Genomic DNA, 56,043 nt, shown 5'->3' with positions numbered 1-56,043 from the left:
TGATCGCCATGATGATGGTAATGCCCGCGTGGGATATTGGCAGTATGCCGTATCGTCTGGTACGTCTGGCGGTAGTCTGCGCGGCGGGCGGCGGCGCTTACTTTGTCGTGCTGGGCCTGCTGGGATTTCGGCCAAGGGACTTCGCGCGCCGCTCGGTGGCCTGATAACAGACGCATGAAACCCGCCGGAAGCTAAACCGGTGGGTTAATCGCGGTGAAATTCAACCCGCCGGAAGCTAAACCGGTGGGTTAATCGCGGTGAAATTCAACCCGCCGGAAGCTAAACCGGTGGGTTAATTGCGGTGGACTTAAACGCGACGCGAGTGAAAGCCGCCTGAGGTCGCCTGACCGTCCGGGCCGTAAAACGCCTGACTCTGGTGCGGTTTTAACAGCGCCAGCGCCTTATCGTTGTATCCCATCTGCTGATTTAACAGCATCCCGTTATGGGTATTGTTGTCGCGCAGCTGACGCGTGCGCTGCTCAATAGCCTGCCAGCGGCGAGCCAGCTCCGGCTGAGCAGGATAGGGCGCCTGAATACGGTACTGTTTTTCTGATTCCCGCCGGATACCGTCAAGATAGTTCAGCGTGGTCAGCAATGAACTTTTATCTTCGGTAATACGCTGTAGCAGGCTGCTGTTAATGAGGCCGGCAGAGAGCTGCTCGTGTTCTTCCTTCATTATATTGCTCAGCGAACCGAGCACTTCCTGCATTTTATCCAGCGCGGTAATCAGGCTATTCATAGCGGTTATTTATCCTGTAAATAAGATTTCGCTTCCTGAATCAGGGCATCGGCGATTTTGCCGGTATCCATTTTCAGTTCGCCATTGCGAATGGCGGTTTTCAGTTGCTCAACGCGGGCGGTATTAATATCTTTACCGTCCGATGTCATCAGCTGGGACTGCGCCCCGCTCAGGTTAACCTGCGCTGCGCCGGCGGACGCCGTAGGGCTGGCCGTCTGACGAACCTTTGCGCCGCCGTTATCGTTAGTTTCACGTGGCTGAACGGTACTGACGGGCTGCGAAGCTTTAGTTTTGTCGATGCTCATGGTCTGGCTCCTGTAAATTCAGGCGTTAATGCGGCCTGATAGGCAAAGAGTACAATGTATGTTGATCCCACTATCGGCAACTCAACAGCCATCTTTAGCAGTTTACAGAGATATAAGAATATTCCCATCTGCGCTCACGTTGCCACTTACTATTTGACCATTCCCCATGCGCACCCGAACCCGCTGCATTGCCGTGGCGTTATTTAGCGCACGCCCCTCGCTGCTAACGTTAAAACCGTCGCCCTGTGCGATCACTATTACCGGCTGGCCAGCTTTTACGCGCCAGGCCTGACGCACCATTGAGAGCGTTAACGGCTGATCCGGTAAAATATCGCGTACGCTTACGGCTTCTACTATTTGTTGCGGATCCAACACCGCCCGCGCGGGCAGGGTATCAAGTCGCCCCTGCTTAATCACGATGTCACCCGCCGTTAAGGCGCTGCCGCGCGGGATCTGACGATTGGCTACCACATAGTCGCCGGTAACCTGCACTTCCACCTGCAGATAGCGTCGCTCCCGATCGCAGTTCGCCGCCACGCTCATATTGCCCCACAAACGACTGTTGCCCGGCAGGCTGAACTGCGGCGTCGCGCACGGCGGCCACTGCTGTTCCGGGGTGCGTACCACCACATTCATACCGGCGGCATGCAGCGGATCGCGCGTTTTAAAAAACTGGTTGAGCTGCGCGCTAAGATCGTCTGCCCGTACCGGCATGACCAGTAAGGTCAGTATCGTACCCAGCCACAACGTCATTATCCGCATCTTGTTTATCCCCATCCTGACTCATGGCGCTGATTCTACCCGCGCGTGCAATTTTTCAAGGCAAAAAATAGCGATGCTTTTTAGCGCTATTCCGGCGATAGCTTTTGCCGCGCCCGATTATGCTGACAGCTCAAAATTTTCACTTCCGGAGGGGAGCATGCTCGACAAACTGGATGCAGCTCTGCAGTTCGGCACCGAAGCGCTAAATCTGCGGGCTCAGCGTCAGGAAATCCTGGCATCCAACATCGCTAACGCCGATACGCCGGGCTACCAGGCCCGCGATATCGATTTTGCCAGCGAGCTTAACCGCGCGCTGGAGAAAGGGCGGGCGCAGGGTTCTGGCCTGTCGCTGGCGGTGACGTCGGCACGCCACATTCCTGCGCAGACCGCGACGCCGCCGTCAATGGACCTGCTGTATCGCATTCCCGATCAGCCGTCGATGGATGGCAACACGGTCGATATGGACCGTGAGCGTACGCAGTTTGCGGATAACAGCCTGAAATATCAAACCGACCTCACGCTTATCAGTAGCCAGATTAAAGGCATGATGAGCGTGCTGCAGGGACAATAACCGATGGCACTGCTTAATATTTTTGATATCGCCGGTTCGGCGATGGCTGCACAGTCACAGCGTTTAAACGTGGCCGCCAGTAACCTGGCCAACGCCGACAGCGTAACCGGTCCTGACGGCCAGCCTTATGTCGCCAAACAGGTGGTATTCCAGGTCGATGCTGCCCCAGGGCAGGCCACCGGCGGCGTACGCGTTGCGCAGGTTGTTGAGGATCAGAGCCCGGCGAAGCTGGTGTTTGAGCCGGGCAACCCGATGGCGGACGCCAGGGGCTACGTCAAGATGCCCAATGTTGACGTGGTTAGCGAGACGGTAAACAGCATGGCGGCGTCGCGCAGCTATCAGGCGAACGTTGAAGTGCTAAACACCGTCAAGTCAATGATGATGAAAACCCTGACCATTGGTCAATAACGGAGAATAACCATGGGCTTAGCCGTTGGCGTAAATGAAAAGATCGATCCCAGTGTATTGACCAATACCACTAGCGCATCGAGCAGCAGCAGCGCAACCGATCTACAGAGTAACTTTTTGACGTTGCTGGTGGCGCAGTTAAAAAACCAGGATCCCACCAATCCGATGGAAAACAACGAGCTGACCACGCAGCTGGCGCAGATCAATACCGTCAGCGGTATCGAGAAGCTGAACACCACGCTGGGTTCGATCTCCGGTCAGATCAACAGTAACCAGTCGGTACAGGCTTCCACCCTGATCGGTCATGGCGTGATGGTGCCGGGCACCCAGATCCTGGCGGGCAGCGGCGATACGACGCCGTTTGGCGTTGAGCTGACGCGTGCTTCAACCTCCACCACCGCGACCATCACCGACAGTAGCGGCAAAGTGGTGCGGACTATCGACCTCGGCAAACTGACCGCCGGCGTTCATACCTTCTCATGGGATGGCACCTTAACGGACGGCACCAGCGCAACGGATGGCAAATATAACGTTTCGATCGCCGCCAGCGACGGGACGGAGCAACTGGTGGCGCAGCCACTGAATTACGCCTTAGTGAACGGTGTGACCACCGATTCCAGCGGGGCAGTACTCGACCTCGGGACGATGGGCACTTCCACGCTCGATAAAATTCGTCAGATTCTCTGATACGACACTAATTTACTCAGGAGTGACACATGGGCTTTTCACAAGCGGTCAGCGGTTTAAACGCGGCCTCCAGTAACCTCGACGTTATCGGCAACAACATTTCCAACTCCGCGACGGCGGGCTTTAAATCCAGCACCGTCTCTTTTTCCGATATGTTTGCCGGTTCAAAAGTGGGCATGGGCGTAAAAGTCGCGGGCGTTATTCAGGACTTTAACGACGGCACCACCACCACCACCAGCCGTGGTCTTGATGTGGCCATCAGCCAGCAGGGCTTTTTCCGCATGGCCGATGACAGCGGCGCGGTTTACTACAGCCGTAACGGCCAGTTCACGCTGGATGAGAACCGCAACATCGTCAACATGCAGGGCATGAAGCTGACCGGTTATCCGGTAGCGGGCACCCCGCCGACCGTACAGACCGGCGCTAACCCGGTAGCGCTCAGCGTGCCGACCACCCAGATGACCGCTAAACGCACCGAGAGCGGTACGCTGGTTGCGAACCTTAACTCATCCGATGGCACCAAAGTTGACGCTGATTTCGACAGCACCGACGCCACCAGCTACAACGCCAAGTCTTCGATGACGACGTTTGACTCGCTGGGCAACGCGCACACTATCGACCTGTACTTCGTGAAAACGGCGGACAACAGCTGGAGCGTGCACCCGATCGACTCCAGCAGCGGCACCGCGACTACGCCGTTCACCATGAATTTTAACCCCAGCGGCGTAATGACTTCCACCGCCAGCCAGACCATTTCTATGGGCGCGCTGAACGGCTCTAACGCACAGACCTTTACGCTGGACTTTACCGGCAGTATGCAGCAGAACACCGGCGCCAACACCTTTGGTAACCCGGTACAGGATGGTTACAAGCCGGGCGACCTGGTGAGCTACCAGATCAACGATGACGGCACGGTAGTGGGCAACTACTCCAACGAAAAAACCCAGGTACTGGGACAGATCGTTCTGGCGAACTTCGCTAACGCCGAAGGCCTGAAATCAGAAGGCGATAACGTCTGGTCATCAACGGCTTCTTCTGGTCAGCCGCTGGTAGGCCTGGCAGGCACCGGTAACCTCGGTACCCTGACCGCAGGCGCGCTGGAGTCTTCTAACGTCGATTTGAGTAAAGAGCTGGTGAACATGATTGTGGCGCAGCGTAACTATCAGTCGAACGCGCAGACCATCAAAACGCAGGATCAGATCCTCAACACGCTGGTTAACCTGCGTTAATACGGCTGACGGGAGAGCGCTATGGATCACGCTATTTATACCGCCATGGGCGCGGCAAGCCAGACGCTCAATATGCAGGCGGTCACGGCCAACAACCTGGCCAACGCCTCAACGCCGGGCTTTCGCGCTCAGCTCAATGCGCTGCGCGCGGTGCCGGTAGAAGGCTTATCGCTGCCGACGCGTACGCTGGTAACCGCCTCGACGCCGGGCTCCGATATGACGCAGGGCGCGCTCGATTATACGCAGCGTCCGCTCGACGTCGCGGTACAGCAGGATGGCTGGCTGGCGGTACAAACGGCAGATGGCACCGAAGCCTATACCCGCAACGGTAATATGCAGATTAGTCCCACCGGGGAGCTGACCATTCAGGGGCACCCGGTGATGGGCGACGGCGGTCCGATTGCGGTGCCGCAGGCGGCAGAAATCACCATTGCGGCTGACGGCACCATTACCGCGCTGAATCCGGGCGATGAGCCCAACGCGACGGTACAGCTGGGACGTTTAAAGCTGGTGAAGGCGACGGGGCAGGAAGTGGTACGCGGCGATGACGGACTGTTTCGTCTGAACGCGGCGGCACAGGCCCAACGTGGCGCGGTGCTGCAAAACGACCCGACGGTGCAGGTGATGCCTGGGGTACTGGAAGGCAGCAACGTAAAGCCGGTCGAAACCATGGTTGACATGATTGCCAACGCTCGCCGCTTTGAGATGCAGATGAAAGTGATCTCCAGCGTCGATGAAAACGAACAACGTGCCAATCAGCTGCTCAATATGAGCAGCTAAGGCAAGAGGAAAACAGCATGATCAGCTCCTTATGGATCGCCAAAACCGGTCTTGACGCCCAGCAAACCAATATGGACGTCATCTCCAACAACCTGGCAAACGTCAGCACCAACGGTTTTAAGCGTTCACGTGCGGTATTTGAAGATTTGATGTATCAGACCATGCGTCAGCCGGGCGCTCAGTCTTCTGAGCAAACCACGCTGCCGTCTGGCCTGCAGATCGGTACCGGCGTGCGTCCGGTAGCCACCGAGCGTCTGCACACTCAGGGTAACCTGTCGAAAACCGACAACTCGAAAGATGTGGCGATTAACGGACAGGGCTTTTTCCAGGTGCAGTTGCCGGACGGTACGTCGGCCTACACCCGTGACGGCTCGTTCCAGGTCGATCAGAACGGCCAGCTGGTGACCAACGCCGGTTTCCCGGTACAGCCCGGCATTACCATTCCGGCGAACGCCCTGAGCATTACTATCGGACGTGACGGCGTGGTGAGCGTGACCCAGCAGGGCCAGACGCAGCCGGTGCAGGTTGGACAGCTGACGCTGAGCACCTTTATCAACGATACCGGCCTCGAAAGCGTGGGTGAAAATCTCTACAAGGAAACCCAGGCTTCCGGCGCGCCGACCGACAGCACGCCTGGCCTGAACGGCGCCGGCCTGCTGTATCAGGGTTATGTTGAAACCTCTAACGTCAACGTGGCGGAAGAGCTGGTCAGCATGATCCAGACGCAGCGCGCTTATGAAATCAACAGTAAAGCCATTACCACCTCCGATCAGATGCTGCAGAAACTGACGCAGGTATAACGGTAGTAAGCGCGCTCAGTCGCGGACTGGCGGAGCCCCGGCTCCGCCAAATTAAGTTAAATAATGCAATGAAAGGTATACACGTCGTGGCGAAGCAATTCACTTTTAAGCCTGGACATTTGGTTATCGCAGCGATGCTGATAACCCTTAACGGTTGCGCCCTTGTTCCCCGTACACCGCTGGTCACCGGCCCGACAACGGCTCAGCCGTTGCCCGCTTCGCCACCCGTGGTTAACGGCTCTATTTTCCAGGGGGTGATGCCAATGAATTACGGCTATCAGCCTCTGTTTGAGGATCGTCGTCCGCGCAATATCGGCGACACGCTGACTATCGTGCTGCAAGAAAACGTCAGCGCCAGTAAGAGCTCCTCAGCTAACGCCAGCCGTGACGGCAGCAGCAGCGTCGGCCTGACCGCCGTGCCGCGTGCCCTTGAAGGTCTGCTGGGTGGCGATAAGACCTCGCTTAGCGGCGAAGGCAAAAATGATTTCGCTGGTAAAGGCGGCGCCTCGGCCAACAACACCTTCACCGGCACGATTACTGTTACCGTCAATCAGGTGCTGCCAAACGGCAACCTGAACGTCGTCGGTGAGAAACAGATTGAGATTAACCAGGGCACCGAATTTATTCGCTTCTCTGGCGTGGTCAACCCGCGCACCATCAGCGGTAACAACAGCGTGGTGTCCACGCAGGTGGCAGATGCCCGTATCGAATATGTCGGTAACGGTTATATCAACGAAGCGCAGAACATGGGTTGGCTGCAGCGCTTCTTCCTGAACATCTCACCGATGTAAGAGGCTTTTATGGCACAGTCACGCATTATTCATATGGCGCTCTCCCTGCTGCTGCTGAGCATCAGCACGCTGGCCAGCGCCGATCGCATCCGCGATCTCACCACGGTCCAGGGCGTCCGTGATAACCAGCTGATCGGCTATGGGCTGGTCGTTGGGCTGGATGGCACCGGTGACCAGACGGCGCAAACGCCGTTTACCACCCAGTCGCTGAACAACATGCTGTCACAGCTGGGCATTACCGTACCGTCCGGCACCAATATGCAGCTGAAAAACGTGGCGGCGGTGATGGTAACCGCTAACCTGCCGGCCTTTGGCCGTCAGGGACAGCAGATCGACGTAGTGGTTTCCTCGCTGGGCAACGCCAAAAGCCTGCGCGGCGGTACGCTGATTATGACGCCGCTGAAAGGCGTCGATAACCAGGTTTACGCGCTGGCGCAGGGTAATATTCTGGTCGGCGGCGCGGGCGCGGCGGCAGGCGGCTCCAGCGTTCAGGTTAACCAGCTGAACGGCGGTCGCATTACCGGCGGCGCGACCATTGAACGCGAAATGCAGAGTAATTTCGGTACTCAGGGCACCCTGAACCTGCAGCTGAACGAAGAAGATTTCAGCATGGCTCAGCGCATCAGCGATGCCATTAACGGACGCGGCTACGGTTCGGCACAGGCGCTGGACGCCCGTACCGTTCAGATACGCATGCCGATGAACAACAGTTCGCAGGTGCGTCTGCTGGCCGATATTCAGAATATCGACGTTTCCGTACCGATTCAGGACGCGAAAGTGATCATTAACTCACGCACCGGCTCGGTGGTGATGAACCGTGAAGTGACGCTTAGCTCTTGTGCGGTCGCGCAGGGCAACCTGTCGGTGACCATTAACCAGCAGCAGAACGTCAGTCAGCCTGATACGCCGCTGGCCGGTGGGCAGACCGTGGTCACACCGCAAACCCAGATCGATATGCGCCAGGAAGGCGGCGCGCTGCAGCGCGTTAACGCCAGCGCCAACCTGAACAGCGTCGTGCGCGCCCTGAACGCGCTTGGCGCAACGCCGATGGATCTGATGTCGATTCTTCAGTCAATGCAGAGCGCGGGCTGTCTGCGCGCCAAACTGGAAATTATCTGATGAATGATACGCAATCTGTAATGAGCGCGGCTTACGACAGCCAGGCGCTCAACAGTCTGAAACGCCAGGCCAGCAGCGATCCGCAAGGCAAAGCGCTGCAGGTGGCGAAGCAGGTAGAAGGCATGTTTGTACAGATGATGCTGAAGAGTATGCGCCAGGCGCTGCCGCAGGAGGGCCTGCTCAGCACGGAACAGACGCGGATGTTCACATCAATGTATGACCAGCAGATTGCGCAGGAAATGGGAAATAAAGGGCTGGGGCTGGCTGACGTCATCGTGAAACAGATGATGCCAGCCCAGGCGCCGGATGAAAGCGCGGGCACCGTGCCGATGCCGCTCGATCGCTCGGTGGTGGTTAATACGCTGTTGCCACGGCAGCTGGAACAGATGCAGACGCAGATGGCGCAAATGGTACAGCGCGCGGTGCCTAAACTGCCGCAGCCGACCACCAGCGCGCCGCTGAGCGGCGACAGCAGCGACTTTATCGCCAAACTCACGCAGCCGGCGCAGCTTGCCAGCCAGCAGACCGGCATTCCTCATCAGCTGATCCTTGCGCAGGCGGCACTGGAATCGGGCTGGGGGCAGCGTCAGATCCTGACCGCAGACGGCAAGCCGAGCTATAACCTGTTCGGCATTAAGGCCACCGGCAGCTGGCAGGGTAAAACCACCGAAATCACCACTACCGAATATGAAAACGGCGTGGCGAAAAAAGTGAAGGCGGCGTTCCGTGTCTACGACTCCTATATCGATGCGTTAACGGACTACGCCAGTCTGCTGAGCAAAAATCCGCGTTATGCCAAAGTAACGACGGCAAAAACCGCGGAAGAGGGCGCGCATGCGCTGCAGGAAGCGGGCTACGCTACCGATCCGAAATATGCCAAAAAGCTGGTCGGTATGATTCAGCAGTTTAAAAACATGGGTGAAAAAGTCGCCAAAGCTTACGGCAGTGAATTAGGCGATCTGTTCTGATTTTTTACTCAAGTTTCACTTAAGCACGCCGATAACCAAAACAGGCCAGAAAGCGTCCCGTTACGCTTGCGGCACCCGATTTGTTGAATGCCGCCCGGTGCGTACCGGCGCAAAAAGGAACCGACATGTCCAGCTTAATTAACTCCGCAATGAGCGGGCTGAGCGCCGCGCAGGCTGCGCTGAATACCACCAGCAACAACATCAGCAATTACAATGTGACTGGTTATTCACGCCAGACGGCGGTACTGACCTCGCTGCCGAGCACCCTGAACGGCAGCAGCTATTACGGTAACGGCGTGACAGTCAGCAGCGTTCACCGCGAATATGACGAGTTTATTACCGGGCAGCTGCGCAGCGCCTCGGCGCAAAACAGCGCTATTACCACTCAGTACAGCCAGATTTCTAATATTGACGATTTGATGTCCTCTTCGTCGAACAGCCTTTCTACCACGCTGTCTGATTTCTTCACCAACGTTCAGAACGTGGTGAGCAACGCTGACGATCCTTCCGCGCGTCAGACCCTGCTGGGCAAGGCGGACGGGCTGGTTAACCAGTTTAAAGTCACCGATCAGTATCTGCGGAATATGGATGCCAGCATTAACACCAGCATCTCCTCTTCCGTGCAGCAGATTAATAGCTACTCCAGCCAGATTGCGACCCTGAATACCCAGATTGGCAAATTGCAGGCGGCAGGCGCCGGCGCCGATCCTAACAGCCTGCTGGATCAGCGCGACACGCTGGTGAGCAAGCTGAACGACCTGGTGGGCGTAAGCGTTTCGCAGCAGGACGGCAACTATATCGTCTCCATGTCCAATGGTCTGGCGCTGGTTAACGGCGCGGATACGCGTCAGCTGGTAGCCATGACCGCCAGCAGCGATCCGACTCGCACCACCGTTGGCTACGTTGATAAAACCGCCGGCAACGTTGAAATTCCGGAAAGCCTGGTCAGCACGGGTTCTTTAGGCGGCCTGCTGAAGTTCCGCACCGAAGATCTCGATTCGGCGCGCAATAAGCTTAATCAGCTGGCGCTGAACTTCGCCGACAGCTTTAACACGCAGCATAAACAGGGCTTCGACAGCGAAGGCAATGCCGGTACCGATTTCTTTGCTATCGGCGGTCCGACCGTGACAGGCAACAGTAAGAACAGTTCCAGCGTCTCCCTGAGCGCCAGCTGGAGCGATACCAGCAAGGCGCAGGCAACGGATTATAAAGTGAGCTGGGACGGCAGCAGCTGGAACGTTAAGCGTCTGTCTGATAACAGCAGCGTCAGCGCGTCGCTGGATGCCGACGGTAAGCTTAATTTCGATGGTCTGCAGATTACGCCATCCGGCACGCCTGCCGCCAATGACAGCTTTATCGTGAAGCCGGTCAGCGATGCGATCGTTAATATGGGCGTGCTGGTGACGAATGAATCGCAGATTGCCGCCGCAGGCGCTGCGGGCGGTGAAAGTGATAACCGTAACGCTCAAAAGCTGCTGGATTTACAGAGCGGTAACCTGGTAAACGGCAACGCCACGCTGGCGCAGGGCTATGCCAGCCTGGTGAGCGATATTGGTAACAAAACCAATACGCTGGAAACCACCAGCGAGACGCAGGGCAACGTGGTGACGCAGCTCACCAACCGTCAGCAGTCGGTATCGGGCGTTAACCTTGATGAAGAGTACGTGAACCTGCAGCGTTATCAGCAATATTACATGGCGAATGCGCAGGTTCTGCAGACAGCATCAGCAATTTTTGATGCCTTAATCAGCATCCGTGGCTAATTGAATTGATGAAGGAATAACCACTATGCGACTCAGTACCACCATGATGTATGACCAGCAGATGCGTGGCGTTACCAACGCCCAGTCGAGCTGGCTGAAAGCGGGCGAACAGCTCTCTACCGGCAAGCGGGTGATTAATCCGTCGGACGATCCGCTGGCCGCCGCGCAGGCGGTGGTGCTTTCCCAGGCGCAGGCGGAGAACAGCCAGTACCAGCTGGCGCGTGATTTCGCTACCCAGAGCGTGTCGCTGGAAGAAAGTACGCTGCAAAACGTCACCCAGGCGGTGCAGAGCGCTCAGTCGCTGTTGGTTGCAGCAGGCAACGGCTCGCTTTCTGATGATGACCGCGCCTCCTACGCCACGCAGCTGGAAGGCGTACGCGCTCAGCTGCTGAACCTGGCGAACAGCACCGATGGCAATGGCCGCTATATTTTTGCTGGCTATAAAAGCGACAGCGCGCCCTTTACCGAGGATGCCAACGGCAGCGTGGTTTATAACGGCGGCAGCGACGCGATTACGCAGAAAGTGGACGCCAGCCGCACCATGACCACCAGCCATACCGGTGAGCAGGTGTTTATGTCCATCACCAGCAATGCGGTTAAAGAACCGGATAACGGCACCAGCGAGAAAAATATTTTCACGACGCTGGATACCGCCATTAGCGCCCTGAAACAGCCGATCCAGAATAGCGATGATGCCACGAAGGCGGTTTCTAAAGATGCGCTGGATAAAGCGACGCGCGGCCTGAGCAACTCGTTGAACAACGTGCTGGCGGTGCGCTCAGAGCTGGGTACGCAGCTGGATGAACTGGATAAGCTGGATAGCCTGGGAGACGATCGCAGCACGCAGCAGGCGACAAAAATGAGCGCGCTGGTAGACGTCGATTACACCAGCGCAATTTCAAAATATACCATGCAGCAGCAGACGTTACAGGCCTCTTATCAGACCTTCAGCGATATGGCGAAGATGTCTCTGTTTCAAATGAACAGCTGAAAAATATAGTTTTGAACGTGCTTAAACCGGGCGCGTTCGCTTTTCCCGTCACCGATGGCTTATCGTCGCTGACGGGTTTTTTTTGCGCTAAAAACGGTGGGCGTAAGGATAGCGGGCAAGAAACAGGTGAGCGGGCAAGAAACAGGTGGACGGGCAAGAAACAGGCGAGCGGGCAAGAGATTAACCGGGAAGGAAGGCGGCTCGTTCCGCTCATAAAAAACCCCGGCCTGAGCCGGGGTGGATGGTCGCTCGCGCTATCAGGGTTTAGTGGCCGGAGCCGTTGCCTGATGTGTCGCGCTGTGGCCGCCGGCAGCGCCTTTTCCTTCAAACTGGAAGGGCGGACGCACCCAGTCGCTGTGACGCGGCGCTTCTGGCTGCCATGCCGGAGCCGGTGCTTTCGTCATCGGCGCGCTGGCATGGTATTTACCGGCCAGTAAAGACTGGCTGGCTGCTGGCGCTTCGTCGCGAGCCGGAACCGGCGCATGCGGTTCGCTAACCGGCAGCGTCTCTTCCGGCGCAACCGCTGGCGCATTCAGCACCTGCTCTACCTGGGCCGCGATGTCAGCGCTTACTTCATTGGCGCTGGCCTCGGCAACGGCGCTGGCTTGCTGCATAGCCGTTTCTGACGCCCGCTGCGCGGTTTCTACCGGCTCAGATTCTGCCTGAGTCGCTGCCGCTGGCGTGGCCTCGGCCTGACTGGCGTCGTCTGCCGACTGCGCCTGAGCCGCAACCTGAGCGGCACGTGCTTCGGCAGCGGCCGGGATCACGGCAGGCTCTTCATTTACCGGCACATCGATAGCCGAGGTGTCGTGCGTATCAACCGGCGTTACCGGCGCATCAGTCTGCTGCGGAGCAACTTCATGTACCGCATCCTGCGCGGAGTGCTGTTCAGCCTGCACAGGCTGAGCTGAAGGCTGCTCAGTCATCGTTTCGCTGGCGGCCGGTAAAGCAACGGCGGCAGCGGTTGCAACGCGGCTGTAGTCCGGCGTTTCCTGCGACATGTCAGCTGCCTGAGCGTTTTCGCCGTTGGCCTGAGCCACCGGATAGCGAACCCAGACTTTACCGGATGCCATTTCCGGCGAGGCGGCGGCACAGGCGATCGGCATCGGCGACTGCGTCGGATAACGCTCATCGCGGTAACGGCGACGGCGCTGGCCGCTTACGCGCAGGTGGCGCGGAGAACGGCGTGAGCGACGCGGCATATTGCCATTGTCACGGTTTTCCTGCTCTTCCTGCTGCTCTTCAGGCTGCATCTGCGCTTCTGGCGCGACGGCTTCAAACGTCGGCGCTTCTGTCGGCGCAGCTTTCTCTTCATTAACGGCTGGCTGAGTTTCAGCAACCGTTTCTGCGCTTACAACCCGCACTTTCTGCGCCAGCTGACGCGGCTTACGACGCGGCATTACCTGCACGCGCTCTTCCGCCGGGTTCTCTTCGCTTTCTTCAACAACGCTGGCTACCGGCTGCGGCTCTTGCTGAGCGGCGGCTTTCGCGGCTTCCTGCTGTTGACGACGCTCTTCCTGGCGGCGACGCTGGCGTTCGGCACGCTGTTCACGACGCTGCTGCTGCTGTTCTTCACGCTGCGCGCGCGCTTCATCAGACAGCGTATTTTGCGTCTCTTCGCGTACTTCAGCATTGGCTTGCTGACGTTTATTGTTACGGCGCGGTTCTTCACGCGCTTCACGGTTATCACGCGCCTGCTGCGGCGCGGTTTCCGCGTTGCGATCGCGATTACGGTCGCGGCGGTTGTTGTTGTTATTGTTGTTGCGGCGGTTGTTGCCAGAACGACGTTCACGCTGCTGCGTTGACTCGGACTCGCTGCTGGCAGGCTTATCCTGCTGCGGCTGCTCGGCTGCGGCTGGCGCGGCCGGTTCGGCTGCAAACAGCTTTTTCAGGCCGCCAAACAGACGTCCGATAATACCGGTTGACGCGGCAGGTTCCGCTGCGGCTTTCTGCGACGCGGCGGGCTGGGCTGGTTTATCGCTCTCAACGACGGTTTCCTGCGGGGCAGGCGGCGCATCCGGCATCGCAAAGGCGGCCAGCGCTGGCTGCTCAGGACGACGGCGTTCGGCCTGCTCATTTTCAGACGGCAGCGCCATCTCTGCTTCATGCAGTTTCGGCAGATGATAGCTGAGCGTTTGCGACTCTTCACCGCTGCGTACGCGCAGTACAGAGTAGTGCGGCGTTTGCATCTGATCGCTTGGGACGATAATCGCGCGCACGCCGCCCTGACGTTTTTCAATGGCGTTAACGGCGTCGCGTTTTTCGTTCAGCAGGTAGGACGCAATCGGCACCGGCACGATGGCGTGGACTTCTTTGGTGTTCTCTTTCAGCGCTTCTTCTTCAATCAGACGCAGAATAGAGAGCGACAGCGATTCGTTATCGCGAACGGTGCCGGTTCCGCTACAGCGCGGACAAACATGATGGCTCGATTCGCCCAGCGATGGGCTAAGACGCTGACGAGACATCTCCAGCAGGCCGAAGCGGGAGATATGGCTGATCTGGATACGGGCGCGATCCTGACGAACGGCCTCACGCAGGCGGTTTTCTACCGCGCGCTGATGGCGCACCGGCGTCATATCGATAAAGTCGATAACGATCAGGCCGCCAAGATCGCGCAGGCGCAGCTGACGCGCAATTTCGTCGGCAGCTTCAAGGTTGGTGTTAAACGCGGTCTCTTCGATATCGCCGCCGCGCGTGGCGCGAGCTGAGTTAATATCAATAGCGGTCAGCGCTTCGGTGCTGTCGATCACAATCGAGCCGCCGGAAGGCAGGCGCACTTCACGCTGGAAGGCCGATTCGATCTGGGATTCAATCTGGTAGTGGCTGAATAGCGGGATTTCACCGGTATACAGTTTAATTTTGCTGCTGAAATCAGGACGACCCAGGGCGGCGATATGCTGGCGCGCCAGATCCAACACCTTCGGGTTATCAATCAGGATTTCGCCAATGTCGGGGCGCAGATAGTCGCGGAAGGCGCGAACGATTACATTACTTTCCTGATGAATCAGGAAGGGCGCCGGGCGGTTTTCCGCCGCTTTTTTGATCGCTTCCCAGTGCTTCAGACGGAAGCTCAGATCCCACTGCAGCGCTTCTGCTGATTTGCCTACGCCGGCGGTACGCACGATTAAACCCATGCCTTCCGGCAGCTCAAGCGAAGAGAGCGCCTCTTTCAGCTCGGTGCGGTCGTCGCCTTCAATACGGCGTGAAATGCCGCCTGCGCGCGGATTATTCGGCATCAGTACCAGATAGCTGCCCGCCAGGCTGATAAAGGTAGTCAGGGCCGCGCCTTTATTGCCGCGCTCTTCTTTATCGATCTGAACGATGACTTCCTGACCTTCGCGCAATACGTCTTTAATATTGGGGCGGCCATGCGCGTTGTAGCTGGCAGGGAAATATTCGCGGGAAATTTCTTTAAGCGGAAGGAAACCGTGTCGTTCAGCGCCGTAATCAACAAATGCTGCTTCCAGACTCGGCTCAATGCGGGTGATCTTGCCTTTATAGATGTTCGCCTTTTTCTGTTCGTGTCCGGGGCTTTCAATATCCAGGTCGTACAGACGTTGTCCATCAACTAAGGCTACACGCAACTCCTCCTGCTGAGTTGCGTTTATTAACATTCTTTTCATCGTAACGTACTCGTTATTCTTACGTGAGTGACTAAGCTGCGGGCTAAGTAACACTGGACGAAGAATAACCGACGGCCCCGTGTCTTATCGCTTCATCGTCAACCTCACGGTTGTCGGTCGCTCAAGGGGCGCAAAAATCTCGGCAGCCTGTTTTTATAAGGAAAAACAGCGCTCGGATGAGGGAACCGCCACTGAATTTACCAGAGAGAGTCAATCCCGTCTTATCGTCCAGGCTGCAACCCGCAGCCCGCTAAATGCCTGATTTCACAATACGTCTTACGCCATTGCTGCGTGTATGCGCTATCCGGCAAAATTTCTTAATTCGCTATTTATAGTTTCCTGACGGTAAGCGCTCAGGAGACCGGGCCATTATTCCATTGCTAACCTTGTTATAGCAAGGTGACTTTTCAATACTGATAAACTTTCTTGCAGCATTACGCGTTCATTTTGCAGGCTTTTTCACCACCACTATAGAAAAGTATGAAGCAAACCGCAGAATTGGCGCTACGTTGTCAGTTAAGCACAGAAAAAGAAGTGGCGCTATTATCCGCCACTCATTAGAATCGCCGCCCATGAATATGAATACGCCATCGGTACAAATTGTCGCCATTTCCGCAGACGAAGCGGGACAGCGCATCGACAATTTTTTGCGCACGCAGCTTAAAGGCGTGCCAAAAAGCATGATTTATCGCATTTTGCGTAAAGGCGAAGTGCGGGTGAATAAAAAACGCATTAAGCCTGAGTATAAACTGCAGGCCGGAGATGAAGTGCGCATTCCTCCGGTGCGCGTCGCAGAGCGCGAGGAAGCCGCTATTTCGCCCAGGCTTGAGCGCGTAGCCAGCCTGACTGACGCTATTCTTTATGAGGATGAATATATCCTGGTATTGAATAAGCCGTCCGGTACGGCGGTGCACGGCGGCAGCGGATTAAGCTTCGGCGTGATTGAAGGGCTGCGCGCGCTGCGCCCGGAAGCCCGTTTCCTTGAGCTGGTGCATCGTCTTGACCGCGATACTTCCGGCGTGCTGCTGGTGGCGAAAAAACGCTCCGCGCTGCGTTCGCTGCACGAGCAGCTGCGTGAAAAAGGCATGCAGAAGGATTACCTGGCGCTGGTGCGCGGGCAGTGGCCTTCGCATATCAAAGCGGTGCAGGCGCCGCTGCTGAAAAACATTCTGCAAAGCGGCGAGCGCATCGTACGCGTAAGCAGCGAAGGGAAGCCTTCCGAGACGCGTTTTAAGGTGGAAGAACGCTATGCGTTTGCTACCCTGGTAAAGGCCAGCCCGGTAACCGGACGTACCCACCAGATTCGTGTTCATACGCAGCATGCCGGTCATCCGATCGCCTTTGACGATCGCTATGGCGAACGGGAGTTTGATAAGCAGTTAAGCGCGACCGGCCTGCGTCGTCTGTTCCTGCATGCGGCGGCGCTCACCTTTAATCATCCGCACAGCGGCGACAGAATGCGTATTGAAGCGCCGCTGGATGATGGGCTGAAACAGTGCCTGGCGGCATTGCGGAAACAGCCGTAAATCTCTGCGAAATAAGAACCTGATGCGGCCGCTTGCGCCGCATCAGGCTATAGCAAGCGCTCGCTCTGTTTATCGCGCCGTGGTCAAAGGATTGATGCCCACCTCACGCAGCATATCGCACAGCGCTATCAGCGGCAGCCCTGTCAACGTATTAGGATCGCGTCCTTCCAGCCGATCAAATAATGTAATCCCTAAACCTTCGCTTTTAAAACTGCCGGCACACTGTAACGGCTGTTCAAGAGTAACGTAGGCGTTAATTTCCGCCTCGCTTAAGGGACGAAACCAGACGCGGAACGTTTCATAAAGAGAGAGCAGGCGTTTTTGTTCAGCGCCATAAAGCGCCAGGCCGGTATAAAAGGTAATAACTTTTCCGCTGGCGGCGCGTAGCTGCGCGCGCGCATTTTCTTCCGTATGCGGCTTGCCGGTTATTTTTCCTCCCAGTACGCAAACCTGATCGGAGCCAATAATCCAGCCGTGCGGATAACGCGCCGCCAGCGCCTGCGCCTTGGCCTGCGCCAGCCTTTCCACCAGCTGCGGCGCGCTTTCATCAGGCAGCGGCGTTTCATCCGTCTCAGGCGCCGCGGTAATAAAAGAGAGGCCGAGTTTATTTAACAGCGCCTGACGAAATGGAGAGGTTGAAGCTAAAATCAGCTGAGTCATAATTTTTCAGTTAAAATATAGCGAATCGGATGCGGACATTTTAAACTGTTCGCCGCACTGGATGCGAATACCAAGTGAAAGATGCTGTTAAACAGCCTTTTTCTTTGACTCTCTGTCGTTACAAAGTTAATATGCGCGCCCTATGCAAAAGGTAAAATTACCCCTGACAATCGATCCGGTTCGCGCCGCTCAAAAACGCCTTGACTATGAAGGCGTGTATACGCCCGAACAGGTGGAGCGCGTGGCCGATACCGTTGTTAGTGTGGACAGTGATGTGCAATGCGTTATGTCGTTTGCCGTTGACAATCAGCGCCTGGCCGTTCTGAAAGGAACCGCTGACGTTAGCGTCACGCTGAGCTGCCAGCGCTGCAACAAGCCGTTTGCACATCAGGTTCACGTAACGTATTGCTTCAGTCCTGTCGCAGATGATGCGCAGGCTGATGCGTTGCCGGAAGCCTACGAGCCGATCGAAGTCAACGATTTCGGTGAAATCGATCTGCTGGCGGTGGTTGAAGATGAAATTATCCTCGCCCTGCCTGTAGTTCCGGTGCATGATTCTGAACACTGTGAAGTGTCCGACGCGGACATGGTCTTTGGCAAACTGCCTGAAGAGGCGGAAAAACCAAACCCATTCGCCGTATTAGCCAGTTTAAAGCGTAAGTAATAGGAGTAAGGTCCATGGCCGTACAACAGAATAAACCAACCCGTTCCAAGCGTGGCATGCGTCGTTCTCACGATGCGCTGACCACTTCCACTCTGTCCGTAGATAAAGTTTCTGGCGAAACTCATCTGCGTCACCACATCACTGCGGATGGCTACTACCGCGGTCGCAAGGTCATCGTTAAGTAATACTTGCGGCAACGCAAGGCGATACTTTGACACGTTTGACCCTGGCCATTGATGCTATGGGCGGGGACTTCGGTCCCTGCGTGACAGTGCCTGCAGCTTTGCAGGCACTGGCCTTACATTCGCAATTACAGCTTCTTCTGATCGGCGATCCCGCCGCTATCACGCCATTACTTGCTAAAGCTGATTCCGCTGTAACACGGCGTCTGCAGGTTATCCCTGCCGAATCGGTTATCGCCAGTGATGCCAAACTTTCTCAGGCTATCCGTCACAGCCGCGGTAGCTCTATGCGCATCGCGCTTGAGTTGGTTAAAGAAGGGAAGGCGCAGGCCTGCGTGAGCGCGGGTAATACCGGCGCATTAATGGGGCTGGCGAAACTTTTATTAAAACCGCTGGACGGCATTGAGCGCCCGGCGTTAACCACCGTGTTGCCGAATCAGCAGCGCGGTAATACGTTGGTGCTGGATTTAGGTGCTAACGTTGAGTCTGATAGTACCATGCTGGTGCAGTTTGCCATTATGGGGGCGGTGATGGCGGAAGAAGTCTTAGCTATTGAACGACCGCGTGTGGCATTGCTGAATATCGGCCAGGAAGAAACCAAAGGGCTGAATTCGATTCGTGAAGCCGCAGAACAGCTCAGGGCATCGCCGCAAATTAATTATATCGGCTACCTTGAGGGTAACGATCTGCTGACCGGTAAGACTGACGTGCTGGTTTGCGACGGTTTCGTGGGCAACGTCACGCTGAAAACCCTGGAAGGCGTGGTAAGGATGTTCCTTTCGCTGTTGAAACCATCAGGCGAAGGTAAAAAGCGGGCGTGGTGGATGAAACTGCTGAAGCGCTGGATTAAAAAACGTCTGGCTAAGCGTTTCGGTCATTTAAACCCCGACCAGTACAATGGCGCCTGTCTGTTAGGATTGCGTGGCACGGTCATTAAGAGCCACGGCGCGGCAAACCAACGCGCTTTTGCCGCAGCAATTGAACAGGCAGAGCAGGCGGTGCGGCGGCAAGTCCCGGAGCGGATTGCCGCGCGCTTAAAGGCTGTATTAGCCAGGAGTGATTGAGCGGACATGTATACCAAAATAATCGGTACGGGCAGCTATCTGCCCGCTCAGGTGCGGACTAACGCCGATCTGGAAAAAATGGTGGATACCTCGGACGAGTGGATTGTTACTCGTACCGGCATTCGTGAACGACGTATTGCCGCCCCCGACGAAACCGTTGCTACGATGGGATTTCAGGCCGCCGGGCGCGCGCTGGAAATGGCGGGCGTTGATAAAGACGATATCGGACTGATTATTGTTGCCACCACCTCAGGCAGCCATGCATTCCCCAGCTCAGCCTGTATGATCCAGAATATGCTGGAAATCAAAGACTGCGCGGCCTTCGATCTGGCAGCCGCCTGCGCCGGCTTTACCTATGGCCTGAGCGTTGCCGATCAATACATTAAAAACGGCGCGGTAAAACATGCGCTGGTGATTGGCGCCGATGTGCTGGCGCGCACGATCGATCCCAGCGATCGCGGCACGATTATTCTGTTTGGCGATGGCGCGGGCGCCGTCGTGCTTTCCGCCAGCGAAGAGCCTGGCATTATTTCTACTCATCTACACGCCGATGGCCGCTACGGTCAGCTGCTGACGCTGCCTTATCAGAACCGTGCGCAGCAGGATCAGCCAGCCTATCTCACCATGTCCGGTAACGAAGTGTTTAAGGTCGCCGTGACCGAACTGGCGCATATCGTTGATGAGACGCTGGCGGCCAATAACCTTGAGCGTGCCGAAATCGACTGGCTGGTGCCGCATCAGGCTAACCTGCGCATTATTAGCGCCACAGCGAAAAAGCTGGGTATGGGCATGGATAAAGTCGTCATTACGCTCGATCGTCATGGCAATACTTCCGCTGCTTCCGTACCGGCTGCGCTGGATGAAGCGGTGCGCGATGGGCGTATTAAGCCGGGCCAGCTGGTTCTGCTGGAAGCCTTTGGTGGTGGATTCACCTGGGGCTCGGCTCTGGTTCGTTTTTAACCGAAGGAACAAAAGATGACGCAATTTGCAATGGTTTTCCCAGGTCAGGGTTCGCAAACCGTTGGCATGCTGGCTGAGCTGGCTGCGGACAATCCGATTGTCGAAGCCACCTTTAAAGAAGCTTCCGATGCGTTGGGTTACGATCTTTGGCAGCTGACGCAGCAGGGTCCAGCGGAAGAATTAAATAAAACCTGGCAAACGCAGCCTGCGCTGCTGGCCGCCTCGGTTGCTCTTTTCCGCCTGTGGCAGCAAAAGGGCGGTAAGACGCCGGGCATGATGGCCGGACACAGTCTGGGCGAATATTCCGCGCTGGTGTGTGCTGGCGTGCTGGATTTTGCCGAAGCGATCAAACTGGTCGAGCTGCGCGGGAAACTGATGCAGGAAGCGGTACCGGCCGGTACCGGCGCGATGCAGGCGATTATCGGCCTTGACGATGCCGCCATTCAGCAGGCCTGTGAAGAGGCCGCGCAGGGGCAGGTTGTGTCGCCGGTGAACTTTAACTCGCCGGGCCAGGTAGTGATTGCAGGCCATAAAGAAGCGGTTGAACGTGCGGGCGCAGCCTGTAAAGCCGCCGGCGCAAAACGTGCGCTGCCGCTGCCGGTAAGCGTGCCGTCTCACTGTGCGCTGATGAAGCCTGCAGCAGATAAACTGGCAGTCGCGCTGGAAAATATTACATTTAACGCGCCAGCCTTGCCGGTGGTTAATAATGTTGATGTAAAATGCGAAACTTCGCCAGAAGCGATTCGCAGCGCGCTGGTACGTCAGCTCTACAGCCCGGTACGCTGGACTGAATGCGTGGAATTTATGGCGGCGCAGGGCGTGACCTCGCTGCTGGAAGTCGGTCCGGGTAAAGTCCTGACGGGCCTGTCTAAACGTATTGTTGACACCCTGACGGCCTCGGCGGTAAACGATCCCGCCAGTCTGGCAGCGGCGCTTGAACAATAACAGAGGATAAAAATGAGCTTCGAAGGAAAAATTGCCCTGGTAACCGGCGCCAGCCGCGGTATCGGTCGCGCTATTGCGGAAACGCTGGCGGCACGCGGTGCGAAAGTGATTGGCACGGCAACCAGCCAGAGCGGTGCGGACGCGATTAGCGCCTACCTGGGAGACAGCGGTAAAGGTTTGCTGCTGAACGTTACCGATCCGGCGTCAATTGAAAGCGTACTGGAAAATATCCGTGCCGAATTTGGCGAGGTGGATATTTTAGTCAATAATGCTGGCATTACGCGTGATAATCTCCTGATGCGCATGAAGGACGAAGAGTGGCAGTCGATTCTGGACACCAATCTGACCTCCGTTTTCCGCTTATCTAAAGCGGTTATGCGTGCCATGATGAAAAAACGTGTGGGCCGTATCATTACCATCGGTTCCGTTGTTGGTACCATGGGTAATGCGGGCCAGGCAAACTACGCGGCAGCAAAAGCGGGTTTGATCGGCTTCAGCAAGTCACTGGCGCGCGAAGTTGCGTCACGTGGTATTACCGTTAACGTCGTGGCTCCTGGTTTCATTGAAACCGACATGACGCGTGCGTTGAGCGACGATCAGCGCGCTGGCATCCTGGCCGAAGTCCCTGCAGGTCGTCTTGGCGACGCGCAGGAAATCGCCAATGCCGTTGCATTTTTAGCCTCTGACGAGGCAGCGTACATCACCGGTGAGACGCTGCATGTCAATGGCGGAATGTACATGGTCTGATAATTACGAAAATTATTTGCGTTAATTGCGGTAATAGCCGCAAAATAGCGTGAAATCGTGGTTGGACCAGCCGGGATTGAGTTGCATCTTTTCCAACTTTTTATACACTACGAAAACCATCGCGAAAGCGAGTTTTGATAGGAAATTTAATAGTATGAGCACTATCGAAGAACGCGTTAAGAAAATCATCTCCGAGCAGCTTGGCGTTAAGCAGGAAGAAGTCACCAACGAAAAATCTTTCGTTGAAGATCTTGGCGCTGATTCTCTTGATACCGTTGAGCTGGTAATGGCTCTGGAAGAAGAGTTTGATACTGAGATTCCGGACGAAGAAGCTGAGAAGATCACTACCGTTCAGGCTGCCATTGATTACATCAATAGCCATCAGGCCTAATGAACTATCATCAGGCGGTCGCTCGACCGCCTGAGTTTTTATCCGTCCCACATAGTGTCAATCTTTCCCTCCCTGGAGGACGAACGTGTCTAAGCGTCGTGTAGTTGTGACCGGTCTTGGCATGTTGTCTCCTGTCGGCAATACCGTAGAGTCAACCTGGAATGCTCTCCTTGCCGGGCAGAGTGGCATCAGCCTGATCGACCATTTCGATACTAGTGCCTACGCAACGCGTTTTGCTGGCTTAGTAAAGGATTTTAACTGTGAAGAGATCATCTCGCGCAAAGAACAGCGCAAGATGGATGCCTTCATTCAATATGGAGTTGTCGCTGGCGTACAGGCCATGCAGGATTCCGGCCTGGTTATTACCGAAGAGAACGCGAGCCGTGTCGGCGCGGCTATCGGTTCAGGCATTGGCGGGTTGGGGCTGATTGAAGAAAATTACGCGTCGCTGGAAAAAGGCGGCCCGCGTAAAATCAGCCCGTTCTTTGTGCCTTCTACCATTGTTAATATGGTGGCGGGTCACCTGACCATTATGTATGGCCTGCGTGGTCCAAGCATTTCCGTTGCGACGGCCTGTACTACAGGCGTGCACAATATCGGCCACGCGGCCCGGATGATCGCCTATGGCGATGCGGATGCAATGCTGGCTGGCGGTGCAGAAAAAGCCAGTACGCCACTGGGCGTAGGCGGCTTTGGCGCGGCGCGCGCGCTCTCCACGCGTAACGATAACCCGCAGGCGGCCAGCCGTCCGTGGGATAAAGAGCGCGATGGCTTTGTGCTGGGCGATGGCGCAGGCATCATCATGCTGGAAGAGTATGAACATGCTAAAAAGCGCGGCGCGAAAATCTACGCCGAGCTGGTTGGCTTTGGTATGAGCAGCGATGCTTACCATATGACTTCTCCGCCGGAAAATGGCGCGGGTGCGGCGCTGGCCATGACCAATGCGCTGAAAGACGCGCAGCTGACGCCGGAGCAGGTGGGTTACGTTAACGCTCACGGCACCTCAACGCCGGCTGGTGATAAGGCTGAAGCGCAGGCGGTTAAATCGGTATTTGGCGCAGCGGCGTCCAGCGTGATGGTTAGCTCGACGAAGTCGATGACGGGTCACCTGCTGGGAGCGGCAGGTGCGGTAGAATCTATTTATTCGATTCTTGCGCTACGCGATCAGGCCATCCCGCCGACCATTAACCTTGATAATCCGGATGAAGGCTGCGATCTCGACTTCGTACCTCATACCGCGCGTCAGGTTAAAGGTCTGGAATACGCCCTGTGTAACTCCTTCGGTTTCGGTGGCACCAACGGCTCGCTGATTTTCCGTCGAGTTTAACGGCATCATCGCTATTTAAGGCCCGCTTTGCGGGCCTTTTTTACATCTGGACTATTCCGAACGGCTCAGCAGTGTAACCTGAACGTCAGATCGGTAAGCTTAAGCCAATATCGTCAGAAAACGAGCGTGCAAATGATTTGGATTAACGGAGAGCGTCAACAGCAGATAGCGGTTAGCGATCGCGCTTTACACTACGGCGATGGTTGTTTTACCACGGCGCGCCTGCTGCAGGGCAAAATAGCCTGGCTGGAGGCGCACCTTCAGCGTCTGGAGGAAGCCGCTTCCGTGCTTATGATCTACGGCGTTGACTGGCATTTATTAAAACAGGAAATGCTGAGCGCGGCAGCAAGCTGGCAGCAAGCTGAAGGCGTGCTGAAAGTAATACTGTCGCGCGGTTCAGGCGGGCGAGGCTACAGCGGAGCCGGATGCCAACAACCGGTACGCATTATTATGCTTTTTGCCGCGCCGGGGCACTATGCTGCGCTGCGTGAAAGCGGCGTTCGCCTGACGACCAGCCCGGTGCGCCTTGGCATTAATCCCCAGCTTGCCGGGATCAAACACCTTAACCGGCTGGAACAGGTGCTGATCCGCACACAGCTTGAGCAGAGCGGGGCCGATGAGGCGCTGGTGCTTGACACTGAGGGTAAGCTGGTGGAATGCTGTGCGGCTAATTTATTCTGGCGCAAAGAAAATCAGCTGTTCACGCCCATAATTAGCGGCGCAGGCGTCGATGGGATTATGCGCAGGCGGATCATCGCGCTGGCGCGGCGGCACGGCTACGTCTGCCAGCCGGTGCGGGCACAGCCGCAAACGCTGGCGGATGCGGATGAGGTGTTTATCTCTAATGCGTTGATGCCGTTGCTGCCGGTACGGCAGATTGACAGCTGGCATTATCAATCCCGTACGCTATATCAGCTGCTGCTGCCAGATTGTTAATAATGGATTAATCATGACCCGAAAAATAAAAATTTTGGCTGCCGTGGCGCTGCTGTTAGCCGCCGCTGTCGCCGTGTGTTACTGGCAGGTGCGTCAGTTTGCCGCTTCGCCGTTAACCATTAACCAGGAAAAGATTTTCACCCTGCCGGCCGGTACGGGCCGCCTTGCGCTGGCAGCTCAGCTGGAAAGCCAGCATATTATTAAGCCGACGCCGTGGTTTGGCGCGCTGCTGAGGCTGGAGCCGGAGCTGGCAAAATTCAAGGCGGGAACCTATCGTCTGGAGGCTGGCATGAGCGTGCGCCAACTGCTGGCGCTGCTGGCCAGCGGCAAAGAGGCACAGTTCCCGGTACGCTTTACCGAAGGCACACGGCTACAGGATGTGCTTCAGGCGCTACGTAGCTCGCCCTGGATCAGGCATACGTTGAAAGACGATCGGCCAGAAACGGTCGCGGCGGCGCTGAAGCTGAAAGAGGGAGAGAATCTTGAGGGCTGGCTCTGGCCGGATACCTGGCTGTATACCGCCAATACCAGCGACGTGGCACTGCTGCGGCGCGCGCATCAGCGCATGAAGGCGGAAGTGGCAAAAACCTGGCAAAACCGTATGCCTGATTTACCCTATAAAACGCCCAATGATTTAGTAACCATGGCTTCTATTATTGAAAAAGAGACGGCGGTCAGTGACGAACGCACCAAAGTCGCCTCGGTGTTTATTAACCGCCTGCGGGTTGGGATGCGTCTGCAAACCGATCCGACGGTAATTTACGGGATGGGCGATAGCTATAACGGCACGCTGACGCGTAAAGATCTGGAAGCGCCGACGGCTTATAACACCTATACCATCAATGGGCTGCCGCCGGGGCCGATTGCGTTGCCGGGAAAAGCCTCACTTGAGGCCGCTGCTCATCCGGTAAAAAGTAATTATCTCTATTTTGTCGCCGACGGTAAGGGCGGACATACCTTTACTACCAACCTGGCCAGCCATAACCGGGCCGTGCAGGCCTGGCGTATGACCATGAAGGAAAAAAATGAACGCTAAGTTTATTGTGATTGAAGGGCTGGAAGGCGCAGGCAAAACCACCGCACGCGACTGCATTGTCGGGCAGCTACGCGAACAGGGTATTACCGATATTGTCTTTACCCGCGAGCCGGGCGGTACGCCGCTGGCAGAGAAGCTGCGCGATCTTATCAAGCAGGGGCTAGAAGGCGAAAAGATAACGGATAAAGCCGAACTGCTGATGCTGTACGCCGCCCGTGTACAGCTGGTCGAAACGGTAATCAAACCGGCGCTGGCGCGTGGCGCGTGGGTAGTGGGCGATCGCCACGATCTCTCTTCGCAGGCTTATCAGGGCGGCGGACGCGGCATTGATCAGCAGTTAATGCAGACGCTACGCGACGCCGTGCTGGGCGAGTTTCGCCCCCACCTGACGCTTTACCTTGATGTTACGCCGGAAATTGGCCTACAACGCGCACGTGCACGCGGCGAGCTGGATCGCATCGAACAAGAGTCGCTGAACTTCTTCACGCGTACCCGCCAGCGTTATCAGGAGCTGGCGGCCAGCGATGCGTCAATTAAAACCATTGATGCCAGCCAGCCGCTGGAGCAAGTGACAACGTCACTAAAAAAGGTGCTGCAAGCCTGGCTGGTGGAGCAAAAATAATGAACTGGTATCCGTGGCTTAATCCTGTCTACCGCCAGCTTATTGCTCAGCAACAGGCTGGTCGGGCGCATCATGCCGTGCTGGTACAGGCATTGCCGGGCATGGGCGACGCCGCGTTAATCTGGGCGGTAAGTCGCTGGCTGTTGTGCCAGCGGCGCGACGGGCAAAAAAGCTGCGGTCACTGCCACGGCTGTCAATTGATGATGGCGGGTACGCATCCTGACTGGCATCGGCTGGCGGCGGAAAAGGGTAAAAGCGCGCTGGGGATTGATGCGGTGCGCGACGTTAACGAGACGCTATTTCACCATGCCCAGCAGGGCGGCGCGAAAGTGGTGTGGCTGCCCGATGCGGGGCAGCTGACGGAAGCGGCGGCTAACGCCCTGTTAAAAACGCTGGAAGAGCCACCGCAGAACAGTTGGTTTTTTCTGAGCAGCGCAGAGCCGTCAAGACTGTTGCCCACGCTGCGCAGCCGTTGCCTGCGGTTGCATCTGACGCCGCCCGACGAGGCGCAAAGCCTTGGCTGGTTACAAAAGCAGAATGCGGGTTCTCATGAAGCGATGTTAACCGCGCTGCGCCTGAGCAGCGGCGCACCTGCCGCCGCGCTGGCGTTGCTTGATAAGCAGAACTGGGAACAGCGTCAGGCGTTATGCGCTACGCTGGCCAGCGCGTTGGCGGGCGATGTGCTTACGCTGTTGCCGCAGCTTAATCATGATAACGTCGCCGAAAGGATCGGCTGGCTGGCCTCGCTGCTGACGGACGCGCTGAAATGGCAGCACAGCGGAGATCGGTTTATTGCCAACATTGATCAACCCGCGCTGATTACCCAGCTGGCGCAGCGTTTACCGGCTGCCGCGCTGGATAAAAGCCTGCGGCAATGGCTGCTGTGCCGGGAGCGTTTAATGCATATCGTTGCGGTCAACCGTGAGCTGTTGCTAACCGAACAGTTATTAAACTGGGAAACCTTGCTCAGACCAGCGGCGACATCGCTGGCTGATTAACAAAGAGAGTTGTTATGTTTTTAGTTGATTCCCACTGCCATCTTGATGGTCTGAATTATGAGACGCTGCATAAAGACGTGGACGATGTGCTGGCCAAAGCCGCCGCGCGCGACGTCAAATTTATGCTGGCGGTTGCTACCACGCTGCCGGGGTTCAAAGCTATGGCGCAGCTGCTGGGCGACCGGCCTAACGTTGCCTGGTCCTGCGGCGTACATCCTCTGAATCAGGAAGAAGAGTGGGATTTCGCTGAGCTGGCGCAGCTGGCCGCCGATCCTCGCGTTATTGCGCTGGGTGAAACCGGGCTGGATTACTACTATCAGCAGGAAACCAGGGCGCGTCAGCAGGCTTCTTTCCGCGAACATATCCGCGTGGGTCGTAAACTGAACAAGCCGGTTATTGTTCATACGCGCGATGCGCGTGAAGATACGCTGGCGATTCTGCAAGAAGAACGGGCGGAAGAGTGTCGCGGTGTGCTGCACTGCTTTACTGAAGATCGTGAAACCGCAGCTAAACTGCTGGATATGGGTTTTTATATCTCCTTTTCCGGCATCGTAACTTTCCGCAATGCTGAAGCGTTACGCGACGCAGCGCGCTATGTTCCGCTGGATCGTATGCTGGTGGAAACGGATTCACCTTACCTTGCGCCAGTGCCGCATCGCGGAAAAGAGAACCAGCCTGCGTTTACCCGCGATGTGGCGGAGTATATGGCAGTGCTGAAGGGGGTGGATCTGGAAACCCTGGCGCAGGCCACCACGCAAAACTTTTCTAATCTTTTCCACGTCCCGCTGTCACGGCTGACCGATACGCCGGTGTGAGTTTTTTTAGAGCTCGTAATTAATCCTTTAAGATTGTAAAGTGCAGCGCCAAAAACGCTGCGCTTACGGTTTTTTCTGCGCAAAAGATGGCAAAGCAATAAAAAATGACCTAAAGCTTAGCCGACTGATGGGCGAAACGTGACAGGTATCAAACAAAACAGAACCGATTTATTTTACTCTTCGTAATAAATCCAGAGGGCCTTAACAAGCTCCAAAGGCAGAAGATCCTCCCTCTTTTGCCACGCGTACCACGCGATTAAAAGCACTCATACTCAGGAGTTCCACAATATGTTTAAGAACGCATTTGCAAACCTGCAAAAGGTCGGTAAATCGCTCATGCTACCGGTGTCGGTCCTGCCGATTGCCGGTATTTTATTGGGTGTCGGCTCGGCAAACTTTTCCTGGCTGCCTGCCGTTGTTTCACATGTAATGGCGGAAGCGGGCGGATCGGTGTTCGCCAATATGCCGTTAATCTTCGCCATCGGCGTGGCGTTAGGCTTTACCAATAACGACGGCGTTTCGGCGCTGGCAGCCGTTGTCGCTTACGGCATCATGGTGAAAACCATGGCGGTCGTCGCACCGCTGGTGCTGCATTTACCGGCGGAAGAGATTACTGCTAAACACCTGGCGGATACCGGCGTGCTGGGCGGCATTATTGCCGGTTCCATCGCCGCCTATATGTTTAACCGCTTCTACCGCATCAAGCTGCCTGAATATCTGGGCTTCTTTGCCGGTAAACGTTTCGTACCGATTATTTCAGGTATGGCGGCGATTATTCTGGGCGTTATCCTTTCCTTTATCTGGCCGCCGATTGGCAGCGCGATCCAGGACTTCTCCCAGTGGGCGGCCTATCAGAACCCGGTTGTGGCCTTTGGTCTCTACGGCGTGATTGAACGTTCGCTGGTGCCGTTCGGCCTGCATCATATCTGGAACGTTCCTTTCCAGATGCAGATTGGTGAGTTCACTAACGCAGCAGGGCAGGTATTCCACGGCGATATTCCACGCTATATGGCAGGTGACCCGACCGCGGGCAAACTTTCCGGCGGCTTCCTGTTCAAAATGTATGGTCTGCCGGCAGCCGCTATCGCTATCTGGCACTCTGCGAAACCAGAGAACCGTGCGAAAGTGGGCGGTATCATGATCTCCGCCGCACTGACCTCGTTCCTGACCGGCATCACCGAGCCGATCGAGTTCTCTTTCATGTTCGTTGCGCCGATTCTGTACGGAATTCACGCCATCCTGGCAGGTCTGGCCTTCCCGATCTGTATCCTGCTTGGCATGCGTGACGGCACCAGTTTCTCACACGGTCTGATCGACTTTATCGTGCTGAGCGGCAACAGCAGCAAAATCTGGCTGTTCCCGATTATCGGTATCATCTACGGTCTGATTTACTACACCATCTTCCGCGTGCTGATCGCGAAGCTGGACCTGAAAACGCCGGGCCGTGAAGAAACCACCACTGAGCAGTCAACCGGTACAGCAAACGAAATGGCGGCAAACCTGGTAACCGCGTTTGGTGGTAAAGAGAACATCACTAACCTTGATGCCTGTATTACCCGTCTGCGCGTTAGCGTGGCCGACGTATCCAAAGTGGATCAGGCTGGCCTGAAAAAACTGGGCGCTGCCGGTGTGGTAGTGGCAGGTTCCGGCGTACAGGCTATCTTCGGCACCAAGTCCGATAACCTGAAAACCGAAATGGATGACTATATTCGCAACAGCTAATCACTGATGCACACAGCAAAGGCGAGCTTCGGCTCGCCTTTTTTACATTGATAGCTGCGGGCTTTGTCGCTGCCTGTCAGGTTAAAGCCGCTGCATACCAATACGCTGTCGTTGTATATCAAGATACCGCCGCGACAAGTCTACGAACTGACGCGGCATATCAGAATGCTGTCGCTGTCTATCAATGTGTTGTTGCTAAAGGCCACACCTCGCCATCAGAAACAGGATGAGGAGTTTTTAATATCCCAGCCCATGCGGCTTTCCGCGCCTTTAATCCCGGAGGCGGCCTGTTCCCGGTACTGAAACTTCACCTTAAGCGATCCAGGAATATACAAACCACGCCCGGTACTGCCCAGCACGAGAAAGCTTTTAATGACTACGACCCAGTAAATGTGTAGTAAATGTGTAATTACTCAGCGGTACGTGTCGCGGGCTAATACGTATTCCACAACCAACGGTCGGATAACCCTCGCTGCAGTAATACGGATGTTCTCTAAATCCCTCTTCAAATTTCAGAATCTCAATAATCCGGCTATCAGTCAGCCCTCCGCAGCAAATGCGCAACGTTCCCGCGCGTGCGGTATATCAGCACGCAGGTAATGATGTTTGTAATCATGACGGGCCATTCCCGCAACACATAGTGATTGTAAAACCACAGCAATGGAAAATTGCCGTAGAATACCGCCATCGTTGCCGCCAGCCATGAGATGCAACGTTTATACTGACTCCCACGTTTGCAGAAAAAAATAATCCGCAGCGCTATAGCGATGCAAATAGCTGCGTCGATAATGCAGAGAATATAATTCAGCATCTCCACCTCCCAGCTATTTTTTAACTAACGACAGCCGTAGCAATCCGCCACTTTATTCGCAGCAAACCCCGCACCGAATAACCCCGCTGCGTAGCCAAAAATAAAATAGCCGAGCATTTGCCCACGCGTCAGATTTGCAGCCGTGACAACAAAACAGACGCTGCCAGCAAATGCGCCAAAACTATCGAATAATCAATAGGCGTGATAAATCCGATAAATGCAGATGCAACTAATTCCCAGCCAGTCACAGTTGATGCTGTAACGCTGCCGGTCGTTAACGGCTCAGTCATTATTAATCCTCAGTCATGCCGTGCGCCAGGGCACAGATATAAAAAACTTCGCAGAAGCGAGGTTAATTTTCATAAATTATGAAAGGCTTATTTACGGTTTATTTTTTAGTAAAAATAGATACGATAAAAATGGATAATTTAGCGAACGCATATAGCGTCGCTATTGACACTACCACATTTGAAGCCGGTGCAGGCAAAGAATACCAGCCATTATATCCGACACCCGCACCGCTCAAAAATGTACTACCGACTAATATGCCTACAAACACAGCCATCGGAATAATAAATTTTTTCATTCTATTACCACGTACACTGACCACCGATACTGCCGCCACCCGAACTGTTCCCGCTGCCATTATTCGCAGAGCCGGTTGAATTCATGCATGCGCTGATGCCACCGCCGATAGCTCCACCGCTCCACCTAAGGCTGCGCCTGGCCCACTAACTGATGCGCCAATCATCCCGCCAAGAATACCATTCATGCAGTCCTTGAAAATCGGATTCATGTACGGCGGACAATTATTCCCATTACTGCTGTTGCTCCCGCCACCGTTCTTACTATGATTTTTCGTATGCCCAACGTTCGGATCGCCTGTATTAGCTCCTGCACCTGTCGGAACTATTAATTCTGTAATTGTTAACGCCTTCATAATTAACTCCTGATAGATTAAATATTGAATATGAATCAACAGATTCAACAAAATAATTAAATTAACGCCTGGAATTTGTCAAGTAACAGAATTGGAAATAACGCTATAAAAATAAGAAAATAATCATGTTGTTATATTTCATACGATTTAATAAATATCCATTCTTGACGCAATGTTTTTTATTTATCCCAATAAATATCGACAACCATCACAAAATTTTAACAGCCGACAATATAGTATCATTTTAATAACGCTATCCTGCGACTCGCCGGTTAAGCCTTCTATTTTAAGAAATACGCTGTCCATATATTCCCCTGTTTATTTTTATGAGTGATGCGCTGATTCTGTCTGGGGGTTTATTTTTTATACAAAGGTTTTGTATTTAATAAACAGATGCTATGAGGTTCAATTAAAGTGTTTTTTTACAATTTCACCATTATCTTTTATGCGGTAATAACCAGCATGCGTTGTAAAGAAAAGCCCGGTATTTTTACTGTAGTCAACCGTAAAGGTCTTGTTTTTTTCTATGCAATTTTTTTTCGTTTTCATATCAGAAAAGCACAGCCTGTCATATTTCTCTCGTTCCATGTAGCCATCGCCGAACAGCCAGAATGTGATATTGTAATCTTTCGCAAATGTAGGTGCTGGTATGCCGTAGCGGCTTTTTAACATTTCCTTGTTTTCCTGCCACCATGCTATTTTCCCGTTTACGGTCAAAGGGAAATGGTTGACCAGTACGTCGCTAAAACCACTACTTCTGTTATGAACTGCTATAATTTTTACTGGTCTCAGAGAGAGCCAGAGGAACAAACATAATAGCGCAGCGGCGAAAATTAACAGTATCCAACGGAATGGTTTATTGTTTACCTTCATAATAGCCTTTTACACTCTCTGTTGTGTTTTTTATACCATCTATGAAAAATAAATACAAAGCTGCAGGCAGTTAGTTCATCGCTCCGAAAATTTTTTCTTTACCCAATCGCCATTTTCACTTTTCCAGTATATGCCGTCGTAAACCATAAAATGCACGCCGCCATTTCGGCCTTTACTAACAGAGAAAGCCTTGTTTTTCTCGATGCAGTTCTTTTTAATGTTCATATCGTTAAAACATAATCTGTCATACTTTTCCTCTTCCATATAACCTTCGCCAAACAGCCAGAAGGTGACATTAAAATTCCCGTCTGAAGCAAGATTAGGGATGCCATAGCGAATTTTAAGCATTTTCCGGTTATCACGCCACCAAACGAGTTTTCCTTGATCCGTAACAGGAAAATGATTTACCAGAACATGACTAAAATTTTTATCCTTATGAACCGCAATAATTTTTACCGGCCGCAGAAAGAGCCAAAGACAATAAACCAATGACGTAACGGCGATGGTTAATATCGCCCAGTAGATTTTTTTGATCTTTATCCTCATTTCATAACCCCGCTAATCTCTACTGTAGCTTCCATATTGGTTAGAAAAGGCTTAAAAACAAAGCGATTGTAACGCTGCAGTACAAACCAGATGCGGAAAAAGCGAAACAGGTTGAATTTGGCTTTTAAAATATCATAAGCATCCAGGCCAAAGTGGTCCTGTATTTTATATTTTACCATAGCTCGATAATGGTCATTGTCGATATGCAATGATTCAATAGTGATATGCGTGGCCCAGGTGTCATGTACGGTAATTCCCATGCCATTAATATTATCCTGAATTCGATCGAATTTAGGTAGTTTTCCCTCGAGGATTGCTTTTTTTAACTCATCCCTTTTTTGCGCCGGATAAATATTATTTTTCCAGTCTATATTAGCTTTAATCATTGCCCGTAATAACAAGCGTGTACTGTTATATGTCTCATCATTAACTATATGCATTCTCAGCGCGCTATCCAGATAATGACTGCTGAACGGCGCACCTGCGCCGTGCTGCATATGGGTAATCATCTCTTCGATAAGATGCTTATAGGGTCCATAAATAGCGAAAGTTTGCGACAGGTGGCGCAGCTCATCGAAAAGAATACTGGCGCACTCGGCAGGGGAATGTTTTTCGCCCGCGCCTCGGGAGCCATAAAATCGCGAATGCGGTTGCCTGAACGGGGTGATTTCCGTCAGCGTGTACGGATCAATGCGGGTGGATACATCCAGCAGATGAAAATCGTGCTTTAACTGCGATTCAGTGAGATCCCCATAACGCATATCCTCCGCGCTATAGTCATCCATCCATTTTTGCGTCTCAAATATCCTGCAGGGAAACTGTAATGCAGACATGGTGATACATTCCTTGTGTCATTCTTCCTCGGTCACTGGCTGATAATATTCCCCGGCAGGCGCTGTGTAAATAATGAACAAAGTTATCGGTAAGCGTAACGCCTGCCATTTCAGAACGAGAACAGGGCGTGCTGGTATGCCTGCCAATATGGCAGCGTTAAGCGGGAAGGGTTAAAAAGTCGCTAACAGCGACCCCGTCCGGGGCCGCTAATGATAATCAGGAGGATTTAAAGATAGACGCGCAGATATTCGGTCAGGCACAGCAGGGCCATCGCCTGACCGTAGGGCATAGAGGTCAGCGGTATCTGGCGATAATAATCCAGATCGCTGCCCATCGCGGTACCGAAGGAGACCTGGGTCAGTTCGCCATCGCTATTGATATGCTGCATCACGCCTTTCACCGCCTGTTCCGCCATCGGCAGATAGTCACGCGACAGATAACGCTTGCGTACCGCTTTTAATATGCCATAGGCGAAACCGGCGGTGGCGGATGCTTCCAGATAGCTGTCACGATCGTCCAGCAGGGTATGCCACAGGCCGCTTTCATGCTGCCACTGACGCAGCGCCGCCACCTGACTTTCCAGCACCTGCTGCAGGAAACGGCGCGTGGCGTGCTGTTCCGGCCACGCCATCAGCTCTATAAACTCCGGGATCACGATGGTCAGCCAGCTGTTGCCGCGCGCCCAGCGCGCTTTAGCAAAATTGTGGCGGCCATCGAAGTTCCAGCCGTGAAACCACAGGCCGGTTTCCCGGTCCATCAGATATTGCACGTGCAATAAGAACTGATAGCTCGCTTCCTCAACGTATTCCGGGCGGTTAAGCAGCTTGCCGATTTTCGCCAGCGGCAGCACGCTCATCATTAGCGTGTCGTCCCACAGCTGCTGGTGGTTCTCGTTGTTATAAACAATATGCTGCAGGCCGCCCTGTTCGGTACGCGGCATTTCATACATTACCCATTCTGCCCAGCGTTCCAGCACCGGCAACAGCGCAGGGTTGCGCGTCTCTTCATAGCGATAAGCAAGGGTTAACAGCGGACAAACGGTATTCACATTTTTGGTCGGCGTGCCTTCCGCCAGCCGCTGGCGGAACCAGTCATCGATAATCGCCAGCGTTTTTACATCGCCCGTCTGCTGATAATAGTGATACATGCCATACAGCCCGATACCGTGCGTCCATTCCCAGCCGGCCCAGCCTTTGGTATCGATAACCCGGCCATCGTCCAGGCGCAGCAGAAATTCACCGCTTTCATCGACGATCGCCACCAGGTTGTCGGTTAGCTTTTCAATCAGCGTCACCAATTCAGGACGCGGTACCAGGAATTCAGGCTGGCGCAGCAGTGCGCTATGTTTTACAGGAAATACCGTCATCATTCAGATCCTATCATTTTAAAGTATGTGGCTGCGCCGCACTCATGGCCTGAGCAGGCCGCAGCGTCGGCGCGGGGGATTTATGGCGATTAAGGAAGCCGATATTGTTGTTGCCCCACAGGTTTTCATAAGGTAAACCGGCCAGAGTTTCCACCGTTGCACGCGCAGCGGGCGTCAGGTTTTCCGGCACCGGACGTCCCGCCAAGCGCATTTTTTGGGTCTCTTCGCGCAGCACCGAATGCGTCTGCAGATTCAGGCGAAAGCGCAGAGAGATAAAGAAGCCGATCGTCAGCACGCACAGCGTTCCTACGCTCAGAATCAACAGGATGGTGTGCTGAACGTTATCGCTCTGGCTGGCCTGCCCGGAAACGAAACCGGAAAGCTGCAGCACAATCCCCACCAGCATCACCGCGCCAGCCTGCGAAGCCTTACGCGTCAGCGTCATGATGCCGGCAAAAATCCCTTCGCGACGCTGACCGGTGATAACCTCATCAACATCCGCAATGTAGGTATAAATATTCCACGGCACATAGTTGATACCGCCACGGCCCAGGCCCGCCAGCGCAGAGATAAGCACCAGCAGCGTCATATTGTCGTTCATGCCGGTATACCACAGCCCGGCGTAGGAAAGGGCGCTCAGGCCGAACAGCGTAACCACCAGTCGATAGGAAGGGGCGGGCCCAAGGCGAATACAGAGCGGGATCATGCCCATCACCGCGATAAACTGCAGAATGGCCATGGTGCCCATCAGGTTAGAAGCGATTTGCGCGCTTTGCATCAGAACGAAAACCACATACCAGGTAAAAACGGCATTAAACACATCCTGCGCAATATAGCCGCCGAGATACATACCCAGATGCTGGCGGAAAATACGGATGCGGAGGGTGGACGCCAGCTCGACGTACAGACGCTTCAGGCTTTGCGCCAGCGTCAGCTGCTGTTTTTCGGCCTCAGCGCGGCGTGACTCCGCAGAGAAATCTTCCGGGTCGCGTTCCCAGGTGAAAAACCACACCAGCGTCAGCACGATGGCGCAAATTACCGAGAACACCAGGCTGGCGTAAAAAAAGGAGATAGCGTTGTCTTTGCCGAAGTGATTAATCAGCACGCCCGGCAGGAAGGCGGCCAGAATAGCGGAAAGCTGCGCCAGCGCGATGCGCGCACCGGAAAACTTGGTTTTCTTTTTGAAATCGTCAGTCATCTCCGGCACCAGCGTTTCATAAGGCACCAGAATCATGGTGTAGACAATATCAAACAGCAGATAGGTCAGCAGATAGTAGAGATAGCTCATCTCGCCGACCCACATCAGGCTATAGCTAAATACGCAGGGAATACCGAGCAGAATAAAGAATTTGCGGCGACCAAAGCGCTTGCCAAGCCAGGTGGAACCAAAGTTATCGGTAAGAAAGCCCATCAGCGGGCTGACCACGGCGTCCAACACGCGCGCCATAGCAAAGATAAAGGTTGCTTCGATCGGCGTAAGGCCGCAGAAGGTGGTATAGAAATAGAGCAGCCAGGCTGCCGTCAGGGCTGTGGTGCCGGCACCCAGGAAGTCGCCCGATCCATAAGCAAGGTAGTGCCGTAAACCAATTTTACGCGCTGGCATTGTTAATCTCCTCGTCATAACCAGTAAAAACGCACGAACTCCGACAGCTCAGACGGATTACCCAGAAGGTAGAATGGCGGGAGAGGGCAAACCTTCGCGTTTTTGCTACCAAAAAGAGCAGAGTGGCAAAAAAACAAAGAAAAACCCGCCTTGCCTCTAATTTATAAAACAGTGTTTTAATTTTGACAGGGGAAGGGCGTGGGGATGCGAAAAGCTACACAAAAAATCGGTCCGAAAGTCACGGGCGTACAAAAAAGTGGCATCACGGCAGGGGAAACGAAAGAAAAACAGCAGGAAGGTTGAAAGAAAACGAAATTCTCGCTCATACTCCATGCTTACTCCTCTGCTAAGGATATGCATCATGGCTGAAGAAACTATTTTCAGTAAAATTATTCGTCGTGAAATTCCAGCTGATATTGTTTATCAGGATGAGCTGGTAACTGCTTTTCGTGATATTTCGCCTAAAGCGCCTACTCACGTGTTGATTGTGCCGAATATTCTGGTCCCGACCGCTAACGATGTCAGCGAGGCACATGAGCAGGCAATGGGGCGAATGTTCACCGTGGCGGCGAAGATCGCTAAAAAAGAAGGCATTGCTGAGGATGGTTACCGGCTGATTATGAACTGCAACCGCCACGGCGGGCAGGAGGTTTATCATATCCATATGCACCTGCTCGGTGGTTGCCCGCTCGGGCCGATGTTAAGCCTTTAATCAACGTGCGGAACTCCACCATGCGTGCCTTATTAACCAGCCTGCCACTGGTTCTGCTGCTGAGCGCCTGTAGCAGTGATAAACAGGTGATTAACACGTCGCAATCGCTGATTATGGAATCGTCCGTCCTCTCTGCGGGAATTTTGCCCGGCAAGCCCACTCTTTCTGAACAGGCCGGACAGCAGCGGGCGGTAAGCACGCTGGAAAACCAGCAAAGCAAGCCGGTGACCATTCACTATCGATTCTACTGGTATGATGATAAAGGTCTGGAAATTCAGCCATTTGAAGCACCGCGCACCCTGGTGGTTCCCGCAAACCAGCGGGTTGAAATCAGTTCGCAGATGGGCAATCTGATGGCCAGTAAAGTTCGTCTCTATCTTTATTTGTAAGGGGAAATACCGTGTTCAGGCGTTTAAAACTCTCCGGCGTTATGCTGCTGGCATTCGTTCTGGCGGGCTGTATTAATAATCAACAGCAACCACCGGCACCGGTGGAACCCGTTCAGCCCTCGACGCCTCCGGTCATCGTACAGCCGCCGCCGATTACGAATCCGCAGCCGGGCGAAACGGTGCCGCAGCCGCCGAAGCTGAAAACGATTAACTGGGATGCCAGCGTACAGCCGCTGGTGGCGCAGATGCTGCAGGCGCAGGGCGTCACGCCCGGCAGCGTACTGCTGGTAGATCGGATTAAAAACAGTACCAACGGTAACCTGCAAACCGCGAAGGCGACGGCTGCGCTGCAGAACGCGCTGGCAAGCAACAATACCTTTACGCTGGTTACGCCGCAGCAGCTGACGCAGGCCAGGCAAACGCTGGGGCTGTCGCCCGAAGACAGCCTGAACTCGCGCAGCAAAGCCATCGGCCTGGCACGCTACGTTGGCGCGCAGTATGTGCTTTACAGCAATGCGCAGGGCGATGTGAAAGCGCCTGAACTGCAGATGCAGCTGATGCTGGTGCAAACCGGAGAAATTATCTGGTCAGGAAATGGCAGCGTCCAGCATTGATACCGCCCTGCAGGCGTTAATTGATCTCCAGCAACCGGCAGCACCGTCTGCCGGTTATTTTTATCCGCTAAACGGCCTTACCGGGCTATCGGGGAAAGTTACCTGCGGCCAGCAACGCTGGCTGGCGCGGCGTATTCCTCAGCAGCCGATCCCCTTTATCTCCCGTCGGCGAGAATGGCATCTGTTACGACGCTTAACCGCCAGCGGGCTGGCGCCGCATGCGCTGGCGATAAATCACCGCTGGCTGTTGCTGGAATGGCTGCCCGGCGAGACGCTGTCAGAGGCGGAGTTTTTATCACGTCAGCCTGAACTGCTTGCGCTTTTAACCCGGCTGCATCATCAGCCGCTTAGCGGTTACCGACTGCGGCTGCTACCGTTGTTGCAGCACTACTGGCAGCAGTGCCGCCAACGCAATCCGCGCTGGCTGCGGCGGCTACGCCAGCTGACGCGTCAGGGTGAGCCGCCGCCGCTGCGGCTGGGGCTGCTGCATATGGATGTTCATCCGGGCAACCTGCTGGCGCAGCCCGACGGCTTGCGGCTGATTGACTGGGAATACGCCGCCGACGGCGATATTGCGCTGGAGCTGGCGGCTGTCATCAGCGGCAACGGTCTGAAGGCTACACAGCGCGCTGCGTTACTGGCTGATTATGCCGACGCTAACCGGCTGGATCTTACCGCGCTGGAGCATCAGGTCAGGCGCTGGCAGCCCTGGCTGCATCTGCTGATGGCAAGCTGGTATCAGCTGCGCTGGGAGCAGAGCGGCGACCCGGCGCTGCATCAATTGGCTAGCGCCGCCTGGCGACAAATTTAGCGCGCGCTCCCTGCATTCCGGCTATGATGTGCGCCAGTTTTTACAGGAGGATTCATCATGTCGATACCCGGTCCGGTAATGTTGGACGTGGCAAGCTATGAGCTGGACGCCGAAGAGCGTGAAATTCTGGCGCACCCGCTGGTGGGCGGGCTGATTTTATTCGCGCGTAACTATCACGATCCCGCTCAGCTGAGTGAACTGGTACGTCAGATTCGTGCCGCTTCTCATGCGCGGCTGGTGGTGGCGGTCGATCAGGAAGGCGGGCGGGTGCAGCGCTTTCGCGACGGCTTTACCAGCCTGCCGGCGATGCAGTCCTTTGCCGCGCTGAACGGTCCGGAGCAGGCCGATGCGCTGGCGCAGGAGGCGGGCTGGCTGATGGCGGCGGAGATGATGGCAATGGACATCGATATTAGCTTCGCGCCGGTACTGGATATTGGCCATATCAGCGCCGCGATCGGCGATCGCGCTTTCCATCAGGACCCAGACATTGCGCTGCGCGTGGCGCGTCGCTTTATTGCCGGTATGCATGAAGCGGGCATGAAAACCACCGGCAAACACTTTCCCGGCCACGGTGCGGTCAGCGCCGATTCCCATAAAGAGACGCCGCATGACGATCGCGATGGCGCCGCTATCCGCCAGCGTGATATGGCGATCTTTCAGCAGCTGATTAGCGAAAATGCGCTGGACGCGATTATGCCGGCGCACGTTATCTATACTCAGGTAGATCCGCGTCCGGCCAGCGGCTCTTCCTACTGGCTGAAGCAGGTGCTGCGCGCCGAGCTGGGCTTTAACGGCATTATTTTTTCTGACGATTTATCGATGGAAGGGGCGGCGGTTATGGGCAGCTATGCGGAGCGAGCCCGCGCCTCGCTGGAAGCAGGCTGCGATATGATTCTGGTTTGCAACGATCGTAACGGCGCGGTTAGCGTGCTGGATAATCTGCCGCCGATCAAGGCAGAGCAGGTTAGCCGCCTGTATCATCGGGGAACGTTTAATCGCCAGCAGCTGCTTGATTCTGCGCGTTGGCAGCGCGCCAGCCAGCAGCTGAGCGCATTACAGGCGCGCTGGCTGGCCCACAAGGCGTCGGGTAACTAACGGGAAGCCCGGCAGGCTAAGCAACGGTGAGGATAGCCATGATTATTTATCTGCACGGTTTCGATTCCAGTAGTCCGGGTAACCATGAAAAAGTTTTGCAGCTGCAGTTTATCGATCCTGACGTGCGGCTGCTGAGCTACAGTACGCGCCATCCGAAGCATGACATGCAGCATCTGCTGAAAGAGACCGACAAAATGCTGATGCTAAATGTCGATGAGCGGCCTCTGATTTGCGGCGTCGGCCTGGGCGCCTTTTGGGCCGAACGTATTGGTTTTTTGTGTGATATTCGTCAGGCGATGGTTAACCCCAACCTGTGGCCGCAGGAAAACATGGCGGGCAAGATCGATCGGCCGGAAGAGTATCTGGATATTGCTACCAAGTGCGTCAGTAATTTCCGCCAGAAAAATCGCGACCGCTGCCTGACGCTGCTTTCGCGTAACGACGGCATCCTTGATAGCCAGCGCACGGCAGACGCGCTGCAACCCTGGTATGAAATTATCTGGGACGAAGAGCAGCCGCATAAGTTCCCCAATCTTTCCCCCTGGCTACAGCGTATTAAAGCGTTTAAAACCCTCGGCTAAAGCCTGTTTAGCGGGAGGATCGCGTCGCGTTCGCCCGCTTTTTTAAGGGTAATAATCTGACTTATTGCAGTAAAATTGATCTGCATCAAATTTGGTATGACCAACTTACCCCGCCATGTTATTCTGATTTCAGCTCGCGATTTAACTTCGCAACCCTATGTTAATTAAGGTTTTTATTAACCTTTGATTAACTTTTGGTTTACATTTTAAGGGGGTCATGTTGACTACGCCGTTGAAAAAAATAGTTATCGTTGGCGGGGGAGCCGGTGGGCTGGAACTGGCAACGCAGCTTGGACACAAGCTGGGCCGTCGCCAGAAAGCGGAAATAACGCTGGTCGATCGCAACCACAGCCATTTATGGAAACCGCTGCTGCATGAAGTGGCAACCGGATCGCTGGATGCAGGCATTGACGCGCTCAGCTATCTTGCCCATGCGCGCAATCACTCTTTTCAGTTCCAGCTGGGTTCGCTAACCGGTATCGATCGGGAAAATAAGCGGCTGCAGCTGGCGGAAATCCGCGATGCGCAGGGTGAAGTGCTGGTGCCCGCGCGCGCGGTGGCTTACGACACGCTGGTAATGGCGCTGGGCAGTACCTCCAATGATTTCGGCACGCCGGGCGTGAAAGATCACTGTATCTTCCTTGATAACCCGCATCAGGCGCAGCGTTTCCATAATGAAATGCTTAACCTGTTCCTGAAGCATTCGGCCAACGCCGGCGGTCAGGGAAAAATCAATATTGCGATTGTCGGCGGCGGCGCAACGGGCGTTGAGCTTTCCGCCGAACTGCATAACGCGGTGAAACAGCTGCACAGCTACGGCTATAAAGGGCTGGATAATCAGGTATTGAACGTTACGCTGGTCGAAGCGGGCGAGCGCATTCTGCCAGCGCTGCCGGCACGCATTTCCGCAGCGGCACATCAGGAGCTGACCAAACTGGGCGTGCAGGTGCTGACGCAAACTATGGTCACCAGCGCGGATAAAAATGGCCTGCATACCAAAAACGGCGACTTTATCGAAGCGGATCTGATGGTCTGGGCGGCTGGCATCAAAGCGCCAGATTTTATGAAAGATATTGGCGGGCTGGAAACCAATCGTATCAATCAGCTGGTGGTAAAAGAGACGCTGCAAACGACGCGTGATGAGGATATTTACGCCATCGGTGACTGCGCCTCCTGTGCGCTGCCGTCCGGCGGGTTTGTACCGCCGCGTGCGCAATCGGCCCATCAGATGGCCTCGAAGGCGCTGGAAAATATCCTGGCGCAAATGCGTCAGCAGTCGCTGAAGCCGTATGTTTATAAAGATCACGGCTCGCTGGTTTCGCTTTCACGGTTCAGTACCGTAGGCAGCCTGATGGGTAACCTGATGCGCGGCTCGATGATGGTGGAAGGGCGCATCGCGCGTTTCGTCTATATTTCGCTTTATCGTATGCACCAGATTGCGCTGCACGGCTATTTTAAAACCGGCCTGATGATGCTGGTGGGCAGCATCAACCGGGTAATCCGCCCGCGCCTGAAACTGCATTAATTTTCAGCATTAGCGCAGCCCATGCTTCGGCACGGGCTGCATCCTTCGTCACCGGCAAGGACGCGTTGTGTCAGCTGCTAAGAACTCTCTGAAAAGCCTCTGTTTATCCTGCTTTGACGCTTTTCCTCTCTTTATCTGATTGCTGGTTTTCCCCCTCGTCTGCACAATTTTTATTACTTACCACGGCGAGTCGCGCACGCCGAGTATGGCTTACTGCCAGGGAACGGGCAGCAGCAGGATTGCGCGGTAACATAGTCAGGAGGTTTTCCTGTGAATAAATCAATGATAGCGGGTATGGGTATTGGCGTGGTTGCTGCTCTGGGCGTGGCTGCCGTTGCCAGCATGAACGTGTTTAATCCGGCTCCCCAATACGCACAGGTTATTTCCGCCACGCCCATTAAGGAAACGATTAAGAACCCACGCGAGGAGTGCCGGAACGTCACGCTTACCCACCGCCGGGCGGTACAGGATGAGAATCGCATCGCCGGATCGGTACTGGGCGCGGTGGCCGGTGGGGTTCTGGGTCATCAGTTTGGCGGCGGACGCGGTAAAGATGTGGCCACGGTAGCTGGCGCGCTGGCGGGCGGCTATGCCGGTAACCAGGTGCAGGGCGGCCTGCAGAATCGTGATACCTATACCACTACCGAACAGCGCTGCAAAACCGTCTACGATAAGCAGGATAAGATGTTGGGCTACGACGTCACCTATAAAATTGGCGACCAGCAGGGAAAAATCCGCATGGAGAGCGATCCCGGCACGCGCATTCCTCTGGATCGCAACGGGCAGCTAATTCTTAACAGCAACAGCAATCAGGCATAAGCCAACGGGGCCATCCAGGCCCCGTTTGTCATTGACAGGCCTGCAGGTGAGCTGTCTGTTACGGGGCCGTTCAGGCCCCGTTTACCGTTATCTTTCCCGGCCGTCAGCCAGCCAGCGTGTGCTCCTGCATCTGCTCCATCAGTTCACGGATCCATGTCATACGCAGCTTACGCTCGGCTAATTCACGGGTAAATTTCAGGCGTGTCGGCCCCTCCAGCCGCCACTGCTGCGGATCTTTCTGCAGCAGGCCAATCAGCCAGGTGGGATCAACGCAGTTTTTCTCGGCAAACTCGATAAAGCCGCCTTTCTCACTGGCCTCGATGCGCCGTACTCCCAGCTGCCGGGCGTCCAGCCGCAGGGCGGCGACATCCAGCAGATTGCGCGCCGCATCGGGAAGGTTGCCAAAGCGATCGATGAGTTCCACCTTCAGATCGTCCAGATCGCGCCGATCGCTGGCGCTGGCGATGCGCTTGTAGAAGGAAAGGCGCGTATTCACGTCGGGAATAAAATCATCAGGCAGCAGCGCAGGCATCCGCAGCTCAATATCGGTTTGATTGCTGGTCAGATCCTCCAGCGAAGGCTCACGGCCTTCTTTCAACGCATCCACCGCGTTTTCCAGCAGCTCCATATAGAGCGAGAAGCCGATGCTTTCCATCTGGCCGCTCTGATCTTCCCCCAGCAGCTCGCCCGCGCCACGAATTTCCAGGTCGTGCGTTGCCAGCGCGAAGCCTGCGCCCAGATCCTCCAGCGAGGCAATCGCCTCCAGCCGCTTGTGGGCATCGGCGGTCATCGCTTTTGGCGGCGGCGTCAGCAGCCACGCATAGGCCTGATGATGCGAGCGGCCTACGCGTCCGCGTAGCTGATGCAGCTGCGCCAGACCAAAGTGATCGGCACGTTCAATAATAATGGTATTAGCGGTGGGAATATCGATACCGGTTTCGATAATAGTGGTACAGACCAGCACGTTGAAACGTTGATGATGGAAATCATTCATCACCCGCTCCAGATCGCGCTCGCGCATCTGCCCGTGACCAATGGCAATCCGTGCCTCCGGCACCAGATCCGCCAGCCGCTGAGCCGCCTTCTCAATATTTTCCACATCGTTATACAGGTAATAAACCTGGCCGCCACGCAGGACTTCACGCAGGATCGCCTCGCGCACTACCAGGCTGTCATATTCCCGTACAAAAGTTTTCACCGCGAGGCGGCGAGCGGGCGGCGTGGCGATAATCGACAGATCGCGCATGCCGCTCATCGCCATATTCAGCGTGCGCGGAATAGGCGTGGCGGTCAGCGTCAGAATATCGACGTCGGCCCGCATCGCCTTAATACGCTCTTTATGGCGCACGCCGAAACGGTGCTCCTCATCAACAATCAGCAGCCCCAGATCGTGCCACTTCAGATCGCTCATCAGCAGCTTATGCGTGCCGATTAAAATATCGATTTTACCCGCGCTTGCCTGCTCCAGCACCTGCGCCTGTTCTTTGGCGCTGCGGAAGCGGGAAAGCATTTCGATGCGCACCGGCCAGTTAGCGAAGCGGTCGCGGAAATTATCGTAGTGCTGCTGGGCGAGCAGGGTGGTTGGCACCAGTACCGCCACCTGTTTGTTATTTTCCACCGCCAGAAACGCCGCGCGCATCGCGACTTCGGTTTTACCAAAGCCCACGTCGCCGCACACCAGACGATCCATCGCCAGCGGCTGACACATATCGCTCAGTACGGCATGGATCGCCTGCGCCTGATCCGGCGTGGTTTCAAACGGGAAACTGTCGCAGAACAGCTGATACTGCTCACGATCGTATTTAAAGGCGTAGCCTGCTTTAGCGGCGCGCTGCGCATAAATATCCAGCAGCTCCGCCGCCACGTCGCGCACTTTCTCCGCCGCCTTCTGACGCGCCCGCGACCAGGTATCGCTGCCCAGCTTATGCAGCGGCGCATTTTCATCGGCGCCGCCGGCGTAACGGCTAATCAGATGCAGCGAAGAGACCGGCACGTAAAGCCTGGCGTCGTTGGCATAGGTCAGCATCAGATATTCCGCCTTAATGCCGCCCGCTTCCAGCGTGGTCATACCGCTATAGCGACCGACTCCATGTTCCAGATGCACCACCGGCTGGCCGGGATGCAGCTCCGCCAGGTTGCGGATCAGCACGTCCGGATTAATGGTGCGCCGGGTATCCTGGCGGCGACGCGCCACGCGCTCGCCCAGCAGATCGCCTTCGCAGATCAGGGCGCGCTGGCGCAGGTTATCAATAAAGCCGCGTTCGCTGGCGCCAACGATCAGATAACGACCGGGCGCGACGGCCTCGCTCAGGCGCTGAATCACTTTCGGCTGCAGCTTGATCCGCGCCAGCAGCTCCTGTAACGCCTCGCGGCGGCCTTCGCTTTCCACGGAGAAGATAACCGCGCCGTCGAACGTTTCAAGGAAACGCCGCAGGTTATCGAGCGGCGCTTTGGCCTGCGCTTCTACCGCCAGCGGCGGCAGCGGCTGATAATCCAGGTTAGTATTCGCCGCTTTATCCGGCAACGCCTCGCTGTTCATGCGGATGCGCGGCCACTGTTTTAACTCGGCGAACAGCCCATCGGTGCGTAGCCACAGCGACTCTGGCGGTAATAACGGACGCATCGGGTCCACGCGGCGGTTTTCAAAACGCGCCAGGATGTCCTGCCAGAAACGCTCCGCGCTCGCCTCCAGATCGCCGGTGCTGACCACCAGCGTATTGCGCGGCAGATAGCTGAACAGCGGCACCAGCGGCTGGTCAAAAAACAGCGGCTGCCAGTATTCGATCCCGGCGGGCAGGGTGCCTTTACTTACCTGCTGATACACATGTTCCGGCTCGCGGCGCACGTCAAAATGTTCGCGCCACTGGCTGCGGAACAGCTCAATGGCGGCTTTATCGGTCGGGAATTCATGGGCGGGCAGCAGGTTGATCGCCTCCACCTCTTCCAGCGTGCGCTGGCTGTCAACGTCAAACAGCCGCAGGCTGTCGATTTCATTATCGAAAAAGTCGATGCGATAGGGCTGTTCGCTGCCCATCGGGAACAGATCGAGCAGCGCGCCGCGCGTGGCGTATTCGCCATGTTCCATCACCTGATCGACGTGACGATAGCCCGCCTGTTCCAGCTGCTCGCGCAGCCGGTCGCGTGACAGCAGCTGCCCTTTATGCATGATCAGCGCATGGCCGTGCAGGAAATCGTGCGGACAGTATCGCTGAATCAGCGTGGTAATCGGCAGGATCAGCACGCCGCGATCCAGCGTTGGCAGACGATAGAGCGTCGACAGGCGTGAAGAGATAATATCCTGATGCGGAGAGAAGCTGTCGAACGGCAGGGTTTCCCAGTCGGCCAGGCTTAAAACCGGCTGGTGGGTAAACTGTTGAATTTCGTCCTGCAGGCGCAGCGAGGTTTGCATATCTGGCGTAATCAGCATCACCAGCCCTGGGTGACGCTCGGCAATTTCCGCACATTCAACGGCGCAGGCGGCACCGGTTAGCTGTCCCAGCTGGCGTTGATCGTTTGCCGCAGCGGGCAGGGCATAGCGAATCTGTTCAGGCATAGTCGTTTCGACATTCTCTCTGTTTATTTCAGGGGCACAATCATTCCACAGAACGCGACGGGGATCATCTGCTGCGGCAGGCTTTTTGCCCGGCGGACTTGCTCCGTCCCCGGCGGTGTTGCGCTTTAGCGTGCGTGAGGCGGGAAATAACTCTCAGCGCGGCGATCGCTATTTACCCACTCCAGCTCTTTTTCCGCATGCAGACTCCAGGTGCCGTCGTCCCATTGAACATGATAGCTGGCGGGAAAGTTTCCCTGCGCGAAGACCGCAACCACTTCACCGCGAATTTCACCAGACTGATGTTTGACAATAGCGCCTTTTAGATACTTACTCATAAGCGGCTCCGGTGCCAGCGGCACGGCTAATCAGCAATGTTAACCCTTTAAATACTAAGGGCAAGTATAGTGCAGATTAGCGCGTGGATATTGCTGACGCAGGGGGCTTTTTTGTTCGGCTACGCGCCGCAGAAAAATTCTGATGCATCTTTAACATTAACTCGGACGGGTAAAGGTTCCATAAAACAAGCGGCTCCTTTATCATCCTGACTACTTTTGCTTTTTGCTACGCATAAGACGGATCTCATGTATCAACCTGTCGCGTTATTTATCGGTCTGCGTTATATGCGCGGACGTGCCGCAGACCGCTTTGGCCGGTTTGTTTCCTGGCTTTCCACTATCGGCATTACCCTGGGTGTCCTGGCGCTGGTTACCGTTCTGTCGGTGATGAACGGCTTTGAGCGCGAACTGGAAGGCAATATTCTTGGCCTGATGCCGCAGGCGCTGATCGCCAGCGACAAAGGCTCCATTAATCCCCAACAACAGCTCGCCAGCGGCCTGCATTTACAGGGCGTACAGCGAATTGCGCCGCTGACTACCGGTGACGTGGTGCTGCAGAGCGCGCGCAGCGTGGCGGTGGGCGTGATGCTTGGCGTGCAGCCGGATGAGGCGGATCCGCTAACGCCTTATCTGGTTAACGTACAGCAGCAGGCGCTGCAGCCGGGGCAATACAATGTCATCCTGGGCGAGCAGCTGGCCGCTCAGCTGGGCGTTAAGCGCGGCGACCAGCTGCGTCTGATGGTGCCTTCCGCCAGCCAGTTTACCCCGATGGGACGGCTGCCCAGCCAGCGCCTGTTTAACGTGATCGGCACCTTCGCCGCCAACAGCGAAGTCGATGGCTATCAAATGCTGGTGAACCAGCAGGATGCCTCACGGCTAATGCGTTATCCGGCGGGCAATATCACCGGCTGGCGGCTATGGCTGGATAAGCCGCTGGAAGTGGACAGCGCCAGCCAGCAGCCGCTGGCGTCGGGCCTGGTATGGAAAGACTGGCGCGATCGCAAGGGCGACCTGTTCCAGGCGGTGCGTATGGAAAAAAACATGATGGGGCTGCTGCTGAGCCTGATTATCGCCGTGGCGGCGTTTAATATCATTACCTCGCTCGGCCTGCTGATTATGGAAAAGCAGGGCGAGGTCGCGATTCTGCAAACCCAGGGGCTAACGCGTCGGCAGATTATGCTGGTGTTTATGGTACAGGGCGCCAGCGCCGGCATTATCGGCGCGCTGCTCGGTACGCTGCTTGGCGTGCTGCTGGCCAGCCAGCTCAACAATCTGATGCCGGTTATCGGTATGTTTCTTGATGGCGCGACGCTGCCGGTGGATATTTCTTTCTGGCAGGTGACCGTCATTGCGCTGACGGCGATGGCGCTGGCGCTGCTGTCGACGCTTTATCCATCCTGGCGCGCTGCCGCCGTACAACCCGCTGAGGCTTTACGCTATGAGTGATTTGAATCTGTTACAGTGTAACCAACTGTGCAAACGCTATCAGGAAGGGAGCGTGCAGACAGACGTGTTACGCGACGTCAGTTTCACCATGCGGCCTGGCGAAATGATGGCGATTGTCGGCAGCTCCGGCTCCGGGAAAAGTACGCTGCTGCATCTGCTGGGCGGGCTGGATGCGCCCACCTCTGGCGATGTGCTGTTCAGCGGACGTGCGCTAAGCAGCATGTCTTCGGCGCAGAAAGCCGGGCTGCGTAACCGTGAGCTGGGCTTTATCTATCAGTTCCATCATCTGCTGCCCGATTTTACCGCGCTGGAAAACGTGGCGATGCCGCTGCTGATTGGAAAAAAGAGCAAGCAGGAGGCGCAGGATCGCGCGCTGGAAATGCTGCGTGCGGTGGGGCTGGAAAAACGTGCGGCGCATCGTCCTGCCGAGCTTTCCGGCGGTGAGCGTCAGCGCGTGGCCATTGCGCGGGCGCTGGTCAACAATCCGCGTCTGGTGATGGCCGATGAGCCAACCGGCAATCTGGATGCCCGTAATGCCGACGCGATTTTCGATCTGCTGGGCGAGCTGAATGTGCGTCAGGGCACCGCTTTTCTGGTGGTAACGCACGATTTACATCTGGCTAAGCGGCTGCCTGCGCAACGCGAAATGCGTGATGGCCAGCTCAGCGAGCAGGTTACGCTGGCGGGAGCGCTGTAATGGCTTCGCTATCTTTACTGTTAGCGACGCGCTTCAGCGGCGGACGGCGGCGTGGGGGCATGGTTTCGCTGATCTCGGTGATCTCCACGCTGGGCATTGCGTTGGGCGTGGCGGTATTAATCGTCGGCCTGAGCGCGATGAATGGCTTTGAGCGCGAGCTGAATAATCGCATTCTGGCGGTGGTGCCGCACGGTGAAATCGAGCCGGTCAACGGGCGGCTCTCCGGCTGGCAGCAGCTGCTGCCGCGCATGGAGCAGGTGCCGGGCATCGCCGCCGCCGCGCCCTATATCAACTTTACCGGGCTGATTGAAAGCGGCGCAAAACTGCAGGCGATTCAGGTGAAAGGGGTCGATCCGGCGCAGGAAAAGCGCCTTAGCGCACTGCCGCAGTTTGTACAAAATAACGCCTGGTCCACCTTCAGCGCCGGTAAACAGCAAATTATTATCGGCAGCGGTGCGGCGAAATCGTTAGGCGTCAGGCAGGGCGACTGGCTGACGGTGATGATCCCTAACAGCGACGGGCAGAATAAGCTGCTGCAGCCGAAGCGTATTCGCCTGCAGGTCAGCGGCATCCTGCAGCTTAGCGGGATGCTCGATCATAGCCTGGCGCTGGTGCCGCTGGCCGATGCGCAAAACTATCTCGATATGGCGGGCGACGTGAGCGGCATTGCGCTGAAAATGACCGATCCCTTTAACGCCGTTAAGCTGGTGCGCGATGCCGGTGAGGTAACGCACGCCTACGTTTATATCCGCAGCTGGATCGGCACCTACGGCTATATGTACCGTGATATTCAGATGATCCGCGCCATTATGTATCTGGCGATGGTGCTGGTGATCGGCGTCGCCTGCTTTAATATCGTTTCCACGCTGGTCATGGCGGTGAAAGATAAAAGCAGCGATATTGCCGTGCTGCGCACGCTGGGGGCAAAAGATGGCCTGATCCGCGCTATTTTTGTCTGGTATGGGCTGCGTGCCGGGCTGGCAGGCAGCCTGAGCGGCGTGGTGGTGGGCGTGCTGGCCGCGTTGAACCTGACGCCGCTGATGCGCGGCATTGAACATCTGACCGGACATCATTTTCTTTCTGGCGATATCTACTTTATCGATTTTCTGCCTTCGGAACTGCACTGGCTGGATGTGGCCTCGGTGTTGGCGACCGCTATCGTACTGAGCCTGGTCGCCAGCTGGTATCCGGCGCGACGCGCCAGCCGTATCGATCCGGCGCGCGTTTTAAGCGGACAGTAAGCCTATCGTGATGGGTGAAAAGATGTTTTACGGTTTCGATATGGGCGGCAGCAAAATCGCTCTTGGCGTTTACGATGCGCAACGCCAGCTGGTATGGAGTAAGCGCGTCCCGACGCCGCGTGACGACTACGCGCAGCTGCTGGAAAGCTTTATGAGCCTGACGGCAGAGGCGGACGCGATTACCGGCCAGCGCGGCAGCATAGGCATTGGCGTTCCGGGCCTGCCGAATCCCGACGACGGCACGCTATTTACCGCCAACGTTCCGGCGGCGCAGGGGCGGACGCTGGGGCGCGATCTCAGCGAACGCCTGGGACGTGAAGTGCGCATTGATAACGATGCTAACTGTTTTGCGCTCTCCGAGGCGTGGGACGACGAGTTCCTGGCTTATCCGATAGTGCTGGGGCTTACCCTGGGCACCGGCGTCGGCGGCGGGCTGGTGGTTGACGGCAAGCCGGTTTCCGGGCGCAGCTTTATCACCGGCGAAGCAGGACATATGCGCCTGCCGGTTGATGCGCTCGCGGTGCTGGGGCAGGATATTCCGCTGCGGCAGTGCGGCTGCGGCAAACGCGGCTGCATCGAAACCTGTCTTTCCGGCCAGGGGTTCTCCTGGCTGTTTCACCATTTTTATCAGCAGACGCTCAGTGCGCCCGCGATTATTGAACGCTATTATCAGGGCGATCGGCAGGCGCAGGCGCATACCGAGCGTTTTCGCGCGCTGCTGGCGGTTTGTCTCGGCAATCTGCTGACCCTGCTCGATCCGCATTTAGTAGTGCTGGGCGGCGGACTGTCAAATTTTGCAGCGCTCTATGACGGGCTGGCGGAGCAGGTACAGCCGCATCTGCTGCCGCTGGCAAAGCCGCCGCGCTTTGCAAAGGCTCGTCATGGCGATGCGGGCGGAATGCGCGGTGCCGCATTCCTGCATCTCAGGTAACTTAAGGAGTTTTTATGCGCACACCCCGTCGCCGTTTGCGCATTGCGCGCTTTCGCAAAACCCGGCGCAAGATGCATCAGCGCTTCCGGCAGCGTATTTTTGAACGCGATCGTAACGCTGAGCTGGCGGCCCATCCGCAGCCGCGGGTGGTGGTGTTGACCGGAGCGGGCATCTCCGCTGAATCGGGCATTCGTACTTTCCGCGCCGATGACGGGCTGTGGGAAGAGCATCGTATTGACGATGTGGCGACGCCGGAGGGCTTCGCGCGTAATCCGGCGCTGGTGCAGGCGTTTTATAATACGCGTCGTCGTCAGCTGCAGCAGCCGGAAATTCAGTCTAACGCCGCGCATCAGGCGCTGGCGGAGCTGGAATCGGTGCTGGGGGATAACTTTCTGCTGGTAACGCAGAATATTGATAATCTGCACGAGCGTGCCGGCAGCCAGCGCGTGCTGCATATGCACGGCGAGCTGCTAAAGGTGCGCTGTGAAATGAGCGGCCAGGTACTGGAGTGGACGGGGGATTTAAGCGCTGACGACCGCTGCCACTGCTGTCAGTTTCCCGCCCGCCTGCGTCCGCATGTGGTCTGGTTTGGTGAAATGCCGCTGGGGATGGATGACATTTATCAGGCGCTCTCTGAGGCGGACTATTTCCTGGCGATCGGCACCTCCGGCCATGTCTATCCGGCCGCGGGCTTTGTCCATGAAGCGAAATTGCAGGGTGCGCATACCGTTGAGCTGAATCTGGAGCCGAGCCAGGTCGGCAATCAGTTTGCCGAAAAGCACTACGGGCTGGCGAGCGAAGTGGTGCCCGCCTGGGTGGAGAAGTTTCAGAAAGGATTATACCGGCTGGTGTGACGTCGGTCTTTGCGCAGCCCAGCCGCTCGCTCTTTCGCTACGGTGACAGAGCCCGATCGTGACGAAGCTGCGCATATTCAGGGCAGCGGTCTGTTTTCCCGCATGCCTTTTTATCGGTATGACGTCAGGAAAAAACGGTTAGCTAAAATCGGTAATGGTAAAGCAGGTACAGGGGCCAGCGCTCCCTGGACCTCCGTCCAGCTTCCAGTAACAATTCATAAACCAGGTAATAAAATGTTGGCGGTACTGGAAAGTCGCGCAGCCATAGTTTGGATCAAAAAAGACAATGTTTCCCCCTATTGTGGAGAGGGCAACGGCATGGCCTTGTCTGCGGTTATAAAATCTGATTAATTCGTAACGGTGTGGTGTCGTCGCCAGCTCTTGTAATACGCGATTATGAATATCAGTGGTGATAACATTGGTTCGGCCTATTGCCAGCCCGGTTAAGGGCAGGGCTCGACGAAAGAATTTAGCAACCTGAGTCTGGAGGTTTTCTACATCCCGAATGGTGCTGGGGAGTAACATTGAACTGGGAAAAGCGATGAGCTGACCGCGTTTATGCATTTTCATCCAGTGCAACGCAAGACCTAAACAGGCACCTGAACGCATTGTATAATTCAGGTCAAGCGGAAAATCTGCCTTTTGGTCAAAAGAGAAGAGATTTCTGCCACTGTAAGCGGGTATAGCAGGTAACATAATTATTTCACCTCCATGATGTAACTGACCGCGCGTCGCTGCGCTTAGTTGCTGTATTGTATTTTAAATTTTAATGTTAATTCCAAACCTACCTCAAATGAATTGATTCCCGGTTACGGGTCACTTTACCTGACGGCTGATACATTACATTTACCCGACGCCGTGCTTTTTCAGGGAAAGCAAAGCCTGAAAATGCGCTGACTTCCTGTTTTATAATTTATTTTTCTTGTTCCCACTCCACCTTCAGCAAAGGTGGAGTGGGCTTATGTAATTAACAGCGGCTTGCGCGCCCGCTACGCCTTAGCGGCCCGCTTTCAGCTTCTGGAACAGCATCTCGTACTGAACGCTGGCGTCGCCGACATCATCCTGCCATTCGCCGTTTTTGATGATCTCTTCAGCCGGATAGAGCGACGGATCGTTAGCCACGCTGGCCGGCAGCAGTTTTTTCGCCGCCAGGTTCGGCGTTGGGTAACCAATAGTTTCCGCCACCTGCGCGGCGACGTCCGGACGCAGCAGGAAGTTAATCAGCTTCAGCGCCCCTGCTTTGTTTTTCGCGTTCGTCGGGATCGCCAGGCTATCCATCCAGAAAATACCGCCTTCTTTCGGCCATATCACTTCCAGCGGCGTACCCGCCTGGCGCGCTACGTAAGCCGAACCGTTCCAGATCATACCCAGATTCACTTCGCCTTCCATAAAAGGGTTGCCTGGGTTATCGGAGTTAAACGCCAGCACGTTAGGCATCAGCTTTTTCAACTCTTCATAGGCAGCGTTAATCTCTTTGGCATCGCGCGTATTGCCGGAGTAACCCAGCTTACGCAGCGCCATCTGAAAGACTTCACGCGCATCGTCGGTTAACAGCAGACTCTGCTTATACTGCGGCTTCCACAAGTCAGCCCAGCTGGTGACGCTTTTCGCATCCATCGCATCGCTGTTTACGCCAATGGCCGTTGCGCCCCAGATGTACGGGATCGAATAATCGTTATTCGGATCGAACGGCTTATTCAGCAGATTCGGATCGAGGTTATGAAAATTGGTCAGCTGGCTTTTATCGATCTTCTGGATCATGCCTTCGTTGCGCATTTTCGCCACGAAGTAGGTGGAAGGCACCACCAGGTCGTACGCGCCGTCTTTATACGTTTTCAGCTTGGCGTACATGCTTTCATTCGATTCGTAGGTAGAATAGATCACCTTAATACCGGTCTCTTTGGTGAACTGCTCCAGCAGACCCGGCGGTACATATTCAGTCCAGTTATAGAAATAAAGCGTCTTACCATCATCGGCGGCCTGTGCGCTCTGTAAACCCAGCGCCAGCGCCCCAGCCGCCAGCCAGTAACCCCATTTTTTCATCTCTTTCCTCTTATTTTGTTTTATCACGCAGCAACAGCTGACTTGCGGCAACCAGCAGCAGCGACAGCACCATCAGTATGGTTGCCAGCGCGTTCACCTCCGGCGAAACGCCGACTTTTACCATTGAGTAGATTTTCAGCGGCAGAATTTCAAAGCCTGGCCCGGTCACAAAAGAGGAGACCACCACGTCATCCATCGACAGGGTAAAACTCAGCAGCCAGCCAGCGGCAACGGCCGGCATCGCCAGCGGCAGGATAATTTTGCGCAGAATGGTCGCCTCGCTGGCCCCCAAATCGCGCGCCGCCTCCAGCATTCTGACGTCGAAACCTTTCAGGCGTGAGTAGACCGTGATCGCCACAAACGGCAGGCAAAAGGTAATATGCGAAACCAACAGCGACCAGAAGCCCAGCGAAATGCCCAGCAGCATAAACAGGACCAGCAGGGAAATCGCCATCACAATATCGGGCGACATCATCACCACAAACAGCATGCCGCTGACAAACGGCTTGCCGCGAAAGCGGTAGCGGTAGAGCGCCACCGCCGTCAGCGCACCGATCAGCGTAGCGAAACTGGCGGAGAGCACGCCCATCACCAGCGAATGTTTCGCCGCCTGGATCAGGCTGTCGTTGTTCACTAACAGCGCATACCACTGGGTGCTGAAGCCCTGCCAGTTAATGCCGAAACGCGAAGCGTTGAAAGAGTTAACGATCAGAATAATGATTGGAATATACAGCCAGGCGTAAATGAGAAACATAAAGCCGCTGCGTAATGTTTTACCCATTAGTCCAGCTCCACTTTCTTGTTCAGCATACGCGCCGCGCGCCAGTAAAACAGCAGCATCAGGCCCATCACCAGCGTCAGCACAATGCTGGTGGCCGCGCCAAACGGCCAGTCGCGAATATTCAGGAACTGGCTTTTAATGACGTTGCCAATCAGCAGATTTTTCGCGCCGCCCATCAGATCGGCGACGAAAAACAGCCCCATCGCCGGCAGCAACACCAGCAGGCAGCCAGCGACAATGCCCGGCATCGTCAGCGGTAAAATAATGCGCCAAAAGGTTTGCGGTTTACTGGCGCCGAGATCGCGCGCCGCCTCCAGGCAGGATTTATCCAGCTTTTCCAGGCTGGAGTAGAGCGGCATCACCATAAACGGCAGCAGAATGTACACCAGGCCCAGCACCACCGCCTCCGAGGTATACATAATGCGGAAAGGCTTGTCGAGAAGCCCCAGCCACAGCAGGAACTCATTCAGCCAGCCGCGCGTGCTGAGAAAGATTTTCAGGCCGTAAATGCG

Annotated in this window: 61 protein-coding genes (2 of these 61 cut by a window edge); 40 read left to right on the top strand and 21 right to left on the bottom strand. The window is 55.4% G+C overall.

All coding sequences use genetic code 11. The features are described 5' to 3' along the window. Window positions 1-164, top strand: the 3' portion of a protein-coding gene (gene murJ / locus COO59_RS00865) for a murein biosynthesis integral membrane protein MurJ (RefSeq protein WP_103057951.1). It extends 1,375 nt beyond the left edge of the window; the window shows 164 of its 1,539 coding nt (coding positions 1,376-1,539); its start codon lies off the left edge, out of view; it ends in the stop codon at window positions 162-164. A 143-nt stretch (window positions 165-307) separates the two neighbouring features. On the opposite strand, the gene flgN is transcribed toward murJ, so the two are convergent. The 3 genes from flgN to flgA all read right to left on the bottom strand — a co-directional run bounded on the left by flgN (window position 308) and on the right by flgA (window position 1,806). Beyond that, the gene (gene flgN, locus COO59_RS00860) at window positions 308-739 is read right to left on the bottom strand and encodes a flagellar export chaperone FlgN (protein ID WP_103057950.1); all 432 of its coding nucleotides are present in this window, start codon (window positions 737-739) and stop codon (window positions 308-310) included. A 5-nt stretch (window positions 740-744) separates the two neighbouring features. Further along, complete coding sequence (gene flgM, locus COO59_RS00855; RefSeq protein ID WP_103057949.1) at window positions 745-1,044, bottom strand: flagellar biosynthesis anti-sigma factor FlgM; 300 nt, start codon at window positions 1,042-1,044, stop codon at window positions 745-747. A 102-nt stretch (window positions 1,045-1,146) separates the two neighbouring features. Further along, window positions 1,147-1,806, bottom strand: coding sequence for a flagellar basal body P-ring formation chaperone FlgA (gene flgA / locus COO59_RS00850; RefSeq protein ID WP_103057948.1), 660 nt, complete (start codon window positions 1,804-1,806; stop codon window positions 1,147-1,149). Window positions 1,807-1,963: 157 nt separating this feature from the next. Between flgA and flgB the strand changes: the two genes are divergently transcribed. The 11 genes from flgB (at window position 1,964) to flgL (ending at window position 11,913) form a co-directional block, all read left to right on the top strand. Continuing rightward, the gene (gene flgB / locus COO59_RS00845) at window positions 1,964-2,377 is read left to right on the top strand and encodes a flagellar basal body rod protein FlgB (RefSeq protein WP_103058252.1); all 414 of its coding nucleotides are present in this window, start codon (window positions 1,964-1,966) and stop codon (window positions 2,375-2,377) included. Between the two features lie 3 nt (window positions 2,378-2,380). After that, window positions 2,381-2,785, top strand: a complete 405-nt coding sequence (flgC, locus tag COO59_RS00840; RefSeq protein WP_103057947.1) for a flagellar basal body rod protein FlgC — start codon at window positions 2,381-2,383, stop codon at window positions 2,783-2,785. Between the two features lie 12 nt (window positions 2,786-2,797). Next, on the top strand, window positions 2,798-3,472 hold the full coding sequence (gene flgD, locus COO59_RS00835; RefSeq protein ID WP_103057946.1) for a flagellar hook assembly protein FlgD: 675 nt from the start codon (window positions 2,798-2,800) through the stop codon (window positions 3,470-3,472). Between the two features lie 29 nt (window positions 3,473-3,501). Then, a complete protein-coding gene (gene flgE / locus COO59_RS00830; protein ID WP_103057945.1) occupies window positions 3,502-4,701 on the top strand; it encodes a flagellar hook protein FlgE in 1,200 nt (399 codons plus the stop codon). Window positions 4,702-4,722: 21 nt separating this feature from the next. Further along, window positions 4,723-5,481, top strand: a complete 759-nt coding sequence (locus COO59_RS00825; RefSeq protein WP_103057944.1) for a flagellar basal body rod protein FlgF — start codon at window positions 4,723-4,725, stop codon at window positions 5,479-5,481. A gap of 17 nt (window positions 5,482-5,498) precedes the next feature. Next, window positions 5,499-6,281 carry a flagellar basal-body rod protein FlgG gene (flgG, locus tag COO59_RS00820; RefSeq protein WP_103057943.1) on the top strand — a complete coding sequence of 261 codons (783 nt, stop codon included), beginning with the start codon at window positions 5,499-5,501 and terminating at the stop codon, window positions 6,279-6,281. Window positions 6,282-6,415: 134 nt separating this feature from the next. Next, window positions 6,416-7,072: a flagellar basal body L-ring protein FlgH gene (gene flgH / locus COO59_RS00815; RefSeq protein WP_409371623.1), complete on the top strand. Its 657-nt coding sequence runs from the start codon at window positions 6,416-6,418 to the stop codon at window positions 7,070-7,072. Between the two features lie 9 nt (window positions 7,073-7,081). After that, window positions 7,082-8,191, top strand: a complete 1,110-nt coding sequence (locus COO59_RS00810; protein ID WP_103057942.1) for a flagellar basal body P-ring protein FlgI — start codon at window positions 7,082-7,084, stop codon at window positions 8,189-8,191. Continuing rightward, window positions 8,191-9,159: a flagellar assembly peptidoglycan hydrolase FlgJ gene (flgJ, locus tag COO59_RS00805; protein WP_103057941.1), complete on the top strand. Its 969-nt coding sequence runs from the start codon at window positions 8,191-8,193 to the stop codon at window positions 9,157-9,159. Before COO59_RS00810 ends, flgJ begins: the two co-directional genes overlap by 1 nt. Window positions 9,160-9,284: 125 nt before the next feature. Beyond that, window positions 9,285-10,922, top strand: coding sequence for a flagellar hook-associated protein FlgK (gene flgK, locus COO59_RS00800; RefSeq protein ID WP_103057940.1), 1,638 nt, complete (start codon window positions 9,285-9,287; stop codon window positions 10,920-10,922). Window positions 10,923-10,947: 25 nt separating this feature from the next. Beyond that, the gene (flgL, locus tag COO59_RS00795; RefSeq protein ID WP_103057939.1) at window positions 10,948-11,913 is read left to right on the top strand and encodes a flagellar hook-associated protein FlgL; all 966 of its coding nucleotides are present in this window, start codon (window positions 10,948-10,950) and stop codon (window positions 11,911-11,913) included. Between the two features lie 257 nt (window positions 11,914-12,170). On the opposite strand, the gene rne is transcribed toward flgL, so the two are convergent. Then, window positions 12,171-15,536, bottom strand: coding sequence for a ribonuclease E (gene rne / locus COO59_RS00790; RefSeq protein ID WP_103057938.1), 3,366 nt, complete (start codon window positions 15,534-15,536; stop codon window positions 12,171-12,173). A gap of 572 nt (window positions 15,537-16,108) precedes the next feature. On the opposite strand from rne, the gene rluC reads away from it, so the two are divergent. Then, a complete protein-coding gene (gene rluC, locus COO59_RS00785) occupies window positions 16,109-17,062 on the top strand; it encodes a 23S rRNA pseudouridine(955/2504/2580) synthase RluC (protein ID WP_103057937.1) in 954 nt (317 codons plus the stop codon). A gap of 69 nt (window positions 17,063-17,131) precedes the next feature. Here the strand turns inward: rluC and COO59_RS00780 are convergent, their stop codons facing one another. Continuing rightward, window positions 17,132-17,722, bottom strand: coding sequence for a Maf family protein (locus tag COO59_RS00780; RefSeq protein WP_165786469.1), 591 nt, complete (start codon window positions 17,720-17,722; stop codon window positions 17,132-17,134). Window positions 17,723-17,864: 142 nt separating this feature from the next. Between COO59_RS00780 and yceD the strand changes: the two genes are divergently transcribed. The 14 genes from yceD (at window position 17,865) to ptsG (ending at window position 30,131) form a co-directional block, all read left to right on the top strand. After that, window positions 17,865-18,386: a 23S rRNA accumulation protein YceD gene (gene yceD / locus COO59_RS00775; protein ID WP_103057935.1), complete on the top strand. Its 522-nt coding sequence runs from the start codon at window positions 17,865-17,867 to the stop codon at window positions 18,384-18,386. Window positions 18,387-18,400: 14 nt separating this feature from the next. Next, window positions 18,401-18,571, top strand: a complete 171-nt coding sequence (rpmF, locus tag COO59_RS00770; protein WP_038626789.1) for a 50S ribosomal protein L32 — start codon at window positions 18,401-18,403, stop codon at window positions 18,569-18,571. Window positions 18,572-18,597: 26 nt separating this feature from the next. Continuing rightward, entirely contained in the window at window positions 18,598-19,632 is a 1,035-nt protein-coding gene (gene plsX, locus COO59_RS00765) for a phosphate acyltransferase PlsX (protein ID WP_103057934.1), read from the top strand. A gap of 6 nt (window positions 19,633-19,638) precedes the next feature. Next, window positions 19,639-20,592, top strand: a complete 954-nt coding sequence (locus COO59_RS00760) for a beta-ketoacyl-ACP synthase III (protein ID WP_103057933.1) — start codon at window positions 19,639-19,641, stop codon at window positions 20,590-20,592. A 15-nt stretch (window positions 20,593-20,607) separates the two neighbouring features. After that, on the top strand, window positions 20,608-21,537 hold the full coding sequence (gene fabD / locus COO59_RS00755) for an ACP S-malonyltransferase (protein ID WP_103057932.1): 930 nt from the start codon (window positions 20,608-20,610) through the stop codon (window positions 21,535-21,537). A gap of 12 nt (window positions 21,538-21,549) precedes the next feature. Next, window positions 21,550-22,284, top strand: a complete 735-nt coding sequence (gene fabG, locus COO59_RS00750; RefSeq protein WP_103057931.1) for a 3-oxoacyl-ACP reductase FabG — start codon at window positions 21,550-21,552, stop codon at window positions 22,282-22,284. Window positions 22,285-22,438: 154 nt separating this feature from the next. Then, window positions 22,439-22,675 carry an acyl carrier protein gene (acpP, locus tag COO59_RS00745; RefSeq protein WP_085072106.1) on the top strand — a complete coding sequence of 79 codons (237 nt, stop codon included), beginning with the start codon at window positions 22,439-22,441 and terminating at the stop codon, window positions 22,673-22,675. Window positions 22,676-22,760: 85 nt separating this feature from the next. Continuing rightward, window positions 22,761-24,002 (top strand): beta-ketoacyl-ACP synthase II, encoded by a 1,242-nt coding sequence (fabF, locus tag COO59_RS00740; RefSeq protein ID WP_103057930.1) that lies wholly within the window; start codon window positions 22,761-22,763, stop codon window positions 24,000-24,002. Between the two features lie 132 nt (window positions 24,003-24,134). Beyond that, a complete protein-coding gene (pabC, locus tag COO59_RS00735; RefSeq protein ID WP_103057929.1) occupies window positions 24,135-24,938 on the top strand; it encodes an aminodeoxychorismate lyase in 804 nt (267 codons plus the stop codon). Between the two features lie 13 nt (window positions 24,939-24,951). Continuing rightward, window positions 24,952-25,974: an endolytic transglycosylase MltG gene (gene mltG / locus COO59_RS00730; RefSeq protein ID WP_103057928.1), complete on the top strand. Its 1,023-nt coding sequence runs from the start codon at window positions 24,952-24,954 to the stop codon at window positions 25,972-25,974. Continuing rightward, the gene (gene tmk / locus COO59_RS00725; RefSeq protein ID WP_103057927.1) at window positions 25,964-26,596 is read left to right on the top strand and encodes a dTMP kinase; all 633 of its coding nucleotides are present in this window, start codon (window positions 25,964-25,966) and stop codon (window positions 26,594-26,596) included. Before mltG ends, tmk begins: the two co-directional genes overlap by 11 nt. Beyond that, window positions 26,596-27,594 (top strand): DNA polymerase III subunit delta', encoded by a 999-nt coding sequence (gene holB, locus COO59_RS00720; RefSeq protein WP_103057926.1) that lies wholly within the window; start codon window positions 26,596-26,598, stop codon window positions 27,592-27,594. Before tmk ends, holB begins: the two co-directional genes overlap by 1 nt. 14 nt (window positions 27,595-27,608) lie before the next feature. Continuing rightward, a complete protein-coding gene (locus COO59_RS00715; protein WP_103057925.1) occupies window positions 27,609-28,409 on the top strand; it encodes a metal-dependent hydrolase in 801 nt (266 codons plus the stop codon). Window positions 28,410-28,697: 288 nt separating this feature from the next. Then, window positions 28,698-30,131, top strand: a complete 1,434-nt coding sequence (ptsG, locus tag COO59_RS00710) for a PTS glucose transporter subunit IIBC (protein WP_103057924.1) — start codon at window positions 28,698-28,700, stop codon at window positions 30,129-30,131. Between the two features lie 535 nt (window positions 30,132-30,666). Here the strand turns inward: ptsG and COO59_RS00705 are convergent. From COO59_RS00705 to COO59_RS00665, 10 genes are all read right to left on the bottom strand, one after another. Continuing rightward, the gene (locus COO59_RS00705) at window positions 30,667-30,942 is read right to left on the bottom strand and encodes a phage holin family protein (RefSeq protein ID WP_103057923.1); all 276 of its coding nucleotides are present in this window, start codon (window positions 30,940-30,942) and stop codon (window positions 30,667-30,669) included. Window positions 30,943-30,966: 24 nt separating this feature from the next. Beyond that, window positions 30,967-31,074, bottom strand: a complete 108-nt coding sequence (locus tag COO59_RS21115) for a hypothetical protein (protein WP_240614069.1) — start codon at window positions 31,072-31,074, stop codon at window positions 30,967-30,969. Further along, window positions 31,071-31,232 carry a hypothetical protein gene (locus COO59_RS21110; RefSeq protein ID WP_240614061.1) on the bottom strand — a complete coding sequence of 54 codons (162 nt, stop codon included), beginning with the start codon at window positions 31,230-31,232 and terminating at the stop codon, window positions 31,071-31,073. Before COO59_RS21110 ends, COO59_RS21115 begins: the two co-directional genes overlap by 4 nt. A gap of 98 nt (window positions 31,233-31,330) precedes the next feature. Then, a complete protein-coding gene (locus COO59_RS20755; protein WP_165786468.1) occupies window positions 31,331-31,588 on the bottom strand; it encodes a hypothetical protein in 258 nt (85 codons plus the stop codon). A gap of 21 nt (window positions 31,589-31,609) precedes the next feature. Then, window positions 31,610-31,882 (bottom strand): hypothetical protein, encoded by a 273-nt coding sequence (locus COO59_RS00690; RefSeq protein WP_103057921.1) that lies wholly within the window; start codon window positions 31,880-31,882, stop codon window positions 31,610-31,612. A gap of 405 nt (window positions 31,883-32,287) precedes the next feature. Then, window positions 32,288-32,755: a DUF943 family protein gene (locus COO59_RS00685; RefSeq protein WP_103057920.1), complete on the bottom strand. Its 468-nt coding sequence runs from the start codon at window positions 32,753-32,755 to the stop codon at window positions 32,288-32,290. Between the two features lie 75 nt (window positions 32,756-32,830). After that, window positions 32,831-33,301 (bottom strand): DUF943 family protein, encoded by a 471-nt coding sequence (locus COO59_RS00680; RefSeq protein ID WP_103057919.1) that lies wholly within the window; start codon window positions 33,299-33,301, stop codon window positions 32,831-32,833. Beyond that, a complete protein-coding gene (locus tag COO59_RS00675) occupies window positions 33,298-34,134 on the bottom strand; it encodes a YPO3983 family protein (RefSeq protein ID WP_103057918.1) in 837 nt (278 codons plus the stop codon). Before COO59_RS00675 ends, COO59_RS00680 begins: the two co-directional genes overlap by 4 nt. A 227-nt stretch (window positions 34,135-34,361) precedes the next feature. Further along, on the bottom strand, window positions 34,362-35,501 hold the full coding sequence (gene bglB, locus COO59_RS00670; protein WP_103058250.1) for a beta-galactosidase BglB: 1,140 nt from the start codon (window positions 35,499-35,501) through the stop codon (window positions 34,362-34,364). 13 nt (window positions 35,502-35,514) lie between these two features. Further along, the gene (locus COO59_RS00665) at window positions 35,515-37,104 is read right to left on the bottom strand and encodes an MFS transporter (protein WP_103057917.1); all 1,590 of its coding nucleotides are present in this window, start codon (window positions 37,102-37,104) and stop codon (window positions 35,515-35,517) included. A 361-nt stretch (window positions 37,105-37,465) separates the two neighbouring features. On the opposite strand from COO59_RS00665, the gene hinT reads away from it, so the two are divergent. From hinT to COO59_RS00625, 8 genes are all read left to right on the top strand, one after another. After that, entirely contained in the window at window positions 37,466-37,816 is a 351-nt protein-coding gene (hinT, locus tag COO59_RS00660; RefSeq protein WP_103057916.1) for a purine nucleoside phosphoramidase, read from the top strand. A gap of 20 nt (window positions 37,817-37,836) precedes the next feature. Beyond that, window positions 37,837-38,205 carry a YcfL family putative periplasmic lipoprotein gene (locus COO59_RS00655; RefSeq protein WP_103057915.1) on the top strand — a complete coding sequence of 123 codons (369 nt, stop codon included), beginning with the start codon at window positions 37,837-37,839 and terminating at the stop codon, window positions 38,203-38,205. Between the two features lie 41 nt (window positions 38,206-38,246). Further along, complete coding sequence (lpoB, locus tag COO59_RS00650) at window positions 38,247-38,819, top strand: penicillin-binding protein activator LpoB (RefSeq protein WP_240614068.1); 573 nt, start codon at window positions 38,247-38,249, stop codon at window positions 38,817-38,819. Continuing rightward, complete coding sequence (gene thiK / locus COO59_RS00645) at window positions 38,800-39,630, top strand: thiamine kinase (protein ID WP_103057913.1); 831 nt, start codon at window positions 38,800-38,802, stop codon at window positions 39,628-39,630. Before lpoB ends, thiK begins: the two co-directional genes overlap by 20 nt. Window positions 39,631-39,687: 57 nt before the next feature. Then, window positions 39,688-40,725, top strand: coding sequence for a beta-N-acetylhexosaminidase (gene nagZ / locus COO59_RS00640; protein WP_103057912.1), 1,038 nt, complete (start codon window positions 39,688-39,690; stop codon window positions 40,723-40,725). 38 nt (window positions 40,726-40,763) lie between these two features. After that, the gene (gene ycfP / locus COO59_RS00635; protein WP_103057911.1) at window positions 40,764-41,306 is read left to right on the top strand and encodes an alpha/beta hydrolase YcfP; all 543 of its coding nucleotides are present in this window, start codon (window positions 40,764-40,766) and stop codon (window positions 41,304-41,306) included. A gap of 220 nt (window positions 41,307-41,526) precedes the next feature. After that, complete coding sequence (locus COO59_RS00630) at window positions 41,527-42,831, top strand: NAD(P)/FAD-dependent oxidoreductase (RefSeq protein ID WP_103058249.1); 1,305 nt, start codon at window positions 41,527-41,529, stop codon at window positions 42,829-42,831. Window positions 42,832-43,101: 270 nt separating this feature from the next. Continuing rightward, entirely contained in the window at window positions 43,102-43,650 is a 549-nt protein-coding gene (locus COO59_RS00625) for a glycine zipper 2TM domain-containing protein (protein ID WP_103057910.1), read from the top strand. 103 nt (window positions 43,651-43,753) lie between these two features. On the opposite strand, the gene mfd is transcribed toward COO59_RS00625, so the two are convergent. Next, window positions 43,754-47,203 (bottom strand): transcription-repair coupling factor, encoded by a 3,450-nt coding sequence (gene mfd, locus COO59_RS00620; RefSeq protein ID WP_103057909.1) that lies wholly within the window; start codon window positions 47,201-47,203, stop codon window positions 43,754-43,756. A 125-nt stretch (window positions 47,204-47,328) separates the two neighbouring features. Next, window positions 47,329-47,538 (bottom strand): hypothetical protein, encoded by a 210-nt coding sequence (locus tag COO59_RS00615; RefSeq protein WP_103057908.1) that lies wholly within the window; start codon window positions 47,536-47,538, stop codon window positions 47,329-47,331. Between the two features lie 246 nt (window positions 47,539-47,784). Between COO59_RS00615 and lolC the strand changes: the two genes are divergently transcribed. The 5 genes from lolC to cobB are packed head-to-tail and all read left to right on the top strand — an operon-like array spanning window position 47,785 to window position 52,707. Then, on the top strand, window positions 47,785-48,984 hold the full coding sequence (gene lolC, locus COO59_RS00610) for a lipoprotein-releasing ABC transporter permease subunit LolC (protein ID WP_103057907.1): 1,200 nt from the start codon (window positions 47,785-47,787) through the stop codon (window positions 48,982-48,984). Then, entirely contained in the window at window positions 48,977-49,681 is a 705-nt protein-coding gene (lolD, locus tag COO59_RS00605; protein ID WP_103057906.1) for a lipoprotein-releasing ABC transporter ATP-binding protein LolD, read from the top strand. Before lolC ends, lolD begins: the two co-directional genes overlap by 8 nt. Next, on the top strand, window positions 49,681-50,922 hold the full coding sequence (gene lolE, locus COO59_RS00600; protein ID WP_103057905.1) for a lipoprotein-releasing ABC transporter permease subunit LolE: 1,242 nt from the start codon (window positions 49,681-49,683) through the stop codon (window positions 50,920-50,922). Before lolD ends, lolE begins: the two co-directional genes overlap by 1 nt. Before the next feature lie 22 nt (window positions 50,923-50,944). Further along, the gene (gene nagK, locus COO59_RS00595) at window positions 50,945-51,853 is read left to right on the top strand and encodes an N-acetylglucosamine kinase (RefSeq protein WP_103058248.1); all 909 of its coding nucleotides are present in this window, start codon (window positions 50,945-50,947) and stop codon (window positions 51,851-51,853) included. 14 nt (window positions 51,854-51,867) lie between these two features. Further along, complete coding sequence (gene cobB / locus COO59_RS00590; protein WP_103057904.1) at window positions 51,868-52,707, top strand: Sir2 family NAD+-dependent deacetylase; 840 nt, start codon at window positions 51,868-51,870, stop codon at window positions 52,705-52,707. 138 nt (window positions 52,708-52,845) lie between these two features. Here the strand turns inward: cobB and COO59_RS00585 are convergent, their stop codons facing one another. The 4 genes from COO59_RS00585 to potB all read right to left on the bottom strand — a co-directional run. Continuing rightward, window positions 52,846-53,403 carry a YopT-type cysteine protease domain-containing protein gene (locus COO59_RS00585; RefSeq protein WP_103057903.1) on the bottom strand — a complete coding sequence of 186 codons (558 nt, stop codon included), beginning with the start codon at window positions 53,401-53,403 and terminating at the stop codon, window positions 52,846-52,848. A gap of 300 nt (window positions 53,404-53,703) precedes the next feature. Then, window positions 53,704-54,750, bottom strand: a complete 1,047-nt coding sequence (gene potD, locus COO59_RS00580; RefSeq protein WP_103057902.1) for a spermidine/putrescine ABC transporter substrate-binding protein PotD — start codon at window positions 54,748-54,750, stop codon at window positions 53,704-53,706. Between the two features lie 10 nt (window positions 54,751-54,760). Further along, a complete protein-coding gene (gene potC / locus COO59_RS00575; protein WP_103057901.1) occupies window positions 54,761-55,531 on the bottom strand; it encodes a spermidine/putrescine ABC transporter permease PotC in 771 nt (256 codons plus the stop codon). Continuing rightward, window positions 55,531-56,043: the 3' portion of a spermidine/putrescine ABC transporter permease PotB gene (gene potB / locus COO59_RS00570; protein ID WP_103057900.1), read on the bottom strand. It continues 348 nt past the right edge of the window; only the last 513 of its 861 coding nucleotides appear in the window; the start codon falls outside the window, past its right edge; its stop codon occupies window positions 55,531-55,533. Before potB ends, potC begins: the two co-directional genes overlap by 1 nt.

Source organism: Mixta theicola (assembly GCF_002895925.1).
GTDB classification, from domain to species: domain Bacteria; phylum Pseudomonadota; class Gammaproteobacteria; order Enterobacterales; family Enterobacteriaceae; genus Mixta; species Mixta theicola.
The sequence above is the reverse complement of the archived record's forward strand: the minus strand, read 5'-3'. Positions and strand labels throughout refer to the sequence as shown.

Excerpts from the sequence above, each read along its gene's own strand:
- flgN (WP_103057950.1), bottom strand. The coding sequence starts at position 739 with ATGAATAGCCTGATTACCGCGCTGGATAAAATGCAGGAAGTGCTCGGT.
- flgM (WP_103057949.1), bottom strand. The coding sequence starts at position 1,044 with ATGAGCATCGACAAAACTAAAGCTTCGCAGCCCGTCAGTACCGTTCAG.
- flgA (WP_103057948.1), bottom strand. The coding sequence starts at position 1,806 with ATGCGGATAATGACGTTGTGGCTGGGTACGATACTGACCTTACTGGTC.
- flgB (WP_103058252.1), top strand. The coding sequence starts at position 1,964 with ATGCTCGACAAACTGGATGCAGCTCTGCAGTTCGGCACCGAAGCGCTA.
- flgC (WP_103057947.1), top strand. The coding sequence starts at position 2,381 with ATGGCACTGCTTAATATTTTTGATATCGCCGGTTCGGCGATGGCTGCA.
- flgD (WP_103057946.1), top strand. The coding sequence starts at position 2,798 with ATGGGCTTAGCCGTTGGCGTAAATGAAAAGATCGATCCCAGTGTATTG.
- flgE (WP_103057945.1), top strand. The coding sequence starts at position 3,502 with ATGGGCTTTTCACAAGCGGTCAGCGGTTTAAACGCGGCCTCCAGTAAC.
- COO59_RS00825 (WP_103057944.1), top strand. The coding sequence starts at position 4,723 with ATGGATCACGCTATTTATACCGCCATGGGCGCGGCAAGCCAGACGCTC.
- flgG (WP_103057943.1), top strand. The coding sequence starts at position 5,499 with ATGATCAGCTCCTTATGGATCGCCAAAACCGGTCTTGACGCCCAGCAA.
- flgH (WP_409371623.1), top strand. The coding sequence starts at position 6,416 with ATGCTGATAACCCTTAACGGTTGCGCCCTTGTTCCCCGTACACCGCTG.
- COO59_RS00810 (WP_103057942.1), top strand. The coding sequence starts at position 7,082 with ATGGCACAGTCACGCATTATTCATATGGCGCTCTCCCTGCTGCTGCTG.
- flgJ (WP_103057941.1), top strand. The coding sequence starts at position 8,191 with ATGAATGATACGCAATCTGTAATGAGCGCGGCTTACGACAGCCAGGCG.
- flgK (WP_103057940.1), top strand. The coding sequence starts at position 9,285 with ATGTCCAGCTTAATTAACTCCGCAATGAGCGGGCTGAGCGCCGCGCAG.
- flgL (WP_103057939.1), top strand. The coding sequence starts at position 10,948 with ATGCGACTCAGTACCACCATGATGTATGACCAGCAGATGCGTGGCGTT.
- rne (WP_103057938.1), bottom strand. The coding sequence starts at position 15,536 with ATGAAAAGAATGTTAATAAACGCAACTCAGCAGGAGGAGTTGCGTGTA.
- rluC (WP_103057937.1), top strand. The coding sequence starts at position 16,109 with ATGAATATGAATACGCCATCGGTACAAATTGTCGCCATTTCCGCAGAC.
- COO59_RS00780 (WP_165786469.1), bottom strand. The coding sequence starts at position 17,722 with ATGACTCAGCTGATTTTAGCTTCAACCTCTCCATTTCGTCAGGCGCTG.
- yceD (WP_103057935.1), top strand. The coding sequence starts at position 17,865 with ATGCAAAAGGTAAAATTACCCCTGACAATCGATCCGGTTCGCGCCGCT.
- rpmF (WP_038626789.1), top strand. The coding sequence starts at position 18,401 with ATGGCCGTACAACAGAATAAACCAACCCGTTCCAAGCGTGGCATGCGT.
- COO59_RS00760 (WP_103057933.1), top strand. The coding sequence starts at position 19,639 with ATGTATACCAAAATAATCGGTACGGGCAGCTATCTGCCCGCTCAGGTG.
- fabD (WP_103057932.1), top strand. The coding sequence starts at position 20,608 with ATGACGCAATTTGCAATGGTTTTCCCAGGTCAGGGTTCGCAAACCGTT.
- fabG (WP_103057931.1), top strand. The coding sequence starts at position 21,550 with ATGAGCTTCGAAGGAAAAATTGCCCTGGTAACCGGCGCCAGCCGCGGT.
- acpP (WP_085072106.1), top strand. The coding sequence starts at position 22,439 with ATGAGCACTATCGAAGAACGCGTTAAGAAAATCATCTCCGAGCAGCTT.
- pabC (WP_103057929.1), top strand. The coding sequence starts at position 24,135 with ATGATTTGGATTAACGGAGAGCGTCAACAGCAGATAGCGGTTAGCGAT.
- mltG (WP_103057928.1), top strand. The coding sequence starts at position 24,952 with ATGACCCGAAAAATAAAAATTTTGGCTGCCGTGGCGCTGCTGTTAGCC.
- tmk (WP_103057927.1), top strand. The coding sequence starts at position 25,964 with ATGAACGCTAAGTTTATTGTGATTGAAGGGCTGGAAGGCGCAGGCAAA.
- holB (WP_103057926.1), top strand. The coding sequence starts at position 26,596 with ATGAACTGGTATCCGTGGCTTAATCCTGTCTACCGCCAGCTTATTGCT.
- COO59_RS00715 (WP_103057925.1), top strand. The coding sequence starts at position 27,609 with ATGTTTTTAGTTGATTCCCACTGCCATCTTGATGGTCTGAATTATGAG.
- ptsG (WP_103057924.1), top strand. The coding sequence starts at position 28,698 with ATGTTTAAGAACGCATTTGCAAACCTGCAAAAGGTCGGTAAATCGCTC.
- COO59_RS00705 (WP_103057923.1), bottom strand. The coding sequence starts at position 30,942 with ATGCTGAATTATATTCTCTGCATTATCGACGCAGCTATTTGCATCGCT.
- COO59_RS21110 (WP_240614061.1), bottom strand. The coding sequence starts at position 31,232 with ATGACTGAGCCGTTAACGACCGGCAGCGTTACAGCATCAACTGTGACT.
- COO59_RS20755 (WP_165786468.1), bottom strand. The coding sequence starts at position 31,588 with ATGGCAGCGGGAACAGTTCGGGTGGCGGCAGTATCGGTGGTCAGTGTA.
- COO59_RS00690 (WP_103057921.1), bottom strand. The coding sequence starts at position 31,882 with ATGAAGGCGTTAACAATTACAGAATTAATAGTTCCGACAGGTGCAGGA.
- COO59_RS00685 (WP_103057920.1), bottom strand. The coding sequence starts at position 32,755 with ATGAAGGTAAACAATAAACCATTCCGTTGGATACTGTTAATTTTCGCC.
- COO59_RS00680 (WP_103057919.1), bottom strand. The coding sequence starts at position 33,301 with ATGAGGATAAAGATCAAAAAAATCTACTGGGCGATATTAACCATCGCC.
- COO59_RS00675 (WP_103057918.1), bottom strand. The coding sequence starts at position 34,134 with ATGTCTGCATTACAGTTTCCCTGCAGGATATTTGAGACGCAAAAATGG.
- bglB (WP_103058250.1), bottom strand. The coding sequence starts at position 35,501 with ATGACGGTATTTCCTGTAAAACATAGCGCACTGCTGCGCCAGCCTGAA.
- COO59_RS00665 (WP_103057917.1), bottom strand. The coding sequence starts at position 37,104 with ATGCCAGCGCGTAAAATTGGTTTACGGCACTACCTTGCTTATGGATCG.
- hinT (WP_103057916.1), top strand. The coding sequence starts at position 37,466 with ATGGCTGAAGAAACTATTTTCAGTAAAATTATTCGTCGTGAAATTCCA.
- COO59_RS00655 (WP_103057915.1), top strand. The coding sequence starts at position 37,837 with ATGCGTGCCTTATTAACCAGCCTGCCACTGGTTCTGCTGCTGAGCGCC.
- lpoB (WP_240614068.1), top strand. The coding sequence starts at position 38,247 with ATGCTGCTGGCATTCGTTCTGGCGGGCTGTATTAATAATCAACAGCAA.
- thiK (WP_103057913.1), top strand. The coding sequence starts at position 38,800 with ATGGCAGCGTCCAGCATTGATACCGCCCTGCAGGCGTTAATTGATCTC.
- nagZ (WP_103057912.1), top strand. The coding sequence starts at position 39,688 with ATGTCGATACCCGGTCCGGTAATGTTGGACGTGGCAAGCTATGAGCTG.
- ycfP (WP_103057911.1), top strand. The coding sequence starts at position 40,764 with ATGATTATTTATCTGCACGGTTTCGATTCCAGTAGTCCGGGTAACCAT.
- mfd (WP_103057909.1), bottom strand. The coding sequence starts at position 47,203 with ATGCCTGAACAGATTCGCTATGCCCTGCCCGCTGCGGCAAACGATCAA.
- COO59_RS00615 (WP_103057908.1), bottom strand. The coding sequence starts at position 47,538 with ATGAGTAAGTATCTAAAAGGCGCTATTGTCAAACATCAGTCTGGTGAA.
- lolC (WP_103057907.1), top strand. The coding sequence starts at position 47,785 with ATGTATCAACCTGTCGCGTTATTTATCGGTCTGCGTTATATGCGCGGA.
- lolD (WP_103057906.1), top strand. The coding sequence starts at position 48,977 with ATGAGTGATTTGAATCTGTTACAGTGTAACCAACTGTGCAAACGCTAT.
- lolE (WP_103057905.1), top strand. The coding sequence starts at position 49,681 with ATGGCTTCGCTATCTTTACTGTTAGCGACGCGCTTCAGCGGCGGACGG.
- nagK (WP_103058248.1), top strand. The coding sequence starts at position 50,945 with ATGTTTTACGGTTTCGATATGGGCGGCAGCAAAATCGCTCTTGGCGTT.
- cobB (WP_103057904.1), top strand. The coding sequence starts at position 51,868 with ATGCGCACACCCCGTCGCCGTTTGCGCATTGCGCGCTTTCGCAAAACC.
- COO59_RS00585 (WP_103057903.1), bottom strand. The coding sequence starts at position 53,403 with ATGTTACCTGCTATACCCGCTTACAGTGGCAGAAATCTCTTCTCTTTT.
- potD (WP_103057902.1), bottom strand. The coding sequence starts at position 54,750 with ATGAAAAAATGGGGTTACTGGCTGGCGGCTGGGGCGCTGGCGCTGGGT.
- potC (WP_103057901.1), bottom strand. The coding sequence starts at position 55,531 with ATGGGTAAAACATTACGCAGCGGCTTTATGTTTCTCATTTACGCCTGG.